The sequence below is a fragment of the Bradyrhizobium diazoefficiens genome (assembly GCF_016616885.1).
Classification (GTDB): Bacteria; Pseudomonadota; Alphaproteobacteria; order Rhizobiales; family Xanthobacteraceae; genus Bradyrhizobium; species Bradyrhizobium diazoefficiens_F.
Genome location: NZ_CP067102.1, coordinates 1,196,212 through 1,253,400, shown reverse-complemented (window position 1 = coordinate 1,253,400; position 57,189 = coordinate 1,196,212). Strand labels below are relative to the sequence as shown.

At 63.6% G+C, this 57,189-nt stretch carries 53 protein-coding genes, 1 tRNA gene and 1 pseudogene (2 of these 55 cut by a window edge); 31 read left to right on the top strand and 24 right to left on the bottom strand.

Going from position 1 to position 57,189, the window contains the following annotated elements:
* From JJC00_RS05845 to JJC00_RS05835, 3 genes are all read left to right on the top strand, one after another.
* Positions 1-852, top strand: partial view of an IS4 family transposase gene (locus tag JJC00_RS05845; RefSeq protein WP_246774251.1) — the 3' portion only. Its footprint begins 450 nt before the window's first position; the window shows 852 of its 1,302 coding nt (coding positions 451-1,302); its start codon lies beyond the left edge, outside the window; it ends in the stop codon at positions 850-852.
* Between the two features lie 108 nt (positions 853-960).
* Positions 961-2,319: an MBOAT family O-acyltransferase gene (locus tag JJC00_RS05840; RefSeq protein WP_200471774.1), complete on the top strand. Its 1,359-nt coding sequence runs from the start codon at positions 961-963 to the stop codon at positions 2,317-2,319.
* A 2-nt stretch (positions 2,320-2,321) separates the two neighbouring features.
* Positions 2,322-3,203: a hypothetical protein gene (locus JJC00_RS05835; protein ID WP_200471773.1), complete on the top strand. Its 882-nt coding sequence runs from the start codon at positions 2,322-2,324 to the stop codon at positions 3,201-3,203.
* A 163-nt stretch (positions 3,204-3,366) separates the two neighbouring features.
* Here the strand turns inward: JJC00_RS05835 and pimD are convergent, their stop codons facing one another.
* The 5 genes from pimD to JJC00_RS05810 all read right to left on the bottom strand — a co-directional run bounded on the left by pimD (position 3,367) and on the right by JJC00_RS05810 (position 11,000).
* Positions 3,367-4,509: a pimeloyl-CoA dehydrogenase small subunit gene (pimD, locus tag JJC00_RS05830; protein WP_200471772.1), complete on the bottom strand. Its 1,143-nt coding sequence runs from the start codon at positions 4,507-4,509 to the stop codon at positions 3,367-3,369.
* A 182-nt stretch (positions 4,510-4,691) separates the two neighbouring features.
* Complete coding sequence (gene pimC, locus JJC00_RS05825) at positions 4,692-5,882, bottom strand: pimeloyl-CoA dehydrogenase large subunit (RefSeq protein WP_200471771.1); 1,191 nt, start codon at positions 5,880-5,882, stop codon at positions 4,692-4,694.
* Positions 5,883-5,898: 16 nt separating this feature from the next.
* On the bottom strand, positions 5,899-7,086 hold the full coding sequence (locus JJC00_RS05820; protein ID WP_200471770.1) for an acetyl-CoA C-acyltransferase: 1,188 nt from the start codon (positions 7,084-7,086) through the stop codon (positions 5,899-5,901).
* Positions 7,083-8,759 carry a dicarboxylate--CoA ligase PimA gene (gene pimA, locus JJC00_RS05815; RefSeq protein WP_200471769.1) on the bottom strand — a complete coding sequence of 559 codons (1,677 nt, stop codon included), beginning with the start codon at positions 8,757-8,759 and terminating at the stop codon, positions 7,083-7,085. The genes JJC00_RS05820 and pimA overlap by 4 nt, the downstream gene beginning before the upstream one ends.
* Before the next feature lie 144 nt (positions 8,760-8,903).
* Positions 8,904-11,000, bottom strand: coding sequence for a 3-hydroxyacyl-CoA dehydrogenase NAD-binding domain-containing protein (locus JJC00_RS05810; RefSeq protein WP_200471768.1), 2,097 nt, complete (start codon positions 10,998-11,000; stop codon positions 8,904-8,906).
* A gap of 128 nt (positions 11,001-11,128) precedes the next feature.
* Here JJC00_RS05810 and JJC00_RS05805 point away from each other — a divergent pair, with 128 nt between their 5' ends.
* From JJC00_RS05805 to JJC00_RS05765, 9 genes are all read left to right on the top strand, one after another.
* A complete protein-coding gene (locus JJC00_RS05805) occupies positions 11,129-11,995 on the top strand; it encodes an IclR family transcriptional regulator (protein ID WP_200471767.1) in 867 nt (288 codons plus the stop codon).
* Between the two features lie 66 nt (positions 11,996-12,061).
* Positions 12,062-12,859 carry an ABC transporter ATP-binding protein gene (locus JJC00_RS05800; RefSeq protein ID WP_200471766.1) on the top strand — a complete coding sequence of 266 codons (798 nt, stop codon included), beginning with the start codon at positions 12,062-12,064 and terminating at the stop codon, positions 12,857-12,859.
* The gene (locus tag JJC00_RS05795) at positions 12,856-13,569 is read left to right on the top strand and encodes an ABC transporter ATP-binding protein (RefSeq protein WP_045002467.1); all 714 of its coding nucleotides are present in this window, start codon (positions 12,856-12,858) and stop codon (positions 13,567-13,569) included. The genes JJC00_RS05800 and JJC00_RS05795 overlap by 4 nt, the downstream gene beginning before the upstream one ends.
* 12 nt (positions 13,570-13,581) lie before the next feature.
* On the top strand, positions 13,582-14,460 hold the full coding sequence (locus JJC00_RS05790; protein ID WP_200471765.1) for a branched-chain amino acid ABC transporter permease: 879 nt from the start codon (positions 13,582-13,584) through the stop codon (positions 14,458-14,460).
* A 2-nt stretch (positions 14,461-14,462) separates the two neighbouring features.
* On the top strand, positions 14,463-15,479 hold the full coding sequence (locus tag JJC00_RS05785; protein ID WP_200471764.1) for a branched-chain amino acid ABC transporter permease: 1,017 nt from the start codon (positions 14,463-14,465) through the stop codon (positions 15,477-15,479).
* A gap of 28 nt (positions 15,480-15,507) precedes the next feature.
* On the top strand, positions 15,508-16,737 hold the full coding sequence (locus JJC00_RS05780) for an ABC transporter substrate-binding protein (RefSeq protein WP_200471763.1): 1,230 nt from the start codon (positions 15,508-15,510) through the stop codon (positions 16,735-16,737).
* A gap of 119 nt (positions 16,738-16,856) precedes the next feature.
* On the top strand, positions 16,857-18,083 hold the full coding sequence (locus JJC00_RS05775) for an ABC transporter substrate-binding protein (protein WP_200471762.1): 1,227 nt from the start codon (positions 16,857-16,859) through the stop codon (positions 18,081-18,083).
* Between the two features lie 227 nt (positions 18,084-18,310).
* Entirely contained in the window at positions 18,311-19,540 is a 1,230-nt protein-coding gene (locus JJC00_RS05770; RefSeq protein ID WP_200471761.1) for an ABC transporter substrate-binding protein, read from the top strand.
* Between the two features lie 198 nt (positions 19,541-19,738).
* Positions 19,739-21,022, top strand: a complete 1,284-nt coding sequence (locus JJC00_RS05765; protein ID WP_200471760.1) for a glycerate kinase type-2 family protein — start codon at positions 19,739-19,741, stop codon at positions 21,020-21,022.
* Positions 21,023-21,170: 148 nt separating this feature from the next.
* Here JJC00_RS05765 and JJC00_RS05760 read toward each other — a convergent pair whose 3' ends face one another.
* On the bottom strand, positions 21,171-21,704 hold the full coding sequence (locus tag JJC00_RS05760) for a MarR family winged helix-turn-helix transcriptional regulator (protein ID WP_200471759.1): 534 nt from the start codon (positions 21,702-21,704) through the stop codon (positions 21,171-21,173).
* 177 nt (positions 21,705-21,881) lie between these two features.
* On the opposite strand from JJC00_RS05760, the gene JJC00_RS05755 reads away from it, so the two are divergent.
* Genes JJC00_RS05755 through JJC00_RS05745 form a run of 3 tightly spaced genes read left to right on the top strand, consistent with a single transcriptional unit; the run spans position 21,882 to position 25,427 of the window.
* The gene (locus JJC00_RS05755; RefSeq protein WP_200471758.1) at positions 21,882-22,922 is read left to right on the top strand and encodes a branched-chain amino acid ABC transporter permease; all 1,041 of its coding nucleotides are present in this window, start codon (positions 21,882-21,884) and stop codon (positions 22,920-22,922) included.
* A 7-nt stretch (positions 22,923-22,929) separates the two neighbouring features.
* Positions 22,930-24,699, top strand: coding sequence for a branched-chain amino acid ABC transporter ATP-binding protein/permease (locus tag JJC00_RS05750; protein WP_200471757.1), 1,770 nt, complete (start codon positions 22,930-22,932; stop codon positions 24,697-24,699).
* Positions 24,696-25,427 carry an ABC transporter ATP-binding protein gene (locus JJC00_RS05745; protein ID WP_200471756.1) on the top strand — a complete coding sequence of 244 codons (732 nt, stop codon included), beginning with the start codon at positions 24,696-24,698 and terminating at the stop codon, positions 25,425-25,427. The genes JJC00_RS05750 and JJC00_RS05745 overlap by 4 nt, the downstream gene beginning before the upstream one ends.
* A gap of 78 nt (positions 25,428-25,505) precedes the next feature.
* On the opposite strand, the gene JJC00_RS05740 is transcribed toward JJC00_RS05745, so the two are convergent.
* A complete protein-coding gene (locus JJC00_RS05740; RefSeq protein ID WP_200471755.1) occupies positions 25,506-26,048 on the bottom strand; it encodes a disulfide bond formation protein B in 543 nt (180 codons plus the stop codon).
* A gap of 157 nt (positions 26,049-26,205) precedes the next feature.
* Between JJC00_RS05740 and JJC00_RS05735 the strand changes: the two genes are divergently transcribed.
* Positions 26,206-26,290, top strand: a tRNA-Leu gene (locus JJC00_RS05735).
* A gap of 103 nt (positions 26,291-26,393) precedes the next feature.
* Here the strand turns inward: JJC00_RS05735 and dinB are convergent.
* The 7 genes from dinB to JJC00_RS05700 form a co-directional block, all read right to left on the bottom strand.
* Entirely contained in the window at positions 26,394-27,641 is a 1,248-nt protein-coding gene (gene dinB / locus JJC00_RS05730) for a DNA polymerase IV (protein WP_200471754.1), read from the bottom strand.
* A gap of 163 nt (positions 27,642-27,804) precedes the next feature.
* The gene (locus tag JJC00_RS05725; protein ID WP_200471753.1) at positions 27,805-29,019 is read right to left on the bottom strand and encodes a S1C family serine protease; all 1,215 of its coding nucleotides are present in this window, start codon (positions 29,017-29,019) and stop codon (positions 27,805-27,807) included.
* A 227-nt stretch (positions 29,020-29,246) separates the two neighbouring features.
* Positions 29,247-29,804, bottom strand: a complete 558-nt coding sequence (locus JJC00_RS05720; RefSeq protein ID WP_200471752.1) for a NuoB/complex I 20 kDa subunit family protein — start codon at positions 29,802-29,804, stop codon at positions 29,247-29,249.
* A gap of 105 nt (positions 29,805-29,909) precedes the next feature.
* Positions 29,910-30,632: a metallophosphoesterase family protein gene (locus JJC00_RS05715; protein WP_200471751.1), complete on the bottom strand. Its 723-nt coding sequence runs from the start codon at positions 30,630-30,632 to the stop codon at positions 29,910-29,912.
* Positions 30,633-30,636: 4 nt separating this feature from the next.
* A complete protein-coding gene (locus JJC00_RS05710) occupies positions 30,637-31,428 on the bottom strand; it encodes a nucleotidyltransferase family protein (RefSeq protein WP_200473987.1) in 792 nt (263 codons plus the stop codon).
* A gap of 200 nt (positions 31,429-31,628) precedes the next feature.
* Positions 31,629-32,450, bottom strand: a complete 822-nt coding sequence (locus JJC00_RS05705; RefSeq protein WP_200471750.1) for a phosphosulfolactate synthase — start codon at positions 32,448-32,450, stop codon at positions 31,629-31,631.
* Between the two features lie 26 nt (positions 32,451-32,476).
* The gene (locus JJC00_RS05700) at positions 32,477-33,856 is read right to left on the bottom strand and encodes an MmgE/PrpD family protein (protein WP_200471749.1); all 1,380 of its coding nucleotides are present in this window, start codon (positions 33,854-33,856) and stop codon (positions 32,477-32,479) included.
* Between the two features lie 553 nt (positions 33,857-34,409).
* Here JJC00_RS05700 and JJC00_RS37805 point away from each other — a divergent pair.
* From JJC00_RS37805 to JJC00_RS38855, 5 genes and pseudogenes are all read left to right on the top strand, one after another.
* Positions 34,410-34,502 (top strand): annotated as a pseudogene (locus JJC00_RS37805) (DUF4167 domain-containing protein); the annotation flags it as partial.
* 281 nt (positions 34,503-34,783) lie between these two features.
* Complete coding sequence (locus JJC00_RS05690) at positions 34,784-35,839, top strand: site-2 protease family protein (RefSeq protein ID WP_200471748.1); 1,056 nt, start codon at positions 34,784-34,786, stop codon at positions 35,837-35,839.
* Between the two features lie 228 nt (positions 35,840-36,067).
* Entirely contained in the window at positions 36,068-37,258 is a 1,191-nt protein-coding gene (locus JJC00_RS05685; RefSeq protein ID WP_200471747.1) for an NADH-quinone oxidoreductase subunit D, read from the top strand.
* Positions 37,259-37,282: 24 nt separating this feature from the next.
* A complete protein-coding gene (locus JJC00_RS05680) occupies positions 37,283-37,609 on the top strand; it encodes an antibiotic biosynthesis monooxygenase family protein (protein ID WP_200471746.1) in 327 nt (108 codons plus the stop codon).
* Positions 37,606-38,232, top strand: coding sequence for a uracil-DNA glycosylase family protein (locus JJC00_RS38855; protein ID WP_433996485.1), 627 nt, complete (start codon positions 37,606-37,608; stop codon positions 38,230-38,232). Before JJC00_RS05680 ends, JJC00_RS38855 begins: the two co-directional genes overlap by 4 nt.
* A gap of 299 nt (positions 38,233-38,531) precedes the next feature.
* On the opposite strand, the gene JJC00_RS38850 is transcribed toward JJC00_RS38855, so the two are convergent.
* The gene (locus tag JJC00_RS38850; protein ID WP_433996484.1) at positions 38,532-38,768 is read right to left on the bottom strand and encodes a cytochrome P450; all 237 of its coding nucleotides are present in this window, start codon (positions 38,766-38,768) and stop codon (positions 38,532-38,534) included.
* A 124-nt stretch (positions 38,769-38,892) separates the two neighbouring features.
* On the opposite strand from JJC00_RS38850, the gene JJC00_RS05665 reads away from it, so the two are divergent.
* Positions 38,893-39,060, top strand: coding sequence for a hypothetical protein (locus tag JJC00_RS05665; RefSeq protein ID WP_200471744.1), 168 nt, complete (start codon positions 38,893-38,895; stop codon positions 39,058-39,060).
* 275 nt (positions 39,061-39,335) lie between these two features.
* Positions 39,336-41,327 (top strand): protein-L-isoaspartate(D-aspartate) O-methyltransferase, encoded by a 1,992-nt coding sequence (locus tag JJC00_RS05660; protein WP_200471743.1) that lies wholly within the window; start codon positions 39,336-39,338, stop codon positions 41,325-41,327.
* A gap of 62 nt (positions 41,328-41,389) precedes the next feature.
* On the opposite strand, the gene JJC00_RS05655 is transcribed toward JJC00_RS05660, so the two are convergent.
* The gene (locus JJC00_RS05655) at positions 41,390-41,851 is read right to left on the bottom strand and encodes a DUF6314 family protein (RefSeq protein WP_200471742.1); all 462 of its coding nucleotides are present in this window, start codon (positions 41,849-41,851) and stop codon (positions 41,390-41,392) included.
* Positions 41,852-41,945: 94 nt separating this feature from the next.
* Between JJC00_RS05655 and JJC00_RS05650 the strand changes: the two genes are divergently transcribed.
* Positions 41,946-42,173 (top strand): hypothetical protein, encoded by a 228-nt coding sequence (locus JJC00_RS05650; RefSeq protein ID WP_200471741.1) that lies wholly within the window; start codon positions 41,946-41,948, stop codon positions 42,171-42,173.
* 7 nt (positions 42,174-42,180) lie between these two features.
* Here JJC00_RS05650 and JJC00_RS05645 read toward each other — a convergent pair whose 3' ends face one another.
* Complete coding sequence (locus tag JJC00_RS05645; protein ID WP_200471740.1) at positions 42,181-43,140, bottom strand: AraC family transcriptional regulator; 960 nt, start codon at positions 43,138-43,140, stop codon at positions 42,181-42,183.
* Between the two features lie 293 nt (positions 43,141-43,433).
* On the opposite strand from JJC00_RS05645, the gene JJC00_RS05640 reads away from it, so the two are divergent.
* From JJC00_RS05640 to JJC00_RS05620, 5 genes are all read left to right on the top strand, one after another.
* Complete coding sequence (locus JJC00_RS05640) at positions 43,434-43,676, top strand: hypothetical protein (RefSeq protein ID WP_200471739.1); 243 nt, start codon at positions 43,434-43,436, stop codon at positions 43,674-43,676.
* A gap of 25 nt (positions 43,677-43,701) precedes the next feature.
* Positions 43,702-43,953, top strand: coding sequence for a GCG_CRPN prefix-to-repeats domain-containing protein (locus JJC00_RS05635; RefSeq protein WP_200471738.1), 252 nt, complete (start codon positions 43,702-43,704; stop codon positions 43,951-43,953).
* Positions 43,954-44,207: 254 nt separating this feature from the next.
* A complete protein-coding gene (locus JJC00_RS05630; RefSeq protein ID WP_200471737.1) occupies positions 44,208-46,901 on the top strand; it encodes a DUF2235 domain-containing protein in 2,694 nt (897 codons plus the stop codon).
* A 78-nt stretch (positions 46,902-46,979) separates the two neighbouring features.
* Positions 46,980-47,651, top strand: a complete 672-nt coding sequence (locus tag JJC00_RS05625) for a response regulator (RefSeq protein ID WP_200473985.1) — start codon at positions 46,980-46,982, stop codon at positions 47,649-47,651.
* Positions 47,648-49,552: a sensor histidine kinase gene (locus JJC00_RS05620; protein ID WP_200471736.1), complete on the top strand. Its 1,905-nt coding sequence runs from the start codon at positions 47,648-47,650 to the stop codon at positions 49,550-49,552. The genes JJC00_RS05625 and JJC00_RS05620 overlap by 4 nt, the downstream gene beginning before the upstream one ends.
* A 144-nt stretch (positions 49,553-49,696) precedes the next feature.
* Here the strand turns inward: JJC00_RS05620 and JJC00_RS05615 are convergent, their stop codons facing one another.
* A complete protein-coding gene (locus JJC00_RS05615) occupies positions 49,697-49,987 on the bottom strand; it encodes a hypothetical protein (RefSeq protein WP_200471735.1) in 291 nt (96 codons plus the stop codon).
* A 234-nt stretch (positions 49,988-50,221) separates the two neighbouring features.
* On the opposite strand from JJC00_RS05615, the gene JJC00_RS05610 reads away from it, so the two are divergent.
* On the top strand, positions 50,222-50,446 hold the full coding sequence (locus JJC00_RS05610) for a cysteine rich repeat-containing protein (RefSeq protein WP_200471734.1): 225 nt from the start codon (positions 50,222-50,224) through the stop codon (positions 50,444-50,446).
* A gap of 2,042 nt (positions 50,447-52,488) precedes the next feature.
* On the opposite strand, the gene JJC00_RS05600 is transcribed toward JJC00_RS05610, so the two are convergent.
* The 6 genes from JJC00_RS05600 to JJC00_RS05575 form a co-directional block, all read right to left on the bottom strand.
* Positions 52,489-52,956: a hypothetical protein gene (locus JJC00_RS05600; RefSeq protein WP_200471732.1), complete on the bottom strand. Its 468-nt coding sequence runs from the start codon at positions 52,954-52,956 to the stop codon at positions 52,489-52,491.
* 10 nt (positions 52,957-52,966) lie between these two features.
* Positions 52,967-53,341 carry a hypothetical protein gene (locus JJC00_RS05595; RefSeq protein ID WP_200471731.1) on the bottom strand — a complete coding sequence of 125 codons (375 nt, stop codon included), beginning with the start codon at positions 53,339-53,341 and terminating at the stop codon, positions 52,967-52,969.
* A 102-nt stretch (positions 53,342-53,443) separates the two neighbouring features.
* The gene (locus JJC00_RS05590; protein WP_200471730.1) at positions 53,444-54,130 is read right to left on the bottom strand and encodes a hypothetical protein; all 687 of its coding nucleotides are present in this window, start codon (positions 54,128-54,130) and stop codon (positions 53,444-53,446) included.
* A gap of 87 nt (positions 54,131-54,217) precedes the next feature.
* The gene (locus JJC00_RS05585; RefSeq protein ID WP_200471729.1) at positions 54,218-54,925 is read right to left on the bottom strand and encodes a hypothetical protein; all 708 of its coding nucleotides are present in this window, start codon (positions 54,923-54,925) and stop codon (positions 54,218-54,220) included.
* A 133-nt stretch (positions 54,926-55,058) separates the two neighbouring features.
* Positions 55,059-55,307 (bottom strand): hypothetical protein, encoded by a 249-nt coding sequence (locus tag JJC00_RS05580; RefSeq protein WP_200471728.1) that lies wholly within the window; start codon positions 55,305-55,307, stop codon positions 55,059-55,061.
* A 123-nt stretch (positions 55,308-55,430) separates the two neighbouring features.
* Positions 55,431-56,396 carry an NAD(P)H-dependent flavin oxidoreductase gene (locus JJC00_RS05575; protein WP_200471727.1) on the bottom strand — a complete coding sequence of 322 codons (966 nt, stop codon included), beginning with the start codon at positions 56,394-56,396 and terminating at the stop codon, positions 55,431-55,433.
* Positions 56,397-56,502: 106 nt separating this feature from the next.
* Here JJC00_RS05575 and JJC00_RS05570 point away from each other — a divergent pair, with 106 nt between their 5' ends.
* A protein-coding gene (locus JJC00_RS05570) for an AMP-binding protein (protein ID WP_200471726.1) crosses the window boundary here: on the top strand, positions 56,503-57,189 show its 5' portion. The gene runs 876 nt beyond the window's last position; only the first 687 of its 1,563 coding nucleotides appear in the window; the start codon lies at positions 56,503-56,505; its stop codon lies beyond the right edge, outside the window.

Genomic DNA, 57,189 nt, shown 5'->3' with positions numbered 1-57,189 from the left:
GTGATCGATGACCGCGAAGGCGACATCTACGAGAAATGGGCTCGTCTGCCGGACCGGCGCACCGAGCTTCTGACGCGCGCCTGCCGCGACCGCGCGATGGTCGATGGCGGGACGTTGTTTGCAGCCATGGCGGAACTGCCCGAAAGGCACAGCTACTCGCTTGATCTGCCGGCGCGGCCTGGCAAAAAGCGTCAGGCGCGGCAGGCCCGCCTGACCGTGCGCTTCGGGCGCGTCCGAATCCGCCGCCCGCAATCCTGCTCCGACCGGGATGCCCCGGAGGAGATCGAATTGTCCGCCATCGAGGTCATCGAGCGCGATCCGCCCGCCAAGGAAACGCCGGTCCACTGGCGCTTGCTGACCACCCATGCCGTCGATACCGCCGCACAGGCGCTGACTGTCATAGGCTGGTATCGGCAGCGCTGGCACATCGAGCAGCTGTTCCGGACCGTGAAGAGCCAGGGACTGAAGATCGAAGAGAGCGTCGCCGAAGACGGTGAGGCTCTGGAAAAACTCGCCGTCATCGCATTGATTGGCGCAACGACCAGCATGCAACTCGTGCTCGCACGTGCCGCTCCCCACCATGACCAGCCCGCCAGTCACGTCTTCGACGACAGACAGATCGAAGTCCTCGAAGCGCTCCAGGACAAACTCCAAGGTCGCACGATCAAGCAGCAGAACCCATATCCGCCCCAAAGCCTTGCCTGGGCCGCCTGGACGATCGCTCGCCTCGGCGGATGGACAGGTTATGAAAGCGAGCGATCCACAGGGCCAATTACAATGTCCCACGGCCTCACACGCTTCAATGCCATTGCCGAAGGATACTTCCTCGACCAAGATGTGTGCTCACGCTAGCCCACAGGGAGACCCACAGGGAGAGAGGGGAAGAAAGCAGACTCGGCCGCAAGACTAGGACGGCGGGAGCGAAGATGCTACATGCCGGACCGCGCAATCCGGGGCGGCATGACATTCACTTCCCTTCAGTTCGGCATCTTCGTTGCGGTGGTGTTCGGCGCCTATTATCTGCCGCCGTTGCGCCGCTTCCAGGTTCAGCTGCTGGTGCTTGCAAGCCTGGTGTTCTATGGCTCCGGCCAGCCGGCCCTGCTGCCGCTGCTGCTGCTCGCCGTGCTCGGGACCTATCTCTGCCTGGTGCTGGCGTTCGACAACCGCGCGGTCTGGATGCCGGCCGGCATCGTCTTCAATCTCGCGCTGCTGGCGTTCTTCAAATACAAGCTGCTGTTCATCGACTTGGGCACGGTTCACCCGACCGGCGTCACGCCGCTGGATGTGCTGCTGCGGCTGCCGCTGCCGATCGGCATCTCGTTTTTCGTGTTCCACAATATCAGCCTGCTGGTCGACCTGACGCGGGAGAAGCAGCCGCCACGCTTGCGCGACGTATTCCTCTACATCATCTTCTTCCCGCAGCTGGTGTCCGGGCCGATCACCCGCGCGGGCCAGTTCATGCCGCAGATCGCGCCCAAACGCCTCGCCGACGTCGATCTCGTCGAGGCCGCCAAATGGGTTTTGACCGGCTTCTTCTTCAAGCTCTACGTCGCGAACAATCTCAACGAGATGACGTCCTATATGGACTATCCGCTCTACGAGACGGTGGCGACGCCGGACCGCTGGCTGCTCGTGTTCCTGTACAGCTATCAGATCTATGCCGACTTCTTCGGCTATTCGGCGATCGCGCTCGGCCTCGCCCTGCTGTTCGGCTACCGCCTGCCCGTCAACTTCAACCTGCCCTACATCTCGGTCTCGTTCTCCGAGTTCTGGACCCGCTGGCACATCTCGTTGTCCACCTGGCTCAGGACCTATCTCTACATCCCGCTCGGCGGCAACAGGAAGGGGCCGGCCCGGACCTGCCTCAATCTGATGATCGTGATGACGCTCGGCGGGCTCTGGCATGGCGCGAGCCTGAGCTACGCGTTGTGGGGCATGCTGCACGGCCTGCTGCTGGTCGTTGAGCGCCCGTTTCTGAAACTTCTCGGCGAGGCCGGGCCTGTGGTGCGGGTCGTCCGCATGGGCGTGGTGTTTTTCTGCGTGACGATGCTGTGGATCTTCTTCAAGCTGCCGAACTTCGATCACGCGCTCGGCTATCTCTCAGGCATGTTTTTGCCGGCCGACAACCCCAACCCGACAAAGCTGTTCCGCAACATGGCGCTGCTCTACGCCCTGCCCGTCCTGATCCAGCATCTCGGCATCGGTGCGCTCCTCGCGGGCAGATTGCGGCGATGGGAGCCGTATCTCTATGGCGCGCTGGCGGCGATGGCCTGGCTCGAGGCGGGACCTGACGCCGCCTTCATCTATTTCCAGTTCTGACCATGCAGAAAATCTCGATGCTCTCGTGGCTGATCAAATGCGCGGGCGTCGCGGCGGTGATGCTGCTGGCCTGCTATACGGTCAACGCAAGGCTCGGCCTGGCTCTGCAGCAGCCAGCCGTCACCACCCGTGACGGCAGCCTCGTCACCCTCAACCGCTATGTGCGGGAGCCGACACCGGACATCGTGCTGGTCGGCAGTTCCGTCATGTGGCGCCTCAAGGAGGAGTATTTCTCGCGTCCCCAAGTCCGCAACCTGGCTCTGGCCGGAGGCTCGCCAGTGACCAGCCTGAATATCCTCGCAGAGCGGCGAAGCCTGCCGAAGATCATCCTTATCGAGACAAACGTTCTCACGCGCGCGCCGGACACCGCGCTGATCGAGAAGTTTTCAGGCGGCGTGGGCGCAGAAACGCTGTTTCTGCGTCCGATACGCGCGGCAACCGCAGCGTATGAGACCTGGAATCACGCCACGCCCGATCCTGCGCAGGCGCGAGCACAGCAGGATCGCCTGCTCAGCGAGCCACCCAGCACATTCGACAACAAGGTCTATCTCGACCGTGCAGTGGAACAGATGAACGTGGAAGACCCGACCAAGCCGACGCGCACAAATGTCGCTCTTATCAAGACGCTCATCGAAGACCTGCAGCGGCGCGGCACGCGTGCCCTCCTGATCCACATCCCATTCGCGCCGGAGATCGAGGAATCTCGTTTCGTCCGGACGACCAAGGAGATCGTCGACCAAGCCTTCCCGGATCGCGGGCGTTGGCTGCCGATCAAGCCGCCGATGAGCGGACTGCGCTGGGCTGACGGCGTGCATCTCGACGAACGATCGGCCCTGCTCGTCGTGCGCGCGATCGAAAGCGCGCTGGCCGCGCGCGGCCAGTAGCGCGGAGAGTAGCGCCTGGAGTTCCCTCGTTCGGTGTCATCGCCCGGCTTGACCGGGCGATCCAGGACTCCGCGGCGGATGTTGCGTGAACGAACTGCCGCCGCGGAGTACTGGATACCCCGGTCAAGCCTGGGCATGACAGTCGTCGTGGGGTCAGATCAACCTAGATCAACCCACCCGCGTCCGCGACGCGGCGCTGGTGGTAGTCGGTGTCGCCAAAGGTGTTCTCGATCATGGTCAGGCGCTTGAAGTAGTGGCCGATCTTCGCCTCCATGGTCATGCCGATGCCGCCGTGGAGCTGGATCGACTGCTGGCCGACGAACTTCAGCGACTTGCCGATCTGCACCTTGGCGGCGGCGATGGCGTTGGAGCGCTCCTTGGCGTCCGTGAAGTCGCTCGCCATGGTCGCGAACATCGACATCGAGCGGGCCTGCTCGGCCGCGACGAACATGTCGGAGGCGCGATGCTGCAGCGACTGGAACGAACCGATCGCGACGCCGAATTGCTTGCGCGTCTTGATGTACTCGACTGTGGTCTTGAGCGATTCATCCATCAGGCCGACCGCCTCGGCGCAAAGCGCGACGCGGGCTTCGTCGACCACACGCTCGATCAGCGCGAGCGAGTCATCGGGGTCGCCGATCGCCGCGTCCGCGCCCACCTCGACACCGGTGAAGGTGATGTCGGCAGCGTGCAGGCCGTCCTGCGTCGGGTACGACTTCTTCGTCACGCCCTTGGCATTCGTCGGCACCAGTAACACGCCGATGCCGGTCGTATCGCGGCGGGTGCCCTTGGTGCGGGCGGTGACGATCAGGGTATCGGCGTTCTCGCCGTTGAGCACGACGAATTTTTCGCCGTCGATCACCCAGCCGTCGCCCTTCTGCTTCGCGGTCGTGGCGACGTCGAACAGATCGTAGCGCGAGTTCTTCTCGAGCTGGGCAAAGGCGAGCGTCTTGCTGCCGTCGACGATCCCTGGCACATGCGCGGCCTTCTGCGCATCGGTAGCTGCATGGCGCAGGAAGCCGCCGCCGACTACGACGGTTGGGAGATAAGGCTCGAGCACCAGTGCCTTGCCGAGCGCTTCCATCACGATCATGGTCTCGACGCCGCCGCCGCCGAAGCCGCCATCGGCCTCGCTGAAGGGCAGGCCAAGCAGGCCCTGCTCGGCGAGCTTGAGCCAGACGGCTTTGCTCCAGCCGCCCTTCTCCTTCATGTACTTCTTGCGGCTCTCGAAATCGTAGCAATCGGTCAGCAGGCCGTCGATGCTGTCCTTCAGGAGCCGCTGCTCCTCGGTCAAATCAAAATCCATGGTTCTCTCCAAATCGGCGGGAATTGCCCTGCCGTCGCCTCACCCTCGGACGTCATCCCCGCCTTGTGCGCAATAGCGCACTGGGGCGGAGATCCAGTAAACGCAGCCATCCGTCGTACTCACGACCGCCGCGGCGTATTGGGTCCCCCGCTTTCGCGGAGGACGACACCGTCATTGTTGACTCACAATCCCAGCACCGCCTTGGCGATAATGTTGCGCTGGATCTCGTTGGAGCCGCCGTAGATCGAGACCTTGCGGTTGTTGAAGTAGCTCGGCGCGATCTGGGCGGTCCAGTCCATGGCTTCGTTCGAGCCGTCATCGCCGTGCACGTCGTAGGGAGCCGCGAACGGGCCGATCACTTCCATGAGCAGCTCGGTGGTGGTCTGCTGGATCTCAGAGCCCTTGATCTTCAGCACTGACGAGGCCGGATTGGGCTTGCCCTTGCCGTGCTTGCCCTCGTCGGCGACGACGCGGAGCTGCGTCAGTTCGAGCGCCTTCAGCTCGATCTCGCAGGCCGCCAGCTTCTCGCGGAACGCGGCGTCCTGGATGATCGGCTTGCCACCGGATTCGACCTTGGAGGCGAGATCGCGGATACGGCGCAGCCGCTCCTTGGAGACGCCGACGCGCGCGATGCCGGTGCGCTCATTGCCGAGCAGGAATTTTGCGTAATCCCAGCCCTTGTTCTCCTCGCCGATCAGGTTCTCGTAGGGCACCTCGACGTCATCGAAGAACACCTCGTTGACCTCGACGCCGCCGTCGATGGTCTGGATCGGGCGCACGGTGACGCCCTTCGACTTCATCGGGAACACGATGAAGGAGATGCCCATCTGCTTCTTGGCGGACGCGTCGGTGCGACAGAGGCAGAAGATCATGTCGGCGTGCTGGGCGAGCGTGGTCCAGGTCTTCTGGCCGTTGATGATCCATTTGTCGCCCTTGCGCTCGGCTTTCGTCTTGAGCGAGGCAAGGTCAGAGCCGGAACCGGGCTCCGAAAATCCCTGGCACCACCAGTCGTCAACGTTCGCAATGCGCGGCAGGTACTTCTTCTTCTGCTCTTCATTGCCGAAGGTGTAGATGACCGGGCCGACCATGCTGACGCCGAAGGCGAGCGGCTGCGGCGCCGGATAGGACTGCAGCTCCTCGTTGAAGATGTAGTGCTGCACGGAGCTCCATCCCGTGCCGCCATATTGCGTCGGCCAGTGGCTGGTGCCCCAGCCCTTCTTGTTGAGGATGCGCCACCACGTCACCATCTCGTCCTTCGAGAGATGACGGCCCTCGACCAGCTTGCGCCGCGTATCCGGCGGCACGTTGTCGCGGAAGAATGACCGCACTTCCTCGCGAAACGCCTGCTCTTCTTTCGTGAATGCGAGATCCATCGGATCCTCCTGTGAATTACTGCAACACCTCGAACAAGCCGGCCGCGCCCATGCCGCCGCCGACGCACATGGTGACGACCGCGTATTTGGCCTTGCGGCGGCGGCCTTCGATCAAGGCATGGCCGGTCAAGCGCGCGCCCGACATGCCGTAGGGATGGCCAACCGCGATCGCGCCGCCGTCGACGTTGATCTTCTCGGGGTCGATGCCGAGCTTGTCGCGGCAATAGAGCACCTGCACCGCGAAGGCCTCGTTGAGCTCCCACAGGCCGATGTCGTCGACCTTCAGGCCATGACGCTTGAGCAGGCGCGGCACGGCAAAGACCGGGCCGATGCCCATCTCGTCCGGCTCGCAGCCGGCAGAGACGAAGCCGCGGAAGATGCCGAGCGGCTGGAGGCCACGCTTGGCCGCTTCCTTGTCGCTCATGATCACGGAGGCGCTGGCGCCGTCGGAGAGCTGGCTGGCGTTGCCGGCGGTGACGGAGAAGCCTTCGCCGCGCACGGGCTTGAGGCCGGCAAGGCCCTCAGCGGTGGTTTCGGGGCGCGGACCTTCGTCCTGCGACAACGTCACCTCCTTGAAGGAGACTTCGCCGGTCGCCTTGTCAGTAACCGCCATCTGCGTGGTGATCGGCGCGAGCTCATCTTTGAACTTGCCGCCCTGCTGGGCGGCGGCGGTGCGGCGCTGGCTCTCGAGCGAATATTCGTCCTGCTTCTCGCGCGAGATGCCGTAACGCTTGGCGACGATTTCGGCGGTGTCGATCATGGGCATGTAGACCTCGCCCTTGATCTTGAGCAGCGCCGGGTCCTGGGCGTGGAAGCCGTTCATCTTGTCGTTCTGCACCAGCGAGATCGACTCGCCGCCACCGCCGACCGCGATCTCGACGCCGTCGAAAATCACCGAGCGTGCGGCGAGCGCAATCGCCTGCAGGCCCGAGGCGCACTGCCGGTCGATGGTGGTGCCGGCGACGGTGACGGGCAGGCCGGCACGGAGCAGCGCCTTGCGCGCGATATTGCCGCCGGTCGAACCCTGCTGGAGGGCCGCACCCATCACGACATCCTCGATCTCCTTCGGATCGACTTTTGCACGCGCGACGGCTTCGCCGATGGCGTGGCCGAGCAGCGTGGCGCCTTCGGTGGCGTTGAGCATGCCGCGATAGGCCCTGCCGATCGGCGTGCGGGCGGTGGAAACGATGACGGCGTCGGTCAAGAGCGACCTCCTGGTTGCGTGGATTGTGATGGTTTCTGCCGCTGGCGCAACTCGTGGCGCGACAGCTTTCCGACCGGCGTGCGCGGCAGGTCGTCGACGAACTCGACCGCCGCCGGCAATTCGTGCTTGCCGACCTTGCCGGTGAGCTGCGCGCGCAGTTCGTCGAGCGAGAACGGTTTGGCGTCCGGCTTCAGCTTGATGAAGGCTTTTGCGGCCTCGCCGCGATAGGGGTCGGGAATGCCGAGCACGATCACCTCGTGCACGCCTGGAACAGTGTAGATCGCCTGCTCGATCATCTGCGGATAGACGTTGAAGCCGCCGGAGATGATCATGTCCTTCTTGCGGTCGACCAGGAAGAAATAGCCGTCGGTGTCGACATAGCCGATGTCACCGGTGAGGAAACGGCCGTCGACGAAGGCCTCCGCGGATCCCGGCGGCTTATTCCAGTAGCCCTTGGTGACGTTCAGACCCTTGATGCGGATCTCGCCGACTTCGCCTGGCGGCAGCACTTTTGCCGGATCTTCCAGCGAGACGACGTCGAGCTCGATACCGGGCAGCATCAGGCCGATCGAGCCGGGCTTGTCCGGACCAACCGGCGGATGGCCGGTGCCGGGCGAGCAGGTCTCGGTCATGCCCCAGCCGCTCTTCAGTTTCTTGCCGACCTTGCGCTCGAAGAAGCTCGCAACCTCGACCGGCAGCGGCGCGCCGCCGGAGCCGATCACGTTGAGCGAGGAGAAGTCACGCTTGTCGAGATTGGGAAGTGCTGCGATCGCGATCCACATCGTCGGCACACCAGGGAAATAGGTCGCGCGCTTGACTTCGATGTCGCGCATCACGGCCTCGACGTCGAACCGCTGGTGCAGCGAGATCAGGTTGCCGCGCCGGAGCGAGGACAGCAGCACGACGGTGAGCGCATAGATGTGGAACAGCGGCAGCACGCAGATCACGCGCTCGACGACGTCGCCACGCGTCGCGCGTCCCGGCTTGCCCCAGACGTCGTAGATCGACACTGCCGAGGTGAGATTGCCGTGCGTGAGCATGGCGCCTTTCGGCAGACCGGTGGTGCCGCCGGTATATTGCAACAGCGCGACATCATCGACCGCAACGGTGGGCCATTGCGCCGGCAGCGGTGCGCCCTCGACGAAAGCCTTGAAGGTGACGATGCGGGGATCATTTGGGATCGCCGCCTGCGGCGTACCGACCTTGCCCCAGCTGTCGTCCTCGCAGACGACGAGGCGATCGATCAGCCCTTTCTCCAGGAATTTCAGCGCGGTCGGCAACAGCGCCGCGAGGTTCGACGTCACCAGCAGGCGCGAGCCGGAGTCCGAGACCTTGTGCGTCAGCGCGATCTCGCCGTCGAGCGGCGAGAGATGCGCGACGCGGCTGCCCGCCTTCAGCGCGCCGAAGAAATTGACGGGATGATCGGGCGTATTGCCGAGAAACAGCGCGACGGAGGTGTTCTTGCCGCAGCCCGCGCGCAGGAACGCGGCCGCTGCGCGCTCGGCCATGGCGGCGAGCTCGGTATAGGTGATGGGACGATCGCGAAATTCCAGCGCAGTCCGCGGGCCGTAATTGGCCGCGGCCGTCGAGAGCAGGTCAGGCAACGTGCCCTGAACGATGGCGTCGTCCCAATGCACGCCCTCGGGGTAAAACTGTTCGCCGGGATGGGTCATTGCTTCCTTAAACCACGGACCGTCATTCCGGGGCGATGCAAAGCATCGAACTATGGTGCGCAATTGCGCACCTGAGAATCTCGAGATTCCGGGTTCGCCCTGCGGGCGCCCCGGAATGACTGAGAGTTGGAGCACAAAGCTCCATCACGCCGCCTTCGACGCCGCAGCGAGCGACGCGAACGTCTTGCCTTCAGCCGCGAGCTTCTTCAGCAGCGGGGCGGGCTCGAGGCTTGGGTCGCTGGTCTCCTTGGCGTAGAAGGCGAGACGGTCGGCGATGTGCTTGAGGCCGACGCTGTCGGCCCAGAACATCGGGCCGCCGCGATAGATCGGCCAGCCATAGCCGTAGAGCCAGACCACGTCGATGTCGGAGGGCCGCGCCGCGATGCCCTCTTCGAGGATCTTCGCACCCTCATTGATCATCGGATACATCATGCGCTCGAGGATCTCGTCGTCGCTGACGACGCGCTTCTTGCGGCCGAGACGGAGCAGCGTCTCGTCGATCAGCTTCTCGACCTCCGGATCGGGCATCGGCGCGCGGGAGCCCGCTTCATACTTGTAGTAGCCCTTGCCGGTCTTCTGGCCGAAGCGGCCGGCTTCGCAGAGCGCGTCCGCGATCTCCGACTTGATGCCGCGGTCCTTGCGCGAGCGCCAGCCGATGTCGAGGCCGGCGAGGTCGCCCATCGCGAACGGCCCCATCGGCATGCCGAACTTGGTGACGACGGCATCGACCTGCTGCGGCAACGCGCCTTCGAACAGCAGCTTCTCGGACTGCTTGCCACGCTGCGCCAGCATGCGGTTGCCGACAAAGCCGTCGCAGACGCCGACCACGGCCGGCACTTTTGCAATTTTGCGCGCGATGGTTACGGCGGTCACCAGCGCATCGGGCGCAGTCTTGTCGGCGCGGACGATCTCGCACAGCTTCATGACGTTGGCCGGCGAGAAGAAGTGCATGCCGAGCACGTCCTGCGGGCGCTTGGTCGCCTTCGCGATCTCGTCGATGTTGAGATAGGAGGTGTTGGAGGCGAGCACGGCGCCCGGCTTGACGTATTGGTCGAGCTTGCCGAACACTTCCTTCTTCACCGCCATGGTCTCGAACACGGCTTCGATGACGAGGTCGGCATCGCCGACATTCTCGATGCCGACGACGCCGTTGATCAGCGCCATGCGCTCGGCGGGCGCATCCGCCGGGATGCCGCCGCGCGCGGCGGTCGCTTCCCAATTCTTCTGCATGATGCCCATGCCGCGCTTGAGCTGCTCCTCGCCGGTCTCGATCAGCGTGACGGGGATGCCGGCATTGGCAAAGGACATTGCGATGCCGCCGCCCATGGTGCCGGCGCCGAGAATGGCAACACGGTTAACCGGACGCGACTTGGTGCCCTCAGGCACGCCGGCGATCTTGGAGGCTTCGCGCTCGGCGAAGAAGGCATAGCGCTGTGCCTTGGACTGGTCGCTGGCGACGAGCTTGAGGAAACCCTCGCGCTCCTTCTTCAGACCTTCGTCGAACGGCAGGTCGATGGCGTAGCCGACCGCGTCGGCCGCCGCGAACGGTGCTTCCAGGCCGCGCGACTTCTTGGTCATGGCGGCGACCGCATTGGTGAAGATCGAGCGGTCGGCCTTGGCCGCCGCGATCTTGGAATCGTCGTCGCGCAGGCGGCGCAGCGGACGCTTCTCGGCGACGAGCTTGCGGACGAAGAGTTCAGCACCCAAGGTCGGGCCTTCGACGATCTCCTCGATCAGGCCGTTCTTCAGCGCTTCGGCCGCACCGATCGGATCACCGCCGACGATCATCTTGACCGCGAGCTCAGGGCCGACCGCACGCGGCAGGCGTTGGGTACCGCCGGCGCCCGGCAACAGGCCGAGCTTCACTTCGGGCAGGCCGAGCTTTGCCTCTTTGACGGCGACGCGGAAATGACAGGCCAGTGCGACCTCGAGGCCGCCGCCGAGCGCCGTGCCATGGATGGCGGCGACGACCGGCTTGGGCGAGTTTTCGATCTCGGCGAGCACGTCGTTGAGCGCCGGCGGCTTCGGCGGCTTGCCGAATTCGGTGATGTCGGCGCCGGCGATGAAGGTGCGCCCGGCGCAAGTCAGCACGATGCCCTTGATCGCGGGATCGGCGACTGCGGCCTTGATGCACTCCAGGATACCACCGCGGACTGCGGCACTCAGCGCATTGACCGGAGGGCTATTGACCGTGACGATCCCGACTTCGTCATGACGCTCAAGCTTGACCACTTCGCTCACGGCTTCCCTCCTTGGTGGGATTTACTTTTGTTCGATTTCGCGGTGCGGAATTTAATTCCGCATCTTGACGGCAGGGTTATTTTGAAGCACGTGGCTTGTCAACGACTCCGCGCAAGAGCAGATCAGGGATGAAGCGTACAGGAAAGAAGACCGCGGCCGATCGGAATTTCGTCGTCGCGCTTTCCCGCGGACTGGATGTATTGCGCGCATTCCAACCCAATGATGGTCTTCTCGGCAATCAGGAGATTGCGGCCCGCACCAATCTGCCGAAGCCGACCGTGTCCCGGCTGACCTACACACTGACCAAGCTTGGCTATCTTGCGCCGGTTCCCCGGTTCGAAAAGTACCAGCTCACGCCCGCCGCGATGTCGCTTGGCTACGCCGCGCTGGCCAATCTCGGCGTTCGGCATTTGTCCGAGCCGTTCCGCGAGGAATTGATGCGCGCGACCGGCGGCGCCGTCGCCGTCGGCGGTCGCGACCGTCATAGCATGATCTATTTCGGGCAGAGCCGCGGCAGCGAGACGGTTGGCGTTCAACTCGACGTCGGCTCTCGCGTGCCAATTGCAACCAGCGCGATGGGCCGCGCCTATTTCTGGGCACTCGACGACGAGAACCGCGCTGAAGTCACGCGCATCCTGCGCGAACATTACGGTAGCCGCTGGCCCAAGATGCGCGACGGACTGGAGCGTTCGGGCGAGACAGTTGCGAAATACGGTTTCGCGATGTCCGTCGGCGACTGGCACGACGACATCGGCGCCGCCGGCGTCGCGCTCAGGCTCAACGACGGAACCGGACCCTACGCCTTCAATTGCGGCGCACCCGCATTCCGTTTCACGGAAGAGCGTTTGATCAACGACATTGGACCGCGACTGCTGGCGATGGTAAGGAACATCGAAGCGGCACTTGGGGGTCTGGTGCCGCAATCCAAAAAAGAAGTCAGCAAAAAGCTGAAATCAGGAGGAAAAGTTGCGCGTGTGGCCGAGGGGATCAGATAGCCTTTGTCATCATCGGGAGCGGTTCGCATCGCCCCATCGCCCACGGACTAGCGTGGGCGAGACGACATGACGCAGGCACAGCTCGCGCAGGGGACATTGCCTCTGCTCGCGGTTCGCGACGTCAGCGTCGTGTTCGGCGGCATCGTCGCGCTCAACGGCGTGTCCTTCGACATGCACAAAGGCCAGATCCTCGGATTGATCGGCCCCAACGGCGCCGGCAAGACCACGCTCTTCAACTGCCTCTCTCGCCTGTACCAGCCGTCGTCCGGCGACATCCTGATGGACGGCGCGAGCATTTTGACGCGGCCGCCGCACCGGATCGCCGAGATCGGCATCGGCCGCACCTTCCAGAATGTGGCGCTGTTTCCGAACCTCTCGGTGATGGACAATGTCCGCGTCGGCACCCATGCCCGCACCTCCTCCGACATCATCAGCGACTCGCTGCGCCTGGCCTGGATTCGCCGCAGCGAGAGCAGCGTGAACAAGAAGGTGCACGAGATCCTCGCCTATCTCGACCTCGAGGACGTCGCCCACACCACCGTGTCCGGCCTGCCCTTCGGCACGCAGAAGCGCGTCGAGCTGGCGCGCGCGCTCGCGGCGGACCCGAAGATCCTGCTGCTCGACGAGCCCGCCGGCGGCCTCAACCACGAAGAGGTCCATGTGCTCGGCGACCTCATCCGCAAAATCCGGGATGAGCGCCACATGACGGTGCTGCTGGTCGAGCATCACATGGGCCTCGTGATGTCGATCGCCGACCACGTCGTCGCGCTGAATTTCGGCAAGAAGCTCGCGGAAGGCACGCCCGCCCAGGTGCAGGCGGACCCCGACGTCATCAAGGCCTATCTCGGGAGCAAGGACCAATGACGACGCTGCTCAACGTCAAGGACCTGCGCGCCTATTACGGCCAGGTCCAGGCGCTCCATGGCCTCTCTTTCTCGCTCAGCGAGGGCTCGCTGACGACGCTGTTAGGGGCCAACGGCGCCGGCAAGACTACGACGCTGCGCGCGATCTGCAACATGGTGCGCTCCACCGGCGGCATCGAGTTCGACGGCAAGCCGCTGAACAACCGATCCACCGAAAGCATCGTGCGGTTCGGCATCGCCCATGTGCCGCAGGGCCGCGGCACCTTCACCACCATGACGGTGGAGGAAAACCTCCAGCTCGGCGCCATCACCCGCAAGGACAATGCCGGCATCGTCTCCGACATCGAGCGCATGTATGCGCATTTCCCGGTGCTGAAGCAGCGGCACACCCAGCAGGCCGGCACGCTCTCCGGCGGCGAGCAGCAGATGCTCGCGGTCGCCCGCGCGCTGATGCTGCGGCCGCGCCTGATGCTGCTCGACGAGCCGTCCTTCGGCCTCGCGCCGCTGGTCGTGCGCGACCTGTTCGGCATTCTCGGCAAGATCAATCGCGAGGACAAGGTGTCGATCCTGGTGGTCGAGCAGAACGCCCAGCTAGCGCTCGAGCTCGCCGACCAGGCCTATGTGATCGAGACCGGCCGTATCGTGATGTCGGGCAATGCCAAGGACATCGCGAACAACGAAGAAATCCGCAAATCCTATCTGGGTTACTGAGGAGCCGGCACAATGGAACTGTTTACCAACCAGGTCCTGGCCGGGATCGCGACAGGCGCGATCTACGCCTGCATGGCGCTCGCGGTGGTCATGATCTACCAGGCGATCGACCATCTCAACTTCGCGCAAGGAGAGATGGCGATGTTCTCGACCTTCATCTCCTGGCAATTGATGCAATGGGGCATCCCCTATTGGGGCGCGTTCATCATCGCGCTGGCGCTCTCCTTCGTCGGCGGCATCGCCATCGAGCGCATCCTGTTCAAGCCGCTGGCCAAAGCGCCGGTGCTGACCAATGTCGCCGGCTTCATCGCGCTCTACGCGATCATCAACTCCTCCGCCGGCCTGATCTGGGACTTTACCATCAAGCAATACCCGACCCCGTTCGGCTCCGCGCCGTTCCTCGGCAGCCAGCTGATCTCGACCCACCAGGCCGGCATGATCGGCGTCACCGTGCTGCTGCTGATCGGCCTTTATTTCTTCTTCCAGTACACGCGGATCGGGCTTGCGATGCGGGCAGCCGCCTCGGTGCCTGAATCGGCCCGCCTGGTGGGTATCAACACGAGCTGGATGATCGCGCTCGGCTGGGGCATGGCGTCCGCCATCGGCGCCATCGCCGGCATGCTGATCGCTCCCGTCGTATTCCTCGAGCCCAACATGATGGGCGGCGTGCTGATCTACGGCTTCGCCGCAGCCGTGCTCGGCGGACTGACGAGCCCGTTCGGCGCCGTGGTCGGCGGCTTCCTGGTCGGCATCTTCGAGAACCTCGCCGGCACCTACATCCCCGGCGTCGGCAACGAGCTGAAGCTCCCGATCGCGCTCGCGCTGATCATCTCCGTCCTGGTCGTCAAACCCGCTGGCCTGTTCGGCCGGTACATCGTCAAACGAGTTTGATCATGAGCGCTGTTGAAGACGTCGTCACCGAAGCCCCAGCGGTCGAAGCCGTTCCGAAGCGCGCCATGACGCTGGGCACAGGCACCTCGGTGGTGGTGCTGTTGCTTCTCATTGCCATTCCGCTGTTTGCGAAGAACTTCGTGATCTTCCAGCTGACCCAGCTGCTGTATCTGGGCCTCGCCGTGCTGGCGCTGAACATCCTGACCGGCGGCTCCGGCCAGTTCTCGCTCGGCCAGAGCGCGTTCTACGCCATCGGCGCCTACGTCACCGCTGTCATGATGGAGGCGTTCAACGTCAACTACGTGCTCTGCCTGCCGGTCGCGGGCGTGCTTTGCTTCGGCGTGGGCTTCCTGTTCGGACAGCCGGCGCTGCGGCTCTCCGGCGTGTACCTTGCGCTTGCGACCTTCGCGCTCGCCACCGCGATGCCGCAGCTGCTCAAGCTGAACTTCCTCGAGCATTGGACCGGCGGCGTGCAGGGCCTCGTCGTCACCAAGCCCGACGCGCCGTTCGGCCTGCCGATGTCGCAGGACATGTGGCTGTATTACTTCACGCTCGTCGTCGTGCTCGCGATCTATATCTTCTCGGTGAACCTGCTGCGCTCCCGCTCGGGCCGCGCCTTCATGGCGATCCGCGACAACGAGATCGCGGCCTCCGCCATGGGCATCAACGTCGCGCTGTACAAGACGCTCGCCTTCGGCGTCTCCGCCGCCATCACCGGCGTCGCCGGGGGCCTGAGCGCCATCGCGGTGCAGTTCGTCGCGCCCGACAGCTTCACCATCACGCTCGCGATCCAGCTGTTCCTCGGCATGGTCGTCGGCGGCGTCGGCTGGCTGCCCGGCTCGATCGTCGGCGCGGCCTTCATCATCTTCGTGCCGAACATCGCGGAGGGCATCTCCAAGGGCCTCTCCGGTGCCGTGTTCGGCGTGCTCCTGTTCCTCGTCATCTACCTGGTGCCGCATGGCGCAAGGCAAGTCGCGATCCTGGGCCAGCAGCTCGCCGGACGGCTCAGAAAAAACTGAATCCGTTCAATCAACCAAGGAGACCCCATTGCTTTTCGGAAGAACACTGCGAACCGCAGCGCTCGCGACTGCAGTCGCAACCCTCGCCTCCAGCGCAGCCCTCGCCCAGAAGAAATACGACACCGGCGCGTCCGATACCGAGATCAAGATCGGCAACATCATGCCGTACAGCGGTCCGGCGTCGGCCTATGGCATCATCGGCAAGACCGAAGAAGCCTATCTCAAGATGATCAACGACAAGGGCGGCATCAACGGCCGCAAGATCGTCTACGTCACCTATGACGACGGCTATTCGCCGCCCAAGGCGGTCGAGCAGGTCCGCAAGCTGGTCGAGAGCGACGAGGTCCTCGCCGTGTTCAACCCGCTCGGCACGCCCTCGAACACCGCGATCCAGAAATACCTCAACGCCAAGAAGATCCCGCAGCTTTTCGTCGCCACCGGCGCCACCAAGTGGAACGATCCGAAGAGCTTCCCCTGGACCATCGGCTGGCAGCCCTCCTACCAGAGCGAAGCGCAGATCTACGCGAAATGGCTGATGAAGGAAAAGCCGAACGCCAAGGTCGCGATCCTCTATCAGAACGACGATTTCGGCAAAGACTACCTCAAGGGCACCAAGGACGGTTTTGGCGCCAAGGCTTCGTCGGCGATCATCATGGAGGAGAGCTATGAGGTCTCCGAGCCATCGATCGACGGCCATATCGTCAAGATCAAGGCCGCCAATCCCGACGTGCTGCTGATCTATGCGACGCCGAAGTTCGCGGCCCAGACCATCAAGAAGACCGCCGAGCTCAGCTGGAAGCCGCTCCAGATCCTCACCAACGTATCGATCTCGGTGGGCAGCGTGATGAAGCCGGCTGGCTTCGAGGCCTCGCAGGACGTGCTGTCGGCGGCCTATGCCAAGGACTCGACGGACCCGCAGTGGAACGGCGACCCCGGCATGAAGAAGTGGAACGAGTTCGTCGACAAGTACATGCCCGGCGCCGACAAGACCGACACCGGCATGGTCTACGGCTATGGTGCCGCGTCGACCCTGGTCAAGACGCTGGAAATGTGCGGTGACGACCTCACCCACGCCAACCTGATGAAGCAGGCCGCAAGCCTGAAGGATTTTGCACCGGACACCCTGCTGCCCGGCGTCAAGATCAACACCAGCGCCACCGACTTCGCCCCGATTTCGCAGCTCCAGATGCAGCGTTTCAAGGGCGAGAAGTGGGAACTGTTCGGCGAGATTATCAGCGGCGACGTCGCCACCGAGTGACCAGCTGACGCCAGAGTCCAAGGTTGAAAAGCCCCCGCGAGCGATCGCGGGGGCTTTTTGTTGACGTCGTGCATCAATCTTGTTCAATGCAGCGCCGATCCAGGTGGGGTAGGAGAGCAATGACCGTCGTTCGATTTCAGGTTGCGGCGCTTTCGGCCGCATTCGTGTTGTGCACTGCGATGAGCAATCCCGCGTTGGCACAGGAGTCCTACGACAGCGGCGCCTCCGATACCGAGATCAAGATCGGCAACATCATGCCCTATAGCGGCCCGGCCTCGGCCTACGCCGTGATCGGCAAGGCCGAGGAAGCCTATTTCAACAAGGTCAATGCCGAGGGCGGCATCAACGGCCGCAGGATCAAGTTCATCTCGTACGACGATGCTTATTCGCCACCGAAGACGGTGGAACAGGCGCGCAAGCTGGTCGAGAGCGACAACGTGCTGCTGATCTTCGGTTCGCTCGGCACCTCCACCAACGGCGCCATCCGCAAGTACATGAACGAAAAGAAGGTGCCGCAATTGTTCGTGGCGAGCGGCGCCTCGAAGTGGAACGACCCCCAGCAATATCCCTGGACCATGGGCTGGCAGCCGAGCTACGCCAGCGAAGCCAAGATCTACGCCAAGTACATCATGAAGGAGAAGCCGGACGGCAAGATCGGCGTGCTCTACCAGAACGACGATTTCGGCAAGGACTATCTGAAGGGGCTGAAGGACGGGCTCGGCGCCAAGGCCTCGATGATCGTGATGGCGGAGCCCTACGACACCTCGGAGCCTGCGATCGACGAGCACATCGTGAAGCTGAAGGCCGCGGGCACCGACGTTTTCATCAGCATCACCACGCCGAAATTCGCGGCGCAAGCGATCAAGAAGGCGGCCGAGATCAGCTGGCATCCGGTCCACATCATCTCCAATGTCTCGACGTCGGTCGGCGGCGTCATCGAGCCCGCCGGCTACGAGATCTCGCAGGGCATCCTGTCGGCAAGCTACATCAAGGATGCCTCCGACCCGCAATGGAACGCCGATGACGGCATGAAGAGGTTCTACAACTTCATCGCGCAATACAATCCGAAGGCCAACAAGCTCGATGTCGGCGTGGTGTTCGGCTATGCCGCCGCGCAGACGATGGTGAAGGTGCTGCAGATGTGCGGCGACGACCTCACCCGCGACAACATCATGAAGCAGGCGGCGTCCTTGAAGGATTTCGAGCCGGACACGCTGCTGCCCGGCATCAAGATCAACACCGCGCCCGACAATTTCGCGCCGATCGAGCAGCTCCAGATGATGCGGTTCAAGGGCAAGACCTGGGAATTGTTCGGCGATATCATCTCGAGTGATGTCGGCCACTGACGGCAACTCAGAATAGCCTGGTATCTCCCGAGCAACTCTAGACGGCCCTCCCTTCTCGCAGTTGCACAGCGCGCCTGACTACTAAAGACGCAGCCCCTGCGACCTGGTCGCGGGGGCTTTCTGTTGAAGGGTCCAGGCAAATCGTATTGAATTGCGGTCGCGCGGCCAAAAACAATCACGGCAAGAAAAGGAGCGCACACGCACACCAAGAAAATAGGGAGATTGGAATGCCCGCTGTCACCGGCAAGCTTGCGACCGCGTCACTGGCGCTCGCGCTCATTGCGGCCTCGACCTCCATCGCATCGGCCCAGAAGAAATACGATACCGGCGCGACCGATACCGAGATCAAGATCGGCAACATCATGCCCTACAGCGGACCGGCCTCCGCCTACGGCATCATCGGGCGGACCGAAGCCGCCTATTTCAAGAAGATCAACGAGGAAGGCGGCATCAACGGCCGCAAGATCAACTTCATCTCCTATGACGATGCCTATTCACCGCCGAAGACGGTGGAGCAGGCGCGCAAGCTGGTCGAGAGCGACGAGGTGCTGTTCATCTTCAACTCGCTCGGCACGCCGCCGAACTCGGCGATCCACAAATACATGAACTCGAAGAAGGTGCCGCAGCTGTTCGTCGCCACCGGCGCCACCAAGTGGAACGATCCGCAGAACTTCCCCTGGACGATGGGCTGGCAGCCCAACTACCAGAGCGAGACGCAGATCTATGCGAAGTGGCTCCTCAAGAACAAGCCGGATGCCAAGATCGCCGTGCTGTTCCAGAACGACGACTACGGCAAGGACTATCTCAAGGGCCTGAAGGACGGACTCGGCGCCAAGGCCGCATCGATGATCGTCATGGAAGAAAGCTACGAGACCTCCGAGCCGACCATCGACAGCCATATCGTCAAAATGAAGTCCACCGGCGCCGATGTCTTCTTGAACATCACGACGCCGAAGTTCGCGGCGCAGGCGATCAAGAAGGTTGCCGAGGTCGGCTGGAAGCCGCTGCACTTCCTCAACAACGTCTCCGCCAACGTCGGTAGTGTGATGAAGCCCGCCGGCTTCGAGAACGGGCAGGACATCATCTCCGCCGACTACCTGAAGGACGTCTCGGATCCGGCATGGGCGAACGACCCCGGCATGAAGGAGTTCCTGGCGTTCATGACCAAGTACTTCCCCGACGGCGACAAGCTCGATAAGGGCACCATCGTCGGCTACGGCGTCGCACAGACCCTCGTTCAGGTGCTCAAGCAGTGCGGCGACGATCTCACGCGCGCGAACATCATGAAGCAGGCCGCCAGCCTGAAGAACTTCCGCACCGAGGTGCTGCTGCCGGGCGTGCAGATCAACACCTCCCCGACCGACTTTGCGCCGATCAGCCAGCTCCAGCTCGAGAAGTTCAAGGGCGAGAAATGGGAGCTGTTCGGCGACGTGATCAGCGCCGACGTCGGCGGCTAGCCTCTTCAGTATCCGACGATAACAAGCCCCCTGCGAGATCGCAGGGGGTTTTTGCTGCGTCGATTATGATCACGCGATTGCACAATCGAATGATGGTAAAGCCTGCTTACCCTTTCGCGCCCGATGCGCTAGGCAGGGACATGGCGACGTTCTCGCCGTCGCTCTAGTCTGCTCACGAGTTTGCTGAAGGCCATCGTCATGACCGACCGACGCCCCCTGCTCCGCGCGCTCTACGACGCCGCCGTTGCCGCCGCCCATCCGAACAAAATCCTGGCGCCGCATCTGCGCCCCGCACCCAAGGGCCGGGTGATCTGCCTCGCCGCCGGCAAGGGCGCGGCCGCAATGGCCGCGGCTGCGGAGCGGCATTATCTCGATACGCTCAAGCTCGCGCCGGAGCGGCTCGTCGGCATTGCCACCACGCGGCACGGCTATGGCGTGCCGACGCGCCGCATCCGCGTCGTCGAGGCCGGCCATCCGGTGCCGGATGAGGCTGGCCTCAAGGGCGCCGCCGACACGCTCGCGCTCGCGGGCGAAGCCGGGCCTGACGATCTGCTGCTGGTGCTGCTCACCGGCGGCGGTTCGGCGAACTGGATTGCGCCGGTGGACGGCATCAGCTTTGCGCAGAAGCAGGCGGTCAACAAGGCGCTGCTGCGCTCGGGCGCGCCGATCGGCGAGATGAATACCGTGCGAAAACATCTCTCGCGCATCAAGGGCGGACGACTGGCGCGCGCCGGGCAAAACGCCGCCGAAATCGTGACGCTCGCGATCTCCGACGTGCCGCATGACGATCCCTCCGCAATCGCCTCGGGTCCCACTGTGCCCGATCCGACCACGCTGGCAGATGCGCGCGCGATCGTCGCAAAATACAAGCTCGCCATCGACGATGCCGTGCGCCGCGCACTCGACGATCCCGCCAACGAAAGCGCCAAGCCTGATGACGCCGCCTTCGCGCGCGCGCATTTCGAGTTGATCGCCCGTCCGAAGCAGTCGCTCGACGCCGCGGTGAAGCGCGCGAGGGAGGCCGGCTACGAGACCCTCGATCTCGGCGCCGATCTCGAGGGCGAGGCGCGCGAGGTCGCCGCCGATCACGCCAGGCTCGCGCTTGCGGCCCGCGCGCAAGGCAAGCGCGTCGCGATTCTCTCCGGCGGCGAGCTCACGGTGACCGTGCGCGGCAATGGCCGCGGCGGCCCCAACCAGGAATACGCGCTGGCGCTGGCGTCTCTGCTGAAGGACACGCCTGACATCTCGGCGCTCGCTGGTGACACCGACGGCGCCGACGGTGGTGCCGGCCATCCCACCGACCCCGCCGGCGCAATGATCGATGCGGCGACGTTTGCGAAGATGAAGGCGCTGGGGCTCGCGCCGCAGGCCTATCTCGACAACAACGATGCGACGACGTTCTTCGAGGCGACCGGCGATCTCTTGCTGCCCGGCCCGACATTGACGAACGTCAACGATATCAGGGTGATCCTGGTCGACTGAGGCGTGAGTTCCGATCTCGCTGTCATGCCCCGCGAAGGCGGGAAATCCAGTACGCTGCGGCCTCTCGATCAATCACAATCGTCTCGGAATACTGGATCGCCCGCCCCAGTGCGCAAAAGCGCACAAGGCGGGCGATGACAGCCGGGCCTCAAAACTCGTTGGCGATCTTCGACAGCATCTCGATCAGGGCTTCGCGGTTGGCCTGCCCGAGCAGCTCGTTCAGCCTCGACTCGTGCTTGGTGGCAACCAGCTTCTTCGCCCGCGTCAGCACGGCCTTGCCTTTGTCGGTCAGCACGAGGATGTGCGAACGGCGGTCGTTGGTGGAGCGGATCCGGGCGCAGAGGTCGCGGCTTTCGAGATTGTCGAGTAGGGCCACGAAATTCGGCCTGAGGATGCCGAGGGTGGAGGCGACCTCGGTCTGGTTACGGCCCGGGTTCTTCTCCACCAGCAGCAGCACCGAGAACTGCGCCGGCGTCAGCTGGAGCGAGGCCATGCAGCGCAAAAAGTTCTCGAATACCTTGAGCTGCGCCCGTTTCAGCACGTAGCCGAGCTGTTCCGAGAGCTCGCCGAGCTGGAGGGCTTCGGCAGAACCCTGCACCTGCCCCTCGGCGGCATCCTTGCGGCCCTTGGCCGCGTCGGACGGCTTTTCAGAAGACTTTTCAGCGGTTTTGGAAACGGTCATCGCCTCATGCTCGCAATCCCGCTAAATTCGGGACAGGTCTTTCGCTGCCCTTGAGATTATATTTAATAATTGTTATGGACTATATCAAATATCGTCAGCGTATTTCAATGGCTGTGAACGGACCATCCACCGCGATCGCGGAGACCGGTCCGGACTTTTGAGGGGGAGCGTCCGGTCTTGAACACCACCATCATGCTGTTCCTGCTGCAGGACGGAATTACCAATGGCGCGATCTATGCGCTGCTCGGCCTGGCGCTGGTGCTGGTGTTCGCCGTCACCCGCGTCATCCTCATCCCCCAGGGCGAATTCGTCACCTATGGTGCGCTGACCTATGCCTCGCTGGCCTCGGGCCAGATGCCGGGCACGGCCAAGCTTGCATTGGCCATGGGCATCGGCGCCTGCGCCTTCGACCTGTTCGTGGCCCGCAAGGCGCTGCACGGCCGGCTGATCCTCCGCAGCGTCCTCGCCAACATCGTGCTGCCGTCGATCGTGCTGGCGCTGACGATCTACTTCGCGGCCCAGAAGCCGCCGGTCGCGGTCTGCATCGCACTGTCGCTGGTGATCGTGGCCATGATCGGCCTCTATCTCTACCGCATCGCGTTCCAGCCGCTGGCCCACACCTCGGTGCTGGTCCTGCTGATCGCCTCGGTTGGCGTGCATCTGGCACTGCAGGGGCTGGGCCTCCTGTTTTTCGGCGCCGAGGGCCAGCGCGGCCCCGCGGTACTTTCAAGCGCTTTCACCGCGGGCTCGCTACGCTTTACCGGCCAAAGCATCACGGTCTACGGCATCACCATCGCCTTCATCGTCGGGCTCTGGCTGTTCTTCGGCCTGACGCTTTACGGCAAGGCGTTGCGCGCCACCGCCGTCAACCGGCTCGGGGCGCGGCTCGCCGGCATCCGCACCACGTTGTCGGGCCAGATCGCCTTCCTGCTGGCCTCCGTCATCGGCGCGCTGTCGGGCATCATGATCGTGCCGATCACGACGCTCTATTATGACAGCGGCTTCCTGATCGGCCTGAAGGGCTTTGTTGCCGCGATCATCGGCGGCCTCGTCAGCTATCCGCTCACGGCGGTCGCAGCCCTCCTCGTCGGCATCGTCGAGGCGTTCTCGTCCTTCTATGCCTCCAACTACAAGGAGGTGATCGTGTTCATGCTCCTGATCCCCGTGCTGCTGCTGCGGTCGCTCGCAGCTCCCGCGGTCGAGGAAGAGAAGGACTGACGCCAAGATGCAGAGCCGGCTTCCCATCCTCATCTTCGCAGCTTTGATGGCAGCGATCCCGTTCGTCCCGGGCATGCCGCCGTTCTGGATCGTGCTGCTCGACAATATCGGCCTCGCCGCGCTGGTCGCGATGGGCCTCGTGCTGCTCACCGGTGTCGGTGGCCTCACCTCGTTCGGCCAGGCTGCGTTCGTCGGCTTCGGCGCCTACACCACTGCACTGCTGACGACGGCCTACGGCCTGTCGCCCTGGCTGACCTTGCCGCTGTCGCTCGTGGTCAGTGGATTGCTCGCGGTGCTGCTTGGCCTGGTGACAGTCCGCCTCTCCGGCCATTATCTGCCACTCGGCACGCTGGCCTGGGGGCTCGGCCTGTTCTACCTCTTCAGCAAGCTGGAGTTCCTTGGGCGTAACGACGGCATCTCGGCGATCCCGCCGCTATCGATCGGCACGTACAAAATGCTCTCGCCCGGTTCGATCTATTACGCGATCTGGGTCGCCGTCCTGATCTCGGCCCTGCTCACGATGAACCTGCTGGACTCCCGCACCGGCCGCGCCATCCGCGCGCTACGGCGCGGCCATGTGGCAGCAGAGGCGTTCGGTGTGCACACGCCGCGCGCCAAGCTCCTGGTGTTCATCCACGCCGCCGTGCTCGCCGGCCTTTCCGGCTGGCTCTACGCCCATTTGCAGCGCGCAGTGACGCCGACGCCGTTCGGCGCCCACGCCGGCATCGAATATCTCTTCATCGCGGTGGTCGGCGGCGCCGGCTATGTCTGGGGCGGCGTGTTGGGCGCGGCGATCGTCGTGATCCTGAAAGAGGTGCTGCAAAGCTATCTGCCGCTGATCCTGCACGGCTCGGGCCAGCTCGAGACCATCGTGTTCGGCATCATGCTGGTGGCGCTGCTCCAGCTTGCCCCTGGCGGCGTCTGGCCCTGGCTGATGTCGCTGCTGCCCGAGCGCACCGGCGGCAGGAAGCCGGACACCTCACTGAAGCTCGAGGCCCGCCCCCGCACGCCCAGTCAGTCCAGCATCCTTCTTCAAGTCGAGAAGGCGCGCAAACAATTTGGCGGCGTGGTCGCGGTCAACAACGTCTCCTTCGACGTCCAGGCCCGCGAGATCGTCGCGCTGATCGGACCCAACGGCGCCGGCAAGAGCACCACCTTCAACCTGATCACCGGCGTGCTGTCGGCGACCTCGGGCTCGATCTCGGTGCTGGGCAAGAAAGTGGATCGCGCGCCGCCGCAGGAGATCGTCAAGCTTGGCATCAGCAGAACCTTCCAGCACGTCAAGCTCGTGCCTGATATGACCGTGCTGGAGAATGTCGCGATCGGCGCGCATCTGCGCGGCCATTCCGGGCCGTTCGCCTCGATGCTGCGGCTCGACCGCGCCGATGAAGCGAAACTGCTTGCGGAAGCCGCCCGCCAGATCGAGCGCGTCGGCCTTGCCGACCAGATGCATCAACTGGCAGGATCGTTGTCGCTGGGACAGCAGCGCATCGTCGAGATCGCCCGTGCCCTGTGCGTCGATCCGATGCTGCTGCTGCTCGACGAGCCCGCGGCCGGCCTGCGCCACATGGAGAAGCAGCAGCTCGCGAAACTGCTGCGCGATCTGCGCGACGGCGGCATGAGCGTGCTGCTGGTCGAGCACGACATGGGCTTTGTGATGAATCTCGCCGACCGCATCGTGGTGCTGGATTTCGGTACCAAGATAGCGGAAGGCACGCCCGCCACGATCAAGACCAATCCGGAAGTGATCAAGGCCTATCTCGGAGTGGCGGCATGAGCGCGCTGTTGTCCGTCACCGATGCGCATGTCGCCTATGGCAAGGTCGAGGCCGTGCGCTCGGTTGCGCTCGAAGTCGGCGAGAATGAGATCGTCACCATCGTCGGCGCCAACGGCGCCGGCAAGACCACGCTGCTGTCGGCCATCATGGGCATCCTGCCGCTGAAGGGCCGCATCGTCTTTGCTGGCCAGGATCTGGCCCGGCTCGACATCGAGGACCGCGTCGCGATGGGGCTTGGCCTCGTGCCTGAGCACCGCGAATTGTTCGTGACCATGAATGTCGAGGACAATCTCGAGCTAGGCGCTTTCCGCATCGAGAGAAGCAAGGCAAAGGCCTCGATGGAGCAGGTCTATGCGCTGTTCCCGCGGCTGAAGGAGCGGCGCAAGCAGCTCGCCGGCACGCTCTCCGGCGGCGAGCAGCAGATGCTCGCCATGGGCCGCGCGCTGATGGGCGCCCCGAAGCTCTTGATGCTGGACGAGCCGAGCCTCGGCCTTGCGCCGATCATCGTCGCCGACATTTTCCGCATCATCACTGAGCTGCGGGCGAGCGGCGTCTCCGTGCTGCTGGTCGAGCAGAACGCGCAGGCTGCGCTGAAGATCGCCGATCAGGCCTACGTGATGGAGCTCGGCGAGTTCGTGCTCAGCGGCAAAGCCAGCGACATCGCGGCGAATGAGCGGGTGGCGGCCAGCTATCTCGGCTTCCAGCACGAAGGTGAGAGCGTGCTGTAAAGCGCGACGAATTGGATTCGAGAGGCTGTCCCTGTTTCACCTCTCCCCAACGGGCCCCAACGGGAGAGGTGAAAGGCGCTACGCGCGCTTTGCCGTCCGCACGAATCCCCAGGCCGCGATCGCGGCCATCAGCAGCGAAATCAGCACGTTGTAGCCGGCCAGCGAGAGGCCGAGGAAGCGCCACTGCACCTCGTCGCAGCGCACCACCTTGACCGTGTCGAGCCGCGACAGCAGATCGCCGGCGCTGCCGAGATTGACAACCGGACCGGTGCATTCGGTCGGTCCCTTCCAAAATCCCCATTCGACGCCCGAGTGATAGGTGCCGAGGCCGGCATTGGCGAGCGCGGCCAGCGTAAGGATCGCGAGCCCGGCCAGCAGCAGCGGCCGTGGCGCGCCGCCCCTCGCCGCCAGCGCCGTGAGCGCACCGAGCGGGATCGCGAGATAGTAGGCGTAGCGCTGCTCGAGGCAGAGCGGACAGGGCAGGATCTCCAGCACGAGTTGGAAGAACCAGGCCCCCGCAATCGTCGCCGCCGCGATCAGGGTGACGGCCAGCGAGGCGGTCAGTGCAGGCGCACTGGCGGCCGGTCGAAATGCAGGTATTGCAGCACTCTGGGTCGTCACGGCGGCCTCTCCGGATCAGGCTTGGCTTTAAGGCTCTAACCCCGGCCCAAGCCCCTGTCGAGAACGCCCGGGATCACTTTGGCGCGGGTTGACCCCGGTTTTTCCATGGCTATAGTCCGCCGGCTTCGCGAGGCTTCCTTCCTGGGACCGACCGAGGGCCCCTGTGGCGGAACTGGTAGACGCGCTCGACTCAAAATCGAGTTCCGCAAGGAGTGCTGGTTCGATTCCGGCCAGGGGCACCAAACAGGCTGTTCAAGCCCGTTCCCAAGCGTCCGTAACCATCCGCGCAGTGCTCGGAAGCCCTTGAAAAAAGGCTCTTCGGCGTACATCGGTGTTCGGTGGCGGTCACAGGTCCTTTTCGGCGAGCTCGCGAAACTCGTCGGGAACGGAACGAGAGATACCCAGCGCGACCGAGCCATATCCAATCGCATCCCACCCGAAGCGATCGCGGATCTTGTCGACGGCACGGTCAGCCGCCCATCGTGCCATGCCAATTTTGCTGCCGGGGCGGCGGCGGTCATCGTGAAGTCCGAGCGGAAGCTCAAGCTCCAGATCCCAGCGCTCTTCGAGATGCGACACGGAGATCGCCAGGAGCGAGATGATCTTCTCATGATGGTGTTCTGCAAGGACCGCCCGCACGAGATCCTCGGCAATCTCGGCGAGGATCACGGTCGCGGAAATTGGTGCGTCGAGCGTTACTGACCGAGTAGCCGAATTCAGATTGCCGAAGCGAACGCGGACCGTCACGGTTCGACCAGGCCTGGATTTGGCGCGGAGCCGAGTGCCGATTCGGTCGGCAAGGTGAAGCAGGGTTGGTCGAAAAACTTGCTCTTCGGCAGGTTTCCTGCCAATGGCCGATTGTGCTCCTGCCGATCGGGCCCGGCGGTGAGCCTTGATTGCCCGTGGATCGCGATTCCACGCCAGTGCAGCAAGCTTCTCTCCGGCCGCGGGACCGAGCAACCGCTCGAGCGACCATCCGGGTGTCTTTGCCAGCTCGCCGATCGTCAGCACGCCCATCTCGGCGAGCCGCGCCTTCGTGACCGGGCCCACTCCCCACATCAGCTCGACGGGCAAGCGGTGAAGGAATTCGAGCTCTGTGTCGGGATCGACGACCACCAGCCCGTCGGGCTTGGCCACTTGCGAGGCAATCTTTGCCAGATGCTTGGTGCGCGCCACACCGACTGAGATTGGAAGGCCAAGCTCTGCCCGTACGCGCTGGCGGATCGTTCTCGCAATCTCGGCAGGCGGACCGAACAGATGGGTGCAGCCTGCGACGTCGGCAAACGCCTCGTCGATGGAGATCCGTTCCACAAGCGGCGTGAAATCGCCGATCACCTCGATGGCGGCGTCGCCCAATCGTTGGTATTCCCTAAAATGCCCACTGACAAAAGTGATTTGCGGACAGAGCTCGCGCGCCTGCCGTCCCGGCATGCCCCCGCGCACTCCGAAGGCCCGGGCCTCGTAAGAAGCTGCAAGCACAACCCCACCGCCGACGGCGATTGGTTTGCTGCGCAACGAAGGGTCAAGCAGTTGCTCTACCGAGGCATAGAAGGCATCCAAGTCCGCGTGCAGGATGGTGGCTGTCGTTGCCATCCCGATCGTTCGCCCGTGACGTTTCGAGGACGTTCCAGCAGAAAGAACATAATGAGAACATTGGTGGCAGGTGTCAAGCCACAGAGCTCGCTCGAAGCAACGAATGGCGTTTAGTCCAAGTCCTCCGCGCCCAATGCAACTCCACGCGAAGCCGCGTCTGGCGCTATCTTGGATCGGCCGCGGGCGAGCTGGATTGGTCGGGCAGCCGGCCCAAGGTCACGCTCAAGGAGCTCTCTTTTCCTTGCCGCAGCACAGTGAACTGCGCCGAAGAGCCGGGCGCCATCACATGGATCTTCTTGGTCAATTCGTTGGCGCTCTTGATCGGCTCATTACGTAACGAGGAGATCACGTCCCCGCTTCTTAAGCCGGCCTTCGCAGCCGGACCGTTGTCCTGAACACTGACCACGATCGCGCCATGAGGGTTGTTCGCGGCAAGACTCTCGGCGATGTCAGGGGTGACCGATTGAACTTCCGCCCCGATCCACCCGCGCGTCACCGCGCCCCTGTCCTTCAGTTGCGGTATCACCGCCTTGACCGTGTCGGCGGGGATTGCGAAAGCGATGCCCGCGGAGCCTCCCCCGGGTGAAAGGATCATGCTGTTGACGCCGACGACCTCACCCTGGGTATTGAAGCTCGGACCGCCGGAAGCGCCGTTGTTGATCGGCGCGTCGATCTGGAGGAAATCCTCCGACGAACTGATCTCGAGATTGCGCTCGCGCGCTGAAACGATACCGGCCGTAACCGAGCCCCCGAGTCCGAACGAATTGCCGACGGCAAGCACCCAATCACCGACGCGCGGTGGCTGGTCGGCGAGCTTTACATAAGCGAAATCGCTGCGCCCTTCGACTTTCATCAGGGCAAGATCGCTCAGCGCATCCTTTCCGATGACCTTGGCTGAATAGGTCTTGTTGTCACTGGTGCTGATCTCGGCCGTATCGCTGTCTTCAACGACGTGGCTGTTGGTCACGGCATAACCGTCCGGCGAGATGAGGAAGCCAGACCCCATCGAGACGAGTTCGCCCCTGTCCTGTCCCTGCTCGGGAGCATGCGGAGCCGAACTTTCGTTTCTGGGGCCACGCCGTCGATTCGGGAAAGCTTGGAGCGTTGCACCGGTCTTGGCGCTGACCGCGATCACAGCCGGTGCAACTTTCTCGGCGAGATCGGCGAAACTACCGGGTCCTGCATCATGGGAGGCGTCCGCAACTTGATGCTGCCATACCGCGTGCCCGGTCTCTGCGAGAGGTTGACCATGGAAATTGACGGCATGTCCCTGCGCCAGGCTTGCGATCATAAGGATCGCAACAGCGACTGTTCCGCCGATCGCGGAGGGTCGACGCCAATCGCGAATTAAACCCGCGCGAGCTATCTCTGCTTCCATCGCTTGTTCCCATTTGACCGACGTGGACGCCACCGCATCGCACCCCCGCGCTCTCGAATGCAGCGGCAGTGCCGGATGTGCGGACTAAATCGACCCAACAAGACTGCCGCCGGGCAGTTCCACCGGCGATATGTTGTTGCCTGTCGCGGCGGTAGCGCTCGGCCTCGTCACGACGAGCATCGTGTTTGACCTGAGCTGAAGCGGCCGCCGCACACAGTAGGTCAAATTCAACGCTCGATCGTCCCGGTCCGGCGGATCTTCTTTTGCAGAAGCATCACGCCGTAGAGCAGCGCCTCTGCCGTCGGTGGACAACCGGGAACGTAGATGTCGACGGGAACAATGCGATCGCACCCGCGGGTCACCGAATAGGAATAGTGATAGTAACCCCCACCATTGGCGCATGACCCCATCGAGATCACATATCGCGGTTCCGGCATCTGGTCGTACACTTTGCGCAGTGCAGGTGCCATTTTGTTGCATAACGTGCCGGCCACGATCATGACATCCGACTGTCTCGGGCTGGCGCGCGGCGCAAATCCGAACCGCTCCGCGTCGTAGCGCGGCATCGCCATCTGCATCATTTCGATTGCGCAACAGGCGAGCCCGAACGTCATCCACATCAATGAGCCGCTTCGCGCCCAGGTGATGAGGTCATCGGCCGCCGTGATAAAGAAGCCCTTGTCGGCGAGATCAACCCTGATGGCGCCGAAAAACTCGTCACTTATCGGCTTGCCGGTTCCCGCGTCCAGGAGCCCCCTGGCGGGTACGATCAATGGACGATCCATGCGCCTCTCCTGCGTGGCACTCTTTCACCCAACGCACGGGCAGCAATACCGTTCGTTTTCGTGAGCGTTGTTTCGATGGCCAGAAGGGCGCGAAACCGCCCCGGGTCAGACCTCAATCAAGGCATAGGGTCGACCGGTGGGCTTCTCGATTGATCGGGCCACATTGTAGACGCGCGCGCCTCCGGGCGTGCGGCCCTCATAGCGGCCCTGATGGGCATGGCCGTGCACCACTGCGCTCACCTTGAATCGATCAATCGTTTCGCCGAGACGCGACGAGCCGAGGAACGGAAGGATTTCGAGTGGTTCGCCTTCGACCGTATCGGGAATCGGCGCATAGTGAAGAACGACGACAGCCTGCTTGCTCGCCACCGCACGCATCGCATTTTCAAGGCGCGTCGCTTCTTCGACGGCTTCGGCGACCAAGCTCTTGACAACCGGCTCGCCGAATGAAGCGAGCATGCGACGGCCGAAGCCTCCGATGAAGCCCTTCACCCCGACGAAGGCGACACCGTTGATTTCGTACGACTGCCCGTTGAGCAGGTGCATTCCGGCCCCTTTCAAAATGCGCTTAACGTCTTCAGCGTGCCCGGACTCGTAGTCGTGATTTCCGAGCACGCCGACAACGGGAATGGAGCAGGCGCGCAAATCCTCTGCCAGAAGTTCTGCTTCGGATGCCTTGCCGAGGTCAGTGAGGTCGCCGCAAAGGACGAGCACCTGGGCCTTGGTCGAGAGCTCGGCAAAGAGCTCCCGGAAAGACAACGTCCGATCCTCCTTCACGTGGAGATCGCCAATCGCAGCGAAGGTCAGCGAGTCGGGCTTTTCAGACATCGCGCTACTCACTATCCTGATCTGCGTCGACAAATCCCCATTCCTCAACGGCCGGCGCATAGTCGACCTGCGAAAACAGGCGCCCCCGGCATATCTTCACGCGCGGAGGAGGAAGTTCGAGCTGGGTCTTCAGACGGGCGACCAGTTCGTCCATTAGCCAGCGCGGCACGCAATCACGCTCGCTCGGATAGGCCCAGCGGAAATTGAGTAGATGTGCCAGAAGCACCTCCCAATGCAGCTCCATGTAGGCAAGCAGACGCCGCCAGTCGATCTGATCATGCTGCTTGAGAATGAGATGCGCGATATCCGGGCCATCGTAGCGGTGCCGCAGCTGGACGAAGGCCTTGGACCAGATCAACTCCGTCGGGGCGATGATGCGCATCAGCGTGCCGAACACCTCGATGCGCGGCGCGGATTCGAACCACTGGTCGGTCACGGGAGCCATGCCATGCCAGAACGCGAAGATCACATCGAAAAAGTGCTCGTCCTGGAAGACCTTGCCCAGCCAGCGCTCGTCCTCGATTGCGACGGTATATCCAAGGCTGCGGAAGTGGTTGAGAACACGGGGATAGTCAGTCGGCTTGCACACGATATCCAGATCTTTGGTCGCGCGCGCCACGCCGGTGTACGCGCTGAGCGCATATGTGCCTGCCAACAGAAACGGAAGATCGAGTTTTGCGAGCTCGCGCAAGGCCTGGGCGTAAAACACCTCCGCTCCGGTCGATGATGGGATCGGCTCGGCGGCCGCATCGATCATCTCTGTAGATCCAGTGATCGGCCTAATCTCCTTCGCCATGACAAATTCATCGAAGCTTGTCGGCTTCCGCCATTGGTGTGCCTGTTCGACAATTGAACAGACCATGCAAAGTTCCAAGTGCCCCCGGGTCACACCGGCAACAAGGGCGCCGTCGATGGAACACGGGCCTCGCTACCACCCTTCTCGACGCACCACGTGATCGCTGCGGTAATGTTCTTCGTTGCGGTTGGTGCATCGAGTCATGGCGCAAGGTTTTGAATGCGGCCCCAGGTGCTCTTGGTGCCCCAAATGCCGGACCGCAGCGCCTCGAGCTGTACGATCTGGCTGTGATCGACGAACAGATTGACCTCGTTGCCATAGTTCTTGATGTACCATTCGAATACCGCGGGATCTGCGCCTTCGAACATGACCTTTTCGAGCCCGAGCTGATTGATGATACGGGCCACCACGTCCGTGCGCCATGTGCTCACGCTTTCAGTGATACCCTCGCTTTCGATCATGATGATGTCGGCGCCGGCATCGAGCGCACGCTCGGCCTGCGCGATCAGCCAGCCGACATCCTTGGTGCCCTCGGCCGCGAGTTCTTCAGTCGCGGTGCTGCCGCCAGCGCCGAACTGAATGCCGAGCTCCGGCTTGGCTTTCAGCCCGGCGCTTTTCACCCTCTGAATCAGGCGCAGCACGCTATCCGTTGGCAAGCTGATGAAACCCGTGGAGATTTCAATGACGTCGAAGCCGAGCGCCTTGGCTTCCTCAATGTAGCGATCAACGGCTTCCGGCCCAAAACGCAGCACGTTTTCTAGCCAGCCGCCGGTCGATACGTAAACATCATGATCGTGTGCAAGCTTGTTTATGCTCGTCACGGCGCTTGCAGGCATCAGCGCGAAGGATCCGCCCGCATATTTGATCCCGTCGACCCAGGCGCCGGCCGTCTCCAAGACATCGGCAAGGTGGCGCGGACCATAAGCGCTGTAATATGGTCCTCGAATTTCGGTAAGACCGGTCCTGCGCGGCTTCGTCGAGCGCGCCGCCCGGGGAATGAAGGAAAACGTGGTTTCGGTCATGGTCTTGGTCCTTCTCCGCACGGAGATCATGTGGCAGCAGCATGCCAGCGGATGGCCCCGAGCAACTCGGTCAGATCGGTGATCGAACGTTCATCGAGCGTGGCGATCACGTCGGCTATCGCCGCGCGCTCCGCTGCAGTGGTGAAGACGCGGCCCACGCGGTCGAACTTGGCTCGCGCCGCCGTCCAATCAAAGGGATTGGTATGAAAGCCGCGATAATCTTCCCGCTGCGCGGAAAAGACGGTGCCATTTTCGAGGTCCACCTCGAGTTCGGCTGGCAAACGCTGCGGAAATAGCGCCGATAGCCGTGCTTCCGGCGCGATGGTCACATGGCGAAGCAGCTGCTGGACATCGGGGCTGGCTATGCGATCAGGCGCGTACTGCTCAGGCTGCACCTGGCCGTCAATAAGGGCGACCGCCAACATGTAAGGAAGGCTGTGATCAGCCTCCTCCTTTGTGCGCACAAGACGCTTGTCGCCCTCCTCTCCACCACCGATGATCTGATGGGCCACCGCAAAGGTCTTGAGCCGCACGGCCCGCACCGCACCGGGTGCAAAGTGCGGATAGGCGCGGATATCGAGGGCAGCATCGATGGCAGACTGCGCATGGATTTCGGCATTGTGCTTCTTCAATATGGTAACGTGAACACGCTCCAGATCTTCCTTCGACCAGTCGATCTCGAACGGCCCGGCGATCGTGTCCATGAATCCCTTATTGCCCTCGAACACCGCCTCTGGTCCGGTGATCCCGTGCGCCGCAAGCAACGCCGCGTGCGTCGCCGCCATGGCCGTGTTTGGATAGGCGAGGCCCTTCCAGTGCGACAGCGCACCGGTTCGGGTCACGCGCAGCGCGTTGTTCGCGGTTCCGCTGATGGCGATTGCGTTGGCCGTCTGATTGCGCGAGAGAGCCAGCGCCTTGGCAACTCCGGCCGCCGCGGCGTAGGCGCCTTGGGTTGTGTGATCGAACCCCCTGTCTCGCACCGGAGCCACATCGCTCAAACGGGTATGGACCTGATACGCGACCGCGAGTGCGGTCAAAAAGTCCGCCCCGGTTGCCTGCCGCATCTCAGCTGCGGCCAGGACCGCGCCGAGATTGTCGGATGGATGACAGGTCTCGCCTTCGGCGAGATAACTGTCCATGAAATCGAGGTATCGGCTGAGCGCGCCATTGAAGAAGGCCGCCCGGTCCGGCGCGGTCCTGCCGCCGCCGATAAGGGTCGAGATAGGCCGGCCACCGAGCTCGGCTGTGAGCTTGCGAACGGCGCCGATGGGCCCGGCGTCAAGCGCGCCAAGTGCGACAGCTATGGTGTCCAGCACGCGGATTTTCAGCTGCCCCACCGCCGCAATGCTGAGGTCAGCAAAACGCGCGCGCTCGACAAAGCCGGCCAGCATTTCCACCTGGGTCACAGCCGGGCCTCCTTAATTTGCATGTGGTGTGGAAGGATTGAATGATCAAACGACATCCGCCGGACAAGCGCCTTATCGCGCTGAGCGACGAGGGCCCGGGTTCCGTGCATCGAGCCGCCGGAATGTCGTACAGGCTCCGCCTTTAGGCTGACGCTAAGGGCTGCGACGAGCTATCAACATTGAAATCAGCGGTTTTGGCTCCCATATACAGCCAGTCGGCGGGCATATCTTCTGCCCAGGGTCCTCGAATCCAAGTGCGGATTTTTCGTAACGGCCATCGAACCCGAACTGCTGCGCCATCGCAGCGCAATCGCCGACCGCCGTCACACTTGCACCTGCATATCCTCAAGCCAGAGCCGTACGCCTGAGCGGCGCCACGACAATGGCTGACATGAAGACGCTATCGCAACGCAACCGCGCGGCCGCACCACCGCGTGCAACCAGGAGAATGGCGAGCAACATGAAACCGCAAAAACCCCAGTTCCGAAGGGCCAAAGCCGCAGTGGCTCGCCACCAGGGCGCGCACATTCCGCAAGACCCACGAAGGAACTACGAACGTTACCTGGCGCTGGCTCGCGCCGAAGCGCTGGCCGGCGACCGGATCGCCGCTGAGAATTACTTCCAGCACGCCGAACACTACTTCCGGTCAATGCACCGGAACTAACGAATACGGTTCGAACGAGCCATACCTGTGCAGGCCAAACCGGATAGGAACTTGGCGGGCGGGAAGGATGTTCTTCGACAAATAGGCGGATAAGGGGGAGCGATGTTCCTACACCGCATCAAGCTTCTCACCCTCGCCGGATTTACGGTGTGGGTGGACGCGTCGTGGCTCATCCTGGCAGCGCTATTGACCTGGACGCTGGCTCTCGGCGAGTTTCCCACATCGCCCCCAACCTATCGACTGCGACGTACTGGTGGATGGGGTTGGCCGGCGCGGTCGGTCTTTTCATCTCAATCGTCCTGCACGAAATAACCCATGCGCTCATTGCGCGGCGTTACGACATGCCGATCGCCGGTATCACGCTGTTCATCTTCGGTGGCGTCGCCGAGTTGCACAAGGAGCCGACCAGCGCCAAGGCGGAGTTTCTTGTGGCAATCGGCGGGCCGATTGCCAGCATGGTGCTTGGTACCGTCTTGCTCGTGGTCGCGAGCGTCGGCCCGGACGTCCTGTCGCCAGCTGCATTCGGCGTCGTCAGTTATCTTGGCGATCTCAATTGGATACTGGCGCTATTCAATCTCGTCCCTGCTTTCCCGCTGGACGGTGGACGGGTCTTCCGCGCCGGGCTTTGGGGCTGGATGGATGACTTTGCCCGCGCCACGCGGATCGCTGCGGGCGCGGGCGAGTTCTTCGGCATTGCCATGATCCTGTACGGAATCCTGGAATTCGTGACCGGCAATGCGATCGCGGGCGTGTGGCTGTTCTTCATTGGATTCTTCCTGCATGGCGCTGCTGGTGCCGCGCGGCAAGACCTGGCACTTCGTCGCACCTTCGCGGGGCTTCCAGTCTCTGTGCTCATGCAGCGCAATCCCATCGGAGTGGCGCCTGACCTTTCGATCGCCGATCTAATCGAGCACTATTTCTACCGGTACTACTTCAAAGCCTTCCCGGTGTTGCGGGATCACGAGCTTGTCGGCTGTATCATGGCGAACGATGTGCGCAATCTGCCGCCAGGCGATCGGACACGGGTTCGTGTGGCGGACGTCATGCGCCCCTGCTCGCCGGAAATCGTCATTCCTCCCGACCTGGAGGCGTTGGAGGCGCTTATCAAGATGCAAGGTGGCCGGCACAGCCGTCTGCTTGTCGTCGAAGAGGGACGCTTGCACGGTGTCTTGGCACTATCCGATATGCTGCAATACCTTTTGCTCAAGCAAGAGCTCGGTGGGAACATCCGGGATTCTTCGCTGAGTGCATCCAAGACCCCGGGCACATCGACTACCGGCGCAGCGGGTGCAGCGCGACCCTACCAAGCCGCTCCTTAGCGAAAGATCGCTGCCTGCGAAACAGGATGGCCGATCCAGAAGACTCGGGCGGCGAACTGCAGCAAGGATAGGAACGCTATCGCCTCGCCTCCATTAAATACGTGATCCATTCTTGGGAGCAGCGGGCTGGGGATGCCGAAGCGCGCTATGTCCGCGCCGTCCTTACGTCGAGAAGCGATCGGACAAGCGAGGAGCCGTCGGCCGACGCGTTGGAAGCGGGAGTTTGCCATGGCGGAAGCTGGCGTTCGCAACTTCACTATCAATTTCGGGCCGCAGCATCCGGCTGCGCACGGCGTGCTGCGCCTGGTGCTCGATCTCGACGGCGAGGTGGTGGAGCGGGTTGATCCGCATATCGGACTCTTGCACCGCGGTACCGAGAAGCTGATCGAGAATAAGACCTACCTGCAGGCGATCGGGTATTTCGATCGCCTCGACTATGTTGCGCCGATGAACCAGGAGCACGCGTTCTGCCTCGCGGCGGAAAAGCTGCTCGGCATCGAGGTGCCGCGCCGCGGACAGTTGATCCGCGTGCTGTTCTGCGAGATCGGGCGCCTGCTCTCGCATCTGCTCAATATCACCACGCAGGCGATGGACGTCGGCGCGCTGACTCCGCCTCTGTGGGGGTTCGAAGAGCGCGAGAAGCTCATGGTGTTCTATGAGCGGGCCTCCGGCGCCCGCATGCATGCAAATTACTTTCGCATTGGCGGCGTGCATCAAGACCTGCCGTCAAAGCTGATTGACGATATTGAGGCGTTTTGCGATCCCTTCCTCGGCGTGGTGGACGATCTGGACCGGCTGCTCACGGCAAATCGCATCTTCAAGCAGCGCAATGTCGATGTGGGCAAGGTGACGCTGAAAGATGCCTGGGCGTGGGGCTTTTCCGGAGTCATGGTGCGCGGTTCGGGCGCGGCCTGGGATCTGCGCAAGGCACAGCCTTACGAGTGCTACGCCGAGATGGACTTCGATATTCCCGTCGGCAAGAACGGCGACTGCTACGATCGCTACCTCGTCCGCATGGAAGAGATGCGCCAGTCCGTGCGCATCATGCGGCAGTGCATCGAGAAATTGCGCCAGCCGGAGGGACAGGGGCCGGTTGCGGTCCAGGACAACAAGATTTTCCCACCGCGCCGCGGCGAGATGAAGCGCTCGATGGAAGCGCTGATCCACCACTTCAAGCTATATACCGAAGGCTTTCACGTGCCCGCCGGAGAGGTCTACGCCGCTGTCGAAGCACCGAAAGGCGAGTTCGGGGTCTATCTGGTCTCCGATGGCTCGAACCAGCCGTATAAGTGCAAGATACGGGCGCCCTCGTTCGCGCACCTACAAGCGATGGACTTCCTCAGCCGCGGCCATTTGCTGGCCGACGTTTCGGCAATCATTGGCTCGTTGGATATCGTATTTGGAGAGATCGATCGATAGTGGCGCAAACCAAGGGAGGTAGCTATGCCGCAAATCAAAGTCGGCAAACAGCCCGTCACCCAGATTACCATCATCGAAGCTGAACCAGAAAAGCAGGCCGAAGCGTTGTCGATCATGACCGAGAGAGCTCGGTTCATGGCCCGCCAGCCAGGATGTATTTCCATCAGCCTGCATCGCAGCCTCGATGGACGCCGCATTGTGAATTACGTCCAATGGGACTCTGCGGATTTGCTGAGGGCTGCGCACCAATCGCCAGAATTTCGCAAGGCCTGGAATCAGTTCGAAAAGATGACCGACGAGATCGATCCCCATCTTTACGAGGTCGCCGAAATCTTCAGCGGTAAACAATGAGGCGAGGCTCGCCGTTTGGCGCGCAGGAACCGATGGCGGAGGCAAGTGCAGCGAACAAACGTCTCGACCACCGCCGTGTCGCACCTCAAGGTCGCTTCCGGCGGCCGCGGCTATATCTCGTGGGCGAAGCGCCGGGCGCTGCGGAAGCCGCGCAGGGTAAGCCCTTCGTCGGGCCTGCCGGCAACGCTTTGCGCAAGATGCTGAAGGAGGGTGGAATCGACCCTGGACAGCTCCGTCTGGCGAATGCCATTCCATTTCGGCCCATCAAGCACTCCAGAGACCGCAAACCACGCAACCGCAGTCCAACGACTGACGAAATCCAATGCCATGGTGTAGCAGTGCTAACCGACATCCGACGCTCCAAGCCAGCTGTTATCGTTGCCCTTGGCAGCACGGCGGCTCGCCTATTCGGCGCGTCGCAGTCCGTTCGAGCGGCCCGCAAAGCAAAGCTCCAATTTGAGGGCCGTCCGCTGCGCGTCACTTTCCACCCAGCCTACGCCCGCCGCTTCGGCGGTAGAAGCAGCGACGCTTGGCGTGACATGGTCCATGATTTGCGCCAAGCTTGGGACGACTCTGGGATTCATTCAATCAAGTCGCTTGAAGTGACTGGCGAGAAGCCATGATATGATTCCGCGGCCCGTGGACTGGCGGTCAAAAACACGTCCGGTTACCGGCCGGCGCGGTATGTGGCCACTCAGTTGTCCTTCACCGGCTGGCCTGGTGCGCGATCTAGTGGCGGGCGTGGCTTGGCGAGGCCCGTCGCACCGGGCGGAGTCTCTGTGTTAGCCGTCCTTGTGTCGACCCGCTCTAGCGTCGTGACCCATGCCGCGACTATTGCGATTATCACAATCGCGAAAAGTACAAAGGCGGTACGGTGGCTATTCCGCTCGTTACTCATGAGGGTTCTCCACTCAGAGAAACCTTATGTGGCTTGGACGGTTCCGGGGGGCTCTGCCGGCAACAGGCGAACCTTTGCTATTGATCCCACTATCGGACCCAGGTCAGGCAAGGACAACGGTGCCTGTCTAGGCATGAGGTTCAGATCGAACCGTCGCATGAGAACGGCAAGAACGATGGTTGCCTCCTGCAGCGCAAAAGACGAGCCAATGCAGGTCCTCGGCCCCAGGCCGAAAGGCAGATAAGCTGACCATCGCCGCACTTCTGCCCAGGGTCAGCTTGGTATCCGCGCAGGGCATGCGCGAAATCGGCGGCGGAGGCGGAGTTGCAGGCCTCGGGGCACCAATTCGTTGAGATGCCCCGGCGCACAAGACTGGGAGGTTGCGATGTCGACTGCCGTGAAATTGCTTGCACAGAAGCAACGGCTCCTGAAGCAACTCGAGAGTGATCCCGGGCCGAATGAGCGCGCCGAAATCGAAAGACTGCTCGAGAAGATCGAGACTGCGCTGAGCTTATTGGATCAACAAGATGCCGCCCGTCCGAGTGACGAGTGATCCGACCTTTTCGCTGTCACAGCGTCGTTAAAATTGCCCGGTGCCTGGCCGATGCCGCAAGGCTCACGGGACATCAGCCTTCTTGGTATCCCAATTCCCGACACGGACTGATGTTGCTATTTTATTGAGCGGTCGGATTAAGAGGGCGGCTCACACACCGAGACCGCCTGAGCGGGACTTGGTTTCGGCGCATACGACGCCATAATCCAGTTTCAAGATTCGGAGGAACTTGTTCAGTCCTAGCCGCTTTCACGCTTCTGAAGAGGAGCGCTGCGATGACAGGATATGCTGATCTTCGCGACCGCATGGTCGACGTTCAGCTCGCCGGCCGCGGCATTCGCGACCATCGGGTGTTGGATGCCATGCGACAGGTCCCACGAGAACGGTTTGTGGAAGTCGGCTTCGAAGAGTTCGCGTATGAGGACAGCGCGCTGCCGATCGCCAGCGATCAAACCATCTCACAGCCCTATATCGTCGCTGCGATGCTCGACGCGGCCGAGCTGAAACCAACCGATAAGGTGCTCGAGGTTGGCACCGGGTCGGGCTATGCCGCGGCTGTTGCATCCCGGCTCGCCAGAACCATCCACACCATCGAGCGGCATGGCTCGCTCGCACGGATAGCCGCAGAGCGGCTGGAGATGCTCGGATATACAAATTGCATGGTTCATACGGGTGACGGCACGCGGGGTTTGGCCAATGAGGCACCATTCGACGCGATTCTGGTCGCCGCTGGCGGCCCTTCGATTCCGAGCGCGCTTAGGCGGCAGTTGGCTATCGGCGGTCGTCTCGTCATTCCCGTCGGCAATTTCGCGGATGAACAGTCGCTGCTGCGGATCACGCGGCGGACGGCAAAGGACTACGATGAAGAGACCTTGGGCGCTGTTCGCTTCGTGCCTCTGATCGGCGAGCAGGGATGGGCCGAGAACGGCACGCGTTCGGCGAGCAATCTGACCCCCGGCCACTCGCGGTCCCAGTCGGTGACGGACATGATCTGTGCCGCGATCGAACCTTTGCCGGCCTTCGACGATCCAGCGTTCGGAGCCGTCTTCGATCGATTCGAACATTCGCGCCTGGTCCTGTTGGGCGAGGCCAGTCACGGCACATCGGAGTTCTACCAGGCGCGTGCAGCGATCACGCGCCGGCTTATTGAAGAGCACGGCTTTACGATCGTTGCGGTGGAAGCGGATTGGCCTGACGCCGCTGCAATCGACCGCTACGTTCGCGATCGCGTTAGCCCGGGCGCTCACGACTTGCCGTTTGAACGCTTCCCGATCTGGATGTGGCGAAATGCAGACGTTGCCGCGTTCGTGGACTGGATGCGCGGCTACAATGAGCAAAGGCCACCTAGCGGCCGTGCCGGCTTCTTCGGCCTCGACATCTACAATATGCGCAGTTCAATCGCGGCTGTTCTGGCCTATCTCGACAGTGTCGATCCCGAGGCAGCGGCCGTCGCGCGCGAGCGCTATGGATGTTTGACTCCATGGCAGCGCGAGCCGTCGACCTATGGACGGGCCGTTTTGACGGAGGGCTATCGCAGATGCGAGGCTGAGGTGATCCGCCAGTGTCAGGATATCCTGAAGAGGCAGCTTGCCTATGGCGCAGACGACCCGGACAACTTCCTGGATGCAGCGCAGAACGCCCGCTTGATCACCGCAGCCGAGCGCTACTACCGGATCATGTATTACGGCGGCGCGGAATCCTGGAACTTGCGCGATACCCACATGTTCGAGACCTTGGTTCATATCCTCGAGGCCCATGGTCCCAAGTCGAAGGCCATCGTCTGGGCCCATAATTCCCATATCGGCGATGCGCGCTTCACGGAGATGGGGACGATCCGCAACGAGCTCAACATCGGCCAGCTTTGCCGGCAGCAATTCGGCGAGGCGGCCTCGCTCATCGGATTCGGTACGCACTCCGGCACGGTGGCCGCTGCCTCGGATTGGGACGGCGAGATGGAAGTGATGCGTGTTCGCCCCTCCCGTGCGGACAGCTATGAGCGGCTGTTTCATGAGGCGACCGCGACACAGGGCATGGTCGAATTCCGGCGCCATGAGGCCCTTCGGCGTCGCCTGATCGAACCTCGCCTCGAGCGATTCATCGGCGTGATCTACCGGCCGGACACCGAACTGCAAAGCCATTACGCCGAGGCGTCACTGCCGCAGCAGTTCGATGGATTCGTCTGGCTGGATGAGACCCATGCGGTTACGCCCCTCGGACCGGAGCATCGTCGGGCTGGTGCTCCGGATACCTATCCGTTTGGGCTCTGACGCGCAGGCCTCACGTGCGACCTCTGAGCTCTGGCAGTGACGTTGCAAAGTGACGGCGCGCCTCACGCCACCCGCATGTAGGTCGTCGTCATCATGTAGTCCTTGCGCGGGCCCGACACGACGTGACGAATGACGAGGCGGCCATCAGGCAGGAAGGTGTAGGTCGACTGATAGTTGTCGAGATTGCATAGATGATCCGCGCTTCCACTCAACGCTCTGCCAGCGGTCGCCGAGAGCGAGATCGTGTGGAATAGCCGCGGCGGATTTTCCTTGAAGTAGACGTCGAACCCCCGGTCGCGCGCGCAGAAGACGTACTCACGCTCGGCCTCAAGCTCGGTGCCGTTTAGCAGCCTCAAGCGTCCCTGCTCGCGATAGGCCAGGCGCTCCGCATCCAATGGCGTGAAGGTCGCAAGGCCCTGCATGTGCCCTTGGCTCTCGATGACCCGGTTGAACGACCAGGCGCCGGCCAGCCGCGTCATCACTTGCGATGCATCACGCCAAGCATCGATCACAGTTTCATTCATGTGCTCTGGACCAAAATCCGCGGGCCGCGCGTTCGACTTCGCCGCGCCAGTACCTATATCCTGCAGCAACGCGTGTCGAGGCAGTGAGCAAGGGATGGCCAGGAGACGAACGACCGACGCCGACGATCTGCCCCGCTATTTCGTCTGGGTTCGCGGCCTCGACGGGCCCGAGCCGCAGAAATGGGTCGACATGGAGTTTGGCGTCGGCGACTGGAAGCGGCCGCTGGTGCTGGCCTGGCTTGAGCTGCCGGCGGACGAGCGGCGCCTGCCGCTGTCGATACTGGCGCGGCGATATCCGCCGCCGAAGGTGGAGACGTTTTAGGCTCGCCTCACTTGCCCCGCGCCGCGGTCGGGGTCAGGCCGAACCTGCGGCGAAAGCAGCGGTTGAAATAAGAGAGATCGTTGAAGCCGCAGGCGAACGCGATGTCGCTGATGCGGCCTTCGCGATGGGTGAGCAGGTCGGCCGCCTTGCGCAGGCGCAATTCGGTCAGGCGGGTGGTGAAGCTGGCACCGGCCTCGAACAAGAGCTCGTTGACATAGCGCTCAGAGAGACCGGCCGCAGTGGCGAGCTTTTGCGCGGAAAAATCCGGCTCGTGGAAGCGGGCCTCGAGGATCGGCAACACGGCTTTCAGCCGCACCGCGCGCAGGCCCCGGCGCCGCGCCGCGGCCGCGACGTCGCTGCGGGCGCCCAAGCCGATCGCGGCGAGATCGAGCAAATGGGACGCGATCGCCATGCCGGCCTCGTCGGCCGCCGCGGGATGACGAAGCAGCAGGTCGCTGTAATCCATCGCCAGCGACAGCGCGCCGCCGGGCTCGAGCTCGCAGCCGACGAGGTCGTCGACATCAGCGACCATGGCGCGCAGTGAATCGACCGGCAGATGCACATTGGTGAAACGCTTCTGGCTCGCGCCATCGGCGGCGAAGAACGGCTCATCGAGCTTGAGCAGCACCATCGATCCCGGCCGCATGGTGAATTCGCGGCCGCGATGGATCACCTGCGAGGAACGATCGCCGGTGTTGCGCACGAGGCAAAAGCGGTCATCGCCGGTCTCGATCACCTGGCGCTTTTCCCGCCGCACCGTGACGAAGCTGCCGTCACAGCGGCCGAGCATGGTGGTGCCGATATGGATCGAGTTCATCGAGGCGCGAAACGGCACGTCGGAGGCCGGGTCGAGTTCGCCAGTATTGGAAAAATGCTCGAACAGCTCGGCGAAACGGATGAAGCGCTGCCGGTCGGATAGATCCTGCGGCAACATCTCGGTCGAGAGCGACTTCCTGATGACGGACATCGATATGGATTTCCGGGGAAAGGCTTTTCGAAAAAAAATCGCGCAGAAAACAATTGAGCCTCGCAAGCCGCGGAACCCGCGCTGCAGGCTAGCGGTCACAGGCTACCAGTACGGCCACCAGATTCAAGCTGCGCCGGTCAGTCCAAGCCGGCGGTCCGCCGGCGCCGGACAGTCCAAGACGACCCGCACACCCCCATTCTATTCAGGCTGCGGATGCGACATCCCGCCACACGCGAATCGCGTCCGGGCAAACGGGCGGCCCCAGCCTGACGCCCGCTGGAGGAGACAACGACATGCGAACCTCTCTACCCCGCAGCCTCGTGCTCGGCGGCGCCATCGCAACCAGCCTCTGCATCGGCTACGCGCTCGGCGCGCAACCGCACATGGACCAGGCGGTCGCGATCCTGCAATCGGCCCGCGCCGAGCTCGTCAAGGCCGAGCCCAACAAGGGCGGCCATCGCGAACGGGCGCTGGGGCTGATCGACCAGGCGATCACCGAAGTGCGCGCCGGCATCGCTTTCGCAGCCACCCATTGAGCGACACAATCCAGGAGAACACAGCATGATACGAACCGTGTTTGCCGCGGCGCTCGCGCTCGGCGCAATCGTCAGCTCGGCCCAGGCCATGCCGCTGGCGCCGTTCGCCGCGCAGGCGAATGGCGACGTCATCGCGGTCGCCGGCGGCTGCGGCGCCGGCTGGCACCGCGGGCCCTATGGCGGCTGCTTGCGAAACTTCGCCAACCCCGCCGCGCATGCCTGCCCGCGCGGCTACCACATCGGACCCGGGGGCGGCTGCCGCGGCAACGGCAGGTAAGCGCCGGCCACGCTTGGCATTAGCGGCCGCTGCGCAAATTGGAGTCATGCCCGGGCTTGCCCGGGCATTTCTTTTGCCGATTGTGGCGAAGATCATAGACGGCCCGAGCAAGACGGCGCAATTCTTCTTGCTACCTCAGCGCGATTGTGGGCGAAATACATCCATTATTTCACAATGAAACCACTGATTAAATTTCGAGGATGCCGCCCGGGCGGGGCTCAGAAGCATCCCCAACTGAATTTTCGGAGGAGTCCATGACGCACCAGGACGGGGCGCTCCATGGCGGTCCTGCAAGACCTGACCATACGCACGATGATTCAAATGCCGCGGCAAAGGCACCCGATGCACGGTCGCCGCGCAAGCTGGTGCTGTTCGCCGACGGCACCGGCAACGCCTTCACCACCCAGGAATCCAGCGTCTGGCGTCTCTACGAAGCGCTCGACCATACCAAGCCCGATCAGATCGCCTATTACATCAAGGGCGTCGGCACCGCCGGCTGGGCGCCGCTCGCCGCCCTCGACGGCGCCACCGGCATCGGCGTGCCCGCCAACGTTCGCAAGCTCTATCGCTTCCTGTGCTGGAACTGGCGCGAAGGCGACGAGATCTACATCTTCGGCTTCAGCCGCGGCGCCTTCACCGCGCGCACGCTGGCAGCCCTGATCGCGAGCCAGGGCCTCGTGCCCGCGGTGATCGACAAGGTCGCCGTGTCGCATGCGGAGATGCAGCGCAACACGATGGCCGCGTGGCGGGAGTATCGCAAGCAATCGGTCGGCTATCGCAGCCTGCCGACGATCTGGGTGGTGCGCTGGATCCGCGACGTGCTGATCTATCTCTATGATCTCGTTTTCCGGCATCGCTCTTATGCCGGCGTCCGCGACGCCATGGACGGCCGCAAGGAGGTCAAGATCGAATTCCTCGGACTGTTCGACACGGTCGAGGCGTTCGGCGTACCGATCGAGGAGCTCCGTGTCGCGATCGACTGGGCGATCTGGCCGATCTCATTCCGAAATTACCGGCTCTCCGGCAAGGTGAAGCACGCCTGTCATGCACTCGCGCTTGACGACGAACGCACGACCTTCCATCCGCTGCGCATCGATCAGGCCGGGCTTGCCGGGGGGCAGACCGTCAAGGAGGTGTGGTTCGCGGGCTCCCATTCCGACATCGGCGGCGGCTATCCGGAATCCACGCTGTCCTTCGTGCCGCTGGTCTGGATGGCCGAGCAGCTCGGCAACCAGCTCCGCTTCCAGGCCGGCACGATCGCGCATTTCCGCGAGTACCAGTCGGCGATCGGGCCGATGCACGATTCGCGCAGCGGCGCCGGCGTGCTGTACCGCTACGGTCCGCGGCCGATCCACGACCGCATGGAAGATGGCGGACCGCCGGTGGTGCACTTCGGCGTGGTCGAGCGCATGCTGCACGGATGCGACAATTACGCGCCGCTGATGCTTCCGGCAAATGCCAGAGTACTGCTGCCGAACGGGGACGTACTGCCGTTGACGCGGGACGAAACCCGCAAGGCCATGAGGTCTGCCTACGCGAAGCGAGAAGGCAACGGCCACAAGGCGGCGGAAGCCGACGCCTTCATGGCGATGAGCCCGCCGAATCCCGAGATGGCGCGGCAGGTTCTCGACACCGTGTGGTGGCGCCGCTTCGCCTATTTCTCGCTGCTGATCGCGCTCGGCATTCTGGCCGCATGGCCCTGGATCGCGCGCTCCGTCGTGGCCTCGTCCAAGGAGCACGGCCTGGAAGATACCACCCTGCTCAAATGGATCACGGCGCTCGACAACGGCACGGGCACGGTGGTCAAGCCGTTCGCCGATCTGCTCGCGAGCGTGCTGCCGTCCTACGCCGCACCATGGCTTGCGATCGCGCTCTATTATCCCTTCGTCACCACGGTCCTCGTCATCATCGTTCTGATCGCGTGGAACAGGAATGCGGCGCTGCGCGACAGCATTCAGGAACGCGCCCGGCTGGCCTGGTACCGGCCCGACCGGATGGCCTCGCGACGCCGGGTCAGCAAGTCAGGCTGGTTGCTGGCGATCGGCCGCTGGATGAGGCTGCACGCCTGGCCGGTGCGCATGGCCTTCACCAATGTCCTGATGCCTGCCGTTTTCCTCGCTGCCATTTTCGGCTCCGCTCTGCTGTTGCTGTCGCGCGGCTATCTCGACTGGCGCGCGGGCGTCGGCGACTTCTGCAAGAGCAGCGCATCGACGCAAGCCATCGGCGACACGCCGGTGACGGCGCGCGACGGCGAATTGTTCGACGTCAGCCATTTCTGCTGGCCAAGCCGCCTCGCGGTCGAGAAGGGCCGCAAATACCGGGTCTGGATCCAGATGGCCGATCCGTGGTTCGACCGCACCATCATGACCGGCCTGAACGGCTTCAAGACCCCGCCGGATCCGACCCACCGCCTCGCCGTCCCGATCCTGCGGCTGCAGGGCGCCGACTGGTTCCAGCCTGTTGTGCGGGTGGGCGCGCGCGGATCGTACGATCTGCCGCTGCAGGCCATCAACGGACTGCCGGCAAACGAACTGCCGCGGCGGGTCAACGCGACGGTGCCGGCCTATGAGGACGGCAGCAAGGACAACTACCCGATCCATGTCGAGGACTCCGCAGAGTTCAAGACACAAGGCAGCGAATTGAATCGTGTCTGGAAGCCGTTCGGAGACTTCGAGCCGATCCCGGCAGCGGCGCTGCCGGCGGCGCGCGCGCTCTGGCGCAAACAGGGATTATCCGAGCTGTTGGTCGCGGAATTCGAGGCGCCCGAGGCCGGCGAGCTGTTCTTCTACGTCAACGACGCCGTCCAGCTCTTCCCGCGCCTCATGTCCACGCGGCTGGCACCGCGCTGGCTCGTTCCGGTCCAGGGCCGGCGCGTCCAGTTCTACAAAAACAACAGCGGAACGGCGGCGATCCGCCTCCAGCGGTTGCCAGTGCCCCCGCCCCCATGATTATGGGTGTCGCGCCCGCAGCGCTGCGGCTAAGCTTGCCGCGCGCGCCGCGGGGGACACGTGGCCGGGACCATGATCATGACGGACCAGGGCGAGACCGGTGAAACCGTCACCATCCTCCTCGTCGAAGACGACGCACCGACCTGCTGGCGTCTTCAGGACGCGCTGGTGAAGGCTGCTTACGAGGTGCGCACCGCCGGCTCGCTCGGTGAGGCCCGCAGCGCGCTTGCCGCCGGCGCGCCGCGCGTGCTCCTGACCGATTTGCGGCTGCCCGACGGCCACGGCGTCGAGCTGATCCGCGAGACCAGACGGCGCTTTCCCGACACCGAAATCATGGTGATCTCGGCGCTGGGCGACGAGGAAAGCGTGATCTCTGCGATCACCGTCGGCGCCACCGGCTATCTGCTGAAGGACGCCTTCCCAACCGACATCGCCACGACTGTGCGCGATCTCGTCGCCGGGCATTCGCCGATCTCGGCCTCGATCGCTCGCTTCATCGTACGGCGGACACAGAACTCAGCCGAGCCGCCGCCAGGGCCGGTGCTCAACACCGCAAAGCTCACGCCGCGCGAGATCGACATTCTCTGGGGCATCGCCAAGGGGTTCAGCTACGCCGAGATCGCGAGCCATCTCGGCCTGTCCAGGCAGACCGTGCCCGGCCACATCAAGAACATCTATCGCAAGCTCGAGGTGCACACGCGCAGCGAAGCCGTGTTCGAAGCGGTGCAGCAGGGCCTGATCAAGCTGTGAGCGAGATTGCGGCGAAGGCACCCACGCGGACCAGGCGCCGGCCGTTTGTGTCGCGTCTCGTGCCTTATCTGCTGCTTCAAGCGCTGATCGTGATCGCGACCATCCTCGGGCTACGGTTGCTCCAGCCCAGCGACCCCGAAGATTTCGCGCTGAGCGGATTTTCGCTGCGGGAGGACGGCACAACACGCGCGGTCACACTGCCGCATTTCACGTCGTCGCGTTATTCGCTCGCAGATCCTCCGCTCTACGCCGGTACATTCACCTTCAGAAGCGGCGATGCCGGATGGTCCGTGTTCCTGCCGCGCTTCAGCAACGCCGTCGAGGTCGCCGTCAACGGCGTTGTCGTGCTCGACTCCCGCCGCGATGCCAACGCCAACCGGCAGGACCGCAACACGCCGCAAATCGCTGCAATCCCCTCGTCACTGCTGCATGACGGCAGCAACGCGATCACGGTGCGGTTGTTCGTGTGGGGGCCCCTGAAAGGCTTTCTCGACACCGTCTATGTCGGGCCGGACGCCGCCCTGCGTCCAGCCTTCGAGACGCGCACGCTGCTGTTCGTCACATTGCCGGTGGTGTTCTCGGCCTGGCAATCGATCCTCGCCGTCATCCTTGCGATCATGTGGCTGATGCGACGCCACGAACCGGTCTATGCCGTGCTGGCGGTGGCTATGGTGCTCGGGGTGGTGCAGGCATTCGTATCGCCGCCGGTGCCGCCGGCCACCCCGTCGCGGCTTGCCGCAGTGTTGCTGGCATCGGCGCCGACAGAGAGCGCGTTGATCGTCGTGTTCAGCGTGCTGTTCTTCGGCTGGCGCTGGCCGCGTTACGGCGCGCTGCTGTTTGCGCCGGGACTGATCGTGTTCGTGGTCGGATTGATCGCCGGGCCTCCGCTGCCGCGCATTCTCTTTCTGGTGCTCGGCATCCCCACGGTCGGGGTCTGCCTGCTTTTGATGGCGTGCGTCACCGCGGCCGCGGTGGTGCGGCGGCAGGATGCTGCGAGCTTCACGATCGGCTGCGCCGTGACGATCGTGCTGACCTGCTGGGTCCATGACATGCTGTCGGTGTTCGAGATCATGCCCAACGAGCGCACTTTCCTCTCGCGGCTGTCCTATTCGGCGATGCTGGTCGCGATTGGCGCCGGGCTGACATGGCGCTTCGCCCGCGCTCTGAACCAGGTCGACAGCTTCGCGGGCCAGCTCGTCGCCCGCGTGCGCGAGGCCGAGGAACGGCTGAAGGCGAGCTTCGCCCGCGAGGAGGCACGCGCGCGGGCCGCAGCGCTCGCCAACGAACGCACGCGACTGATGCGCGACTTGCATGACGGCCTCGGCGGCCAGCTGATCAGCATCGTCGCGCTCTCCGAGCGCGGGCAGGAGGGCGCGACCATCACCGATGCAGCGCGCGCGGCGCTGAAGGATCTGCGCCTGGTCATCGATTCCATGGACGACATCGGCGGCGATCTCATGCTCGCGCTCGGCTCCTGGCGCGAGCGCGCGGCGATGCAATTGCGGCCGCATGACATCGCGCTCGACTGGCGCGTGGCGACGCCGCAGGGCCTGCCGCTGCACCCCGAACTCAGGCCATGGCACGTCATCCAGATCGTACGCATCCTGGACGAGGCCGTGACCAATGCGGTCAAGCACGCGGCCGCGCGCCACATCGCTGTGACCATCGAGACACATGATGACGGCCAGGGACCGTACGGCGTGATCAGCATCGCCGACGATGGCAAGGGATTTGCCCTCGCCGACGAGGGGATGAGCCAGACCGCGCGCGGCCTGCGCAACATGAGAAGCCGCGCGGCGCGCTGCGGCGCGTTGCTCGATCTCACCTCGGATGCTTCGGGCGTGCGGGTGCGGCTGCAGTTGCCGCAAGTTTTTCCCGACAGCGACGCCGCCGCGGGCTGAAAAGCCCCCTCCCCGGGCGCATGGGACGTGCGGGGAGAGGGATCGGGCCGGGATGTTGGCTTTGCGAAGGACGGGGGGTTCGTTCGCAGGCTCGCTTGCATAGCTCCCTTGGCCCGAAAGCAATCAACTCAATCCAAAGGCATTTCAGCGCACGCCGACGCGATTGACCGGGCCACCGCGATTCATCGGCGTGCCGGCGCGGACGCCGACACCGGGCGCGCCCACGCCAGGCGTTGCCACGGCCGCTGCCGCAACCGGCGCGCCTGGCGCAACCACCACCGCGCCGACCGGCCGCACCACGCAGCCCTTGGGCACGCCGACCGTCTTGCAGTAGACCACCGCCTGCGCCGGGCTCGTGCCCAGCGACACCATCGCCGCACCCGCCAGCATCATCACCGTCAGCCCGGCGCTCAGCGCTCCCACTTTTTTCGACATCTTGCTCTCCTGCTTCCCGTTCGGCGCCCGATGCAATCACCGGGTCTCGCAGCCGACGTGCAACCTCAATGGCAAAAGACGATGCGCCACGACATGCCATGAAGATGGGGGTGCGGCAGGCAAGCCTCCGAACCGATGCCATGAACATGGCATGGACCGGCCATGGATCTCCGCGAGATGGTCCCGCGCCCCCGATCCGAGCGGGGCTAAATCACAATTCCAACGAGGTGCTTTATGAAGATTTCAGTTCTTGCCGCACTGCTGCTGACCGCCGCTGCTCTGCCCGCCACGGCGCAATCCGGCCCCACGCCGCAGGAGCAGATGGCCTGCCGCGGCGACGCCAGCAAATTCTGCGCCGAGCACATCGGAAAGCCGCCGCAGATGAATGCCTGCCTACGCGAGAACAAGCCCAAGCTTTCGGACAGCTGCCGCAAGGTGGTGGAGTCGCACGGCGGATAATTTTCTTCCTTCTCCCCTTGTGGGAGTATCGTAGGGTGGGCAAAGCGAAGCGTGCCCACCACTTCTGTTGGTGGGCACGGCGCTTTGCGCCTTTGCCCACCCTACGATTTCGGACTCGCGGACAGAGCCACGCGCTCCCAGAGGACGCTAGTTCGTCAGCCCATAAACATCCAGCTGTCCGTTATAGGTCGGGCGATAGATGCGGCCCTTCCAGACGATCGGACGGTTGAACTTGGGATGCATGAAGGCGTGCTCCGGGCCCCAGTTCTCGCTGTCCCAGATCACCTGAAGCCGCTTCGAGCCGTCGGGATTGGTCGCGAAATTCTGGGCGTCATAGACCAGGAAGCGGCCCGGGCTGATCAGCATGTTGCTATCCTTGTACGGGACCATCGCGACGATGATGGCATCAGTGCCGTTGTTGGCGGCGAGCGTAATGCTCCAGCCCGGCATGCCGCCCGATGGACGCGGCGATTGCGGCGAGGCAATCTCGTTGGACCCGGCGAGATAGGTCGAGGTCCCATCGGCGGCGATCGACCAGGCCCGTAGCGCGCTGTTCTCGCCACCGATGATATGCATCACGCCATGCGCAGCCGACGAAAACAGCAACGGCGTGCCGTGCAGATGCCGCGTCGCGCCGCCTGGATACAGATTCAATTGGGTTGGCGAGTCCGGTGCCGGCGGCACGGTAGGATCGAAGAACGTGTAGAGGATCGGCGGCATCTTGAGCTTGCCATAGTTGGCGGCGAAGTGACCGGCCTGAAGATCACCAGGTTGCGTGTCGCCCAGCGCCGCGGCATTTCCGGTGTAGAGAATGCCGTCCTTCCCCGCCGCGAGCACGGCATGGGCCGATGCGACATAGACCGGTCCGCCCGATCCAAAGTCCTGATCACTCCACGCCGATTCCTTTATTGCCGCCAAATGATGCGCCACGACCGGCGCGATCTGCGCATCCATTGCGTCGGGCCCGGACGTCCCCGCGACATGCGCCGTCTCGCGCGCATGAAGCGGCGTGAGCGCCATTCCCATCCGCTTGGCATGGCCGATCACCGCGGTCAGCGAGACGTTCGACGGCAGCGTGTGCGCATCGTCATCGTCGTCGTCATCGAGCAGCGCCGCGGCGGCGGCGCCGACACGGTTGGCGTCGGTCCACGGCGTCCACCACGACAACACCTCGAAATGCGCGAGAGGTCCGGTGTGCAGGGTCAGCCGCACCACGCTCTCGCCGAAATCGCCTTGCTGCGGCGAGAACGCGCCGTTGCCGGTGATGACATAGATCGAACCGTCGGGGGCAATGGCCGGGCCGGCCCCGCTCTGCCACAGCCCGCCGCCGGAGCGGGTCACGGTGGAGCACCATGCGGCCGCAATATGCCAGGCATGGACGTCGACGGCGATCAGCCAGCCCCGCGCCGCCGCCGAGGTCTCCCTGACCGTACCGAAGGGAATCAGCACGTGGTTACGCGTCAGCGTCAGCGCGCTGCGTTGCTTGCGCTGGATCGAGACGAATTTCTGCACGGGCAGGCCGCCCGGCGGCGTGTAGACCGCGCCCTCCAGATTGAGCAGGTCGTGCACCTTGGAGCCGTCGCTGATCCGCAAGCCTGCGAGAAAATGCTGGGCCCTGGCGACGCTGCCATCGTCGCTGATCCAGGCGCAGGCGTAGAGAATGCCGGCGGCCTCGTCGATTACGGGCGTCGACAGGATTCCCCAATTGACGTTGGTCATGTGACCGTCGATCGCGGGCGTTCCGACGATGGGACGGCCGAGATTCGTCGCCCACATTTTTTCGCCGGTCAGCGCATCGAACGCGTAGACCCAATTGCCCATGGTGGCCTGGAAGATCAGGTCGCGGGTCTTGCCATCGGCCGTATGCACGCCGCCGACAGCCAACGGCTGCGCCTCGAGCCGGGGATCGTCTGGAATAGGAATGCTGAAGAGCTTGACGATGCCTTTGGTACGGACGGCGGTCGCCGTCAGCACCGTCTCGGCGTTGTTCGCGCCGGTCCTGGCGAGGTCATAGCTGCGGGTGGTGACGGAGCCGGCCATGATCAGACTCCCCAGGCAAGCAGGCTTCCGGACGCGATCAGGCAGACCGCAGCCAGTGGTCGCGCATCGCGCAAGTCTTCGCGCCACCAGCTCAGCACGACGGCTCCGCAGCCAAAACCGGGCCCGGCCATGATCGCGCTCGACAGCGCTGCAAGCGCCGGCGCATCGCTCGTGCGAGACATGACATTGTCGATCGCCAGCAGCGGCGGCAACACGTAGAGCCAGCCCGGTGCCTTCAGCAGACGTTGCGCGATGGGCAGACATACGAGAAGCGCCGCACCGCACGCCATCAGCAGGATCGCGCCGAGCCCACCCGCAAGCGGCAGGCTGAGGCCGAGTGCCGAGCCGAGCCCGTCGCACAGGCCGAACATCAGTGCGAGCGGCAGCGCATGCCAGCGCGGCATGACGAAAGCCAGTGCAAAGGCGGCAATGAGACTGTCGGCGGATGTCCACAATAGATGCGATGACATGGGAATCCTCTCAAACGATCTGTGGGGCAAGGTAGGTGACGTCGATCGAAAATGCCGCGCCGTGCTCCGGCAATTGCCGTCCCGCGACACGAATATGATGTTCGCCGGTCGCAGCGGCCGTTGCTTCCGCAGTGACGTGGTCGCCGCCGCACAATGCCTCGACCACGCTGTGCCCTTGCGCATCGGTGACGGTGACCTTGATCGAGCCATCCGCCGGCACGGCGTGGCGATCGAAGCTGACCCGGAGGGCGATCTTGCTGCCCTGCTCGACCCAGATCCGTGCCGTCTCGGTCTCGGCATTGGTGGCCGGCAGCGTGTCGAGATCGGCGGCGCCGAAGATCGTCTGCGTGGTGTGGCGCGGATGCCGGGATCGACGCGACATCATGCCCTGCGCCGAGATCATCCGGAAGTTGAAAATTGAGGCAAGTGCGGCCACAGAACGAACCGCCGCTCACGTTCGCGTGCGCCGCGGCGCATGCGTGAGCTGTTAGTCGTCGTCATCCAGATCGAACAGCCTGAAGCCGCCGCGCGGACGGCTGACGACAACATCACGGCTATCGGAATCCGCGCGGACGTTGCGCGCGACATCATCCCAGTCGGTCTGATCGCGCCCGCCGCGTGCATCGCGCGGGTCATAGCGACGTCGCTCGGCCCAGCGCTCGTGCCGCTCAGCCCGCCGCCGCTCCGACGCGGCACGCTTCACGTCAGAATTCCTGGCCTTGGCATAGGCATTGTCGGTTGAGGATGCCGGTTCGGTCGAAGTCTGCTGCTCGACAGGTTTTGTCGCTTGCGGAGGCGACGCAGGCACCGGCTTGGGCGGCTCGACCGCGGCATTTGTCTGCGGAGGCGGCGGTGCCGCGCCTTCAGCGCTCGCCCGTGTGGTCTGCACATCAGGCTTTGCTTCAGGCTTGGCTGCGCTCTGCGCCTGTGCGGGCGCCGCGATCATCGCTCCGAAGGATTGCGAGCCGGTGAGATATTGTACGCGCTCCGATGGCGCGTTTGTCATGACCGGCGCGGCGGCTTCCGCGCGTTGCGCCACCTTGCTGGTATCGGGCCCCTGCTTGGGCGCGGTCGGATGCATGATGTTGCCGGCGACGATGCCGCCAACGAGACCAATGGCGATGGCGGCTACGATCGATCCGGCACCGACGAAATAGGCTGTCGAGGCGCGCATTGGTCCATTCCCTGTTTGGGGCGGGCAACGCCTGTCGATTACCGGATGTTCCTGATGAGACTGCGGTTCCCAAAGGGAACCCTAGGCTCAGATCTGCTGCGCGACCTTCTCGAGGCCAATGATGCGGGCGAGCTTGCGCACTTCTTCCTTCTGGTCGTCACGCAGCTGGAACAGCAGAGGCATTGCGGCCGACTTCAACTGCTGAACCTCGTCGCAGTTCGGATCAATCTGCACGTTCGGCCCATTGGGATTGGAGAGCTTGTTTGCCGAGATCTTGCGGGCGACGTTGCGCAGTGCGGACTCGACCGAGGGCCAGTAATATTCCTGCGACGACGACAGCTTCAGGCGATCCCTGATGCCGGCGATCTGCACGTCGGAGAGCAGCGAATAGGTCTTTTGCGGCTGCGGCTTCGCAACCGCCTTCGGCTTCGGCGGGGCCTCGACGGTGGCGGGGGCTTCCGCGGCTGGCGCCTCGTTCACGCTCGCCTTGGGCGCCGGGAAATCGGACGGGGTGGCTGCGGCAAAGGCCTGGCGCAGCGGTTCGGTCAGCACGGGGGCCTGCGACAGTCTGTCGGCCGGAACCTGCACCGGCTCGATCGCGGCCGAGGCGAGCGCCAGCGTCGGAACGAGCCGGTCGGCCTTGGCGGCGCGGTTGGCGGCGAGCGGCTTCGGCGGAACCTGCGAGATCATCTCGGCGCTGACGCTGGGCACGCTGTCGCGGCCGAGAATGGCAGTGGTGGCGGCACCGAGGACGAGGATACAGGTCAGCACGGTGATGGTGATGGCTCTGGACAAACGTCTCTCCGGAAAGGCCGGTTCACGATGTTGTTAGCGATGCCCGGGAAAAGGGCACGAATTAAGGCTTGAGTGTGCCTTTGCGGCGACAATCACCACACTTGCAGCGACAGTCCCCAAAAACTCAATAAAATCAGGCAGCTGCGGCCAGATCGTAGGCATCCTGGATGTCGGCGACGATCTCCGAGGCTTCCCAGACGGCGCGCGGCTCGACTGATTGCAGCGTCACCGTCCAATTGCCGCCCCGGCGGGTGCGGGGGACGCTGACGATGTCGAAGCGAACAGTGCGGCAGAGCGGGTGGCGGGCCAGCGCATGCGCGACGCGGACGCGGATCTCGTCCAGCGTTGCGGCTGTCTTGCTGTTGAGAAAATCGAAATCCATCGCCTGTCCCTCTCGTCCTGATTGGCGGCCGTGAGGGGATTGTTGGCGGGCGATGGTTAATCTGCCGTTAAGTGCGGGCTTCCGGAGCCATGCGGGATTAACCGTGCTGGGCGGCGCGGAACGCTATCGCCCCGCTGCGTCGCGGTACTCGGCGGCCGTCCGGGCCACGAGATCGGCAACCGCCAACACCTCCGTGACGCCCGACGCCGAATGCCCGCCGCTCCAGATGTCGCGCCAGCGTTTGGGACGGTTCTCGCGCGCGGTGACGTCGATGTCCTTGCCGATGTCGATGGCGCCGCGTGCGGGGAGGTCGTCAGGATCAAGCCCGGCAGCGACGATCGACGGCTTCAGCATGCTGGTCTGCAGACCCGTGAAGGCGGTGGTGAGCAAGATGTCGTCGGCGCTGCTCTCGACCAGCATCTGCTTGTGGCGATCATCCGCCATGCTCTCGCGCGTCGCGATGAACTTTGTGCCCATGTAGCCGAGATCGCAGCCGAGCACTTCGGCGGCATGCAGCGCGCGGCCATCGCTGACACCGCCGGCGAGCACGATGATGCCGTCATAGAACGCGCGCACCGCGCGGACGAAGGCGAACGGATTGAGCCAGCCGGTCTGTCCGCCGGCGCCCGCGGTCAACAGCACCAATCCGTCGGCGCCAGCCGCTGCCGCACGCTCGGCGTGGCGAATGGAGGCGACGTCCGCCAGCACCAATGCGCCGGCATCGTGCAGCGGTTTCAGCACGGGCGCAGGCGAGCCGACCGAGGTGATGACGATCTCGGGCTTGTGCTTGAGCAGCACGGCGAGATCCTGCTCCAGCCGTGCGTTGGAGCGATGCACGATCAGGTTCGGACAGAGCGGCGCGGCTTTGCGGCCGGTCTGATCCTCATGCTGCCGCAACCGCGTGGCGATCTCGGCGAGCCATTCATCGAGCTGCTCCGTACTACGGCAATTCACGGTGGGGAAGCTACCGATCACGCCGTTGCGACAGGCCGCGACCATGAGCTCGACGCCCGACACCAAGAACATCGGCGCTGCGATCAGCGGCAGAGCGAGGCGGTCGCTGAAGCGTTGCAGTCGATCGGATGTCACTCTTCCTCCCCGCACGGGCTTTGTCGTTCCATCCCGCATTTCCTGTGCTAGCGTCACCGGCAATATTGGCACGCGAGAAGCTGATGACAAAGCGACGAGGAAACATATGTCCGATCCGCTCCACGCATCGTCCCCGACTTGTGCGCAGACGCTACGGGTGTTGGCGCGCTATCCCGGCCGCACTGCTTTCGCCTGGCCCGGCGGATCGCTGAGTTATCAGGGCACGCTCGATCTGATCGGGCGCATCCAGGGCGTGTTCGTGCGGCTCGGTCTGCAGCCCGGCGCGCGCGTCGCCTTCCTCACCGCGAACCGCGCCGACACCTGGTGCGCCGGCGTCGCCGCGCAATTGTCGCGATGCTGCATCACCTGGCTGCATCCGCTGGGATCGGAGACGGACCAGCTCTTCCAGCTTGAGGATTCCGAGGCGGAAGTGCTGGTGGTCGATGTAGCCGCCTTCCGCGATCGCGGTGGCGAGCTCGCTGCAAAGGCAACGCGGCTCAAGGCGGTCTTCACCATGGGGCCGGCCGACTACGGTGTTGACCTCTTGCAGGCGATCGAGGATGCGGGACATGCCGGCGCGCGGTGCCTCGCAAGTCTCGACGATCTCTCCACGCTGAACTACACCGGCGGAACGACAGGAAAGTCCAAGGGTGCGCTGCGCTATCATCGCGAAAACGCCGGAGCGGCCGGCGCGATCCTCGCAGATTTCGAGATTCCGGATGCCGCGCGCTATCTCGCTGTCGCCCCGATCAGCCATGTCGCGGGCACAAAGGTGCTGCCGACACTGATGCGC

Coding starts and splice junctions, on each gene's coding strand:
- JJC00_RS05625 (WP_200473985.1), top strand. CDS start 46,980: ATGACGGACCAGGGCGAGACCGGTGAAACCGTCACCATCCTCCTCGTC.
- JJC00_RS05720 (WP_200471752.1), bottom strand. CDS start 29,804: ATGGATCGTCCATTGATCGTACCCGCCAGGGGGCTCCTGGACGCGGGA.
- JJC00_RS05640 (WP_200471739.1), top strand. CDS start 43,434: ATGCGAACCTCTCTACCCCGCAGCCTCGTGCTCGGCGGCGCCATCGCA.
- JJC00_RS05790 (WP_200471765.1), top strand. CDS start 13,582: ATGGAACTGTTTACCAACCAGGTCCTGGCCGGGATCGCGACAGGCGCG.
- pimA (WP_200471769.1), bottom strand. CDS start 8,759: ATGACCCATCCCGGCGAACAGTTTTACCCCGAGGGCGTGCATTGGGAC.
- JJC00_RS05665 (WP_200471744.1), top strand. CDS start 38,893: ATGTCGACTGCCGTGAAATTGCTTGCACAGAAGCAACGGCTCCTGAAG.
- JJC00_RS38855 (WP_433996485.1), top strand. CDS start 37,606: ATGAGGCGAGGCTCGCCGTTTGGCGCGCAGGAACCGATGGCGGAGGCA.
- JJC00_RS05660 (WP_200471743.1), top strand. CDS start 39,336: ATGACAGGATATGCTGATCTTCGCGACCGCATGGTCGACGTTCAGCTC.
- pimC (WP_200471771.1), bottom strand. CDS start 5,882: ATGGATCTCGCATTCACGAAAGAAGAGCAGGCGTTTCGCGAGGAAGTG.
- JJC00_RS05655 (WP_200471742.1), bottom strand. CDS start 41,851: ATGAATGAAACTGTGATCGATGCTTGGCGTGATGCATCGCAAGTGATG.
- JJC00_RS05710 (WP_200473987.1), bottom strand. CDS start 31,428: ATGGCGAAGGAGATTAGGCCGATCACTGGATCTACAGAGATGATCGAT.
- JJC00_RS05635 (WP_200471738.1), top strand. CDS start 43,702: ATGATACGAACCGTGTTTGCCGCGGCGCTCGCGCTCGGCGCAATCGTC.
- JJC00_RS05685 (WP_200471747.1), top strand. CDS start 36,068: ATGGCGGAAGCTGGCGTTCGCAACTTCACTATCAATTTCGGGCCGCAG.
- JJC00_RS05795 (WP_045002467.1), top strand. CDS start 12,856: ATGACGACGCTGCTCAACGTCAAGGACCTGCGCGCCTATTACGGCCAG.
- JJC00_RS05775 (WP_200471762.1), top strand. CDS start 16,857: ATGACCGTCGTTCGATTTCAGGTTGCGGCGCTTTCGGCCGCATTCGTG.
- dinB (WP_200471754.1), bottom strand. CDS start 27,641: ATGGCAACGACAGCCACCATCCTGCACGCGGACTTGGATGCCTTCTAT.
- JJC00_RS05800 (WP_200471766.1), top strand. CDS start 12,062: ATGACGCAGGCACAGCTCGCGCAGGGGACATTGCCTCTGCTCGCGGTT.
- JJC00_RS05760 (WP_200471759.1), bottom strand. CDS start 21,704: ATGACCGTTTCCAAAACCGCTGAAAAGTCTTCTGAAAAGCCGTCCGAC.
- JJC00_RS05705 (WP_200471750.1), bottom strand. CDS start 32,450: ATGACCGAAACCACGTTTTCCTTCATTCCCCGGGCGGCGCGCTCGACG.
- JJC00_RS05765 (WP_200471760.1), top strand. CDS start 19,739: ATGACCGACCGACGCCCCCTGCTCCGCGCGCTCTACGACGCCGCCGTT.
- JJC00_RS05715 (WP_200471751.1), bottom strand. CDS start 30,632: ATGTCTGAAAAGCCCGACTCGCTGACCTTCGCTGCGATTGGCGATCTC.
- JJC00_RS05600 (WP_200471732.1), bottom strand. CDS start 52,956: ATGTCATCGCATCTATTGTGGACATCCGCCGACAGTCTCATTGCCGCC.
- JJC00_RS05835 (WP_200471773.1), top strand. CDS start 2,322: ATGCAGAAAATCTCGATGCTCTCGTGGCTGATCAAATGCGCGGGCGTC.
- JJC00_RS05680 (WP_200471746.1), top strand. CDS start 37,283: ATGCCGCAAATCAAAGTCGGCAAACAGCCCGTCACCCAGATTACCATC.
- JJC00_RS05745 (WP_200471756.1), top strand. CDS start 24,696: ATGAGCGCGCTGTTGTCCGTCACCGATGCGCATGTCGCCTATGGCAAG.
- JJC00_RS05805 (WP_200471767.1), top strand. CDS start 11,129: ATGAAGCGTACAGGAAAGAAGACCGCGGCCGATCGGAATTTCGTCGTC.
- JJC00_RS05725 (WP_200471753.1), bottom strand. CDS start 29,019: ATGGAAGCAGAGATAGCTCGCGCGGGTTTAATTCGCGATTGGCGTCGA.
- JJC00_RS05615 (WP_200471735.1), bottom strand. CDS start 49,987: ATGTCGAAAAAAGTGGGAGCGCTGAGCGCCGGGCTGACGGTGATGATG.
- JJC00_RS05610 (WP_200471734.1), top strand. CDS start 50,222: ATGAAGATTTCAGTTCTTGCCGCACTGCTGCTGACCGCCGCTGCTCTG.
- JJC00_RS05840 (WP_200471774.1), top strand. CDS start 961: ATGACATTCACTTCCCTTCAGTTCGGCATCTTCGTTGCGGTGGTGTTC.
- JJC00_RS05650 (WP_200471741.1), top strand. CDS start 41,946: ATGGCCAGGAGACGAACGACCGACGCCGACGATCTGCCCCGCTATTTC.
- JJC00_RS05750 (WP_200471757.1), top strand. CDS start 22,930: ATGCAGAGCCGGCTTCCCATCCTCATCTTCGCAGCTTTGATGGCAGCG.
- JJC00_RS05645 (WP_200471740.1), bottom strand. CDS start 43,140: ATGTCCGTCATCAGGAAGTCGCTCTCGACCGAGATGTTGCCGCAGGAT.
- JJC00_RS05770 (WP_200471761.1), top strand. CDS start 18,311: ATGCCCGCTGTCACCGGCAAGCTTGCGACCGCGTCACTGGCGCTCGCG.
- JJC00_RS05595 (WP_200471731.1), bottom strand. CDS start 53,341: ATGATGTCGCGTCGATCCCGGCATCCGCGCCACACCACGCAGACGATC.
- JJC00_RS05580 (WP_200471728.1), bottom strand. CDS start 55,307: ATGGATTTCGATTTTCTCAACAGCAAGACAGCCGCAACGCTGGACGAG.
- JJC00_RS05590 (WP_200471730.1), bottom strand. CDS start 54,130: ATGCGCGCCTCGACAGCCTATTTCGTCGGTGCCGGATCGATCGTAGCC.
- JJC00_RS05785 (WP_200471764.1), top strand. CDS start 14,463: ATGAGCGCTGTTGAAGACGTCGTCACCGAAGCCCCAGCGGTCGAAGCC.
- pimD (WP_200471772.1), bottom strand. CDS start 4,509: ATGGATTTTGATTTGACCGAGGAGCAGCGGCTCCTGAAGGACAGCATC.
- JJC00_RS05630 (WP_200471737.1), top strand. CDS start 44,208: ATGACGCACCAGGACGGGGCGCTCCATGGCGGTCCTGCAAGACCTGAC.